At 71.2% G+C, this 57,671-nt stretch carries 43 protein-coding genes, 1 pseudogene and 1 riboswitch (1 of these 45 running past the window's edge); of the genes and pseudogenes, 15 read left to right on the plus strand and 29 right to left on the minus strand.

From position 1 onward, the window contains the following. From AOK08_RS24405 to AOK08_RS24420, 4 genes are all read left to right on the plus strand, one after another. On the plus strand, nucleotides 1-2,831 hold a 2,831-nt coding region (locus AOK08_RS24405; protein WP_055529825.1), incomplete at its 5' end, for a non-ribosomal peptide synthetase. A gap of 171 nt (nucleotides 2,832-3,002) precedes the next feature. Continuing rightward, nucleotides 3,003-5,927 carry a helix-turn-helix transcriptional regulator gene (locus AOK08_RS24410; protein WP_241827075.1) on the plus strand — a complete coding sequence of 975 codons (2,925 nt, stop codon included), beginning with the start codon at nucleotides 3,003-3,005 and terminating at the stop codon, nucleotides 5,925-5,927. Continuing rightward, a complete protein-coding gene (locus AOK08_RS24415; protein ID WP_055529829.1) occupies nucleotides 5,927-8,419 on the plus strand; it encodes an AAA family ATPase in 2,493 nt (830 codons plus the stop codon). The genes AOK08_RS24410 and AOK08_RS24415 overlap by 1 nt, the downstream gene beginning before the upstream one ends. Nucleotides 8,420-8,516: 97 nt before the next feature. Continuing rightward, entirely contained in the window at nucleotides 8,517-11,348 is a 2,832-nt protein-coding gene (locus tag AOK08_RS24420) for an ATP-binding protein (RefSeq protein WP_055529831.1), read from the plus strand. A gap of 53 nt (nucleotides 11,349-11,401) precedes the next feature. Here the strand turns inward: AOK08_RS24420 and AOK08_RS24425 are convergent, their stop codons facing one another. Continuing rightward, on the minus strand, nucleotides 11,402-12,196 hold the full coding sequence (locus AOK08_RS24425) for an alpha/beta fold hydrolase (RefSeq protein ID WP_055529833.1): 795 nt from the start codon (nucleotides 12,194-12,196) through the stop codon (nucleotides 11,402-11,404). Between the two features lie 155 nt (nucleotides 12,197-12,351). Between AOK08_RS24425 and AOK08_RS24430 the strand changes: the two genes are divergently transcribed. Next, nucleotides 12,352-13,134 (plus strand): alpha/beta fold hydrolase, encoded by a 783-nt coding sequence (locus tag AOK08_RS24430; protein ID WP_055529902.1) that lies wholly within the window; start codon nucleotides 12,352-12,354, stop codon nucleotides 13,132-13,134. 591 nt (nucleotides 13,135-13,725) lie between these two features. On the opposite strand, the gene AOK08_RS24435 is transcribed toward AOK08_RS24430, so the two are convergent. Together AOK08_RS24435 and AOK08_RS24440 are read right to left on the minus strand one after the other, a co-directional pair. Further along, nucleotides 13,726-14,739, minus strand: coding sequence for a Gfo/Idh/MocA family protein (locus AOK08_RS24435; RefSeq protein WP_055529835.1), 1,014 nt, complete (start codon nucleotides 14,737-14,739; stop codon nucleotides 13,726-13,728). 61 nt (nucleotides 14,740-14,800) lie between these two features. Next, nucleotides 14,801-16,243: an NDP-hexose 2,3-dehydratase family protein gene (locus AOK08_RS24440; RefSeq protein ID WP_055529837.1), complete on the minus strand. Its 1,443-nt coding sequence runs from the start codon at nucleotides 16,241-16,243 to the stop codon at nucleotides 14,801-14,803. Between the two features lie 196 nt (nucleotides 16,244-16,439). Here AOK08_RS24440 and AOK08_RS24445 point away from each other — a divergent pair, with 196 nt between their 5' ends. From AOK08_RS24445 to rfbA, 3 genes are all read left to right on the plus strand, one after another. Next, nucleotides 16,440-17,207 carry an NAD-dependent epimerase/dehydratase family protein gene (locus tag AOK08_RS24445; RefSeq protein WP_055529839.1) on the plus strand — a complete coding sequence of 256 codons (768 nt, stop codon included), beginning with the start codon at nucleotides 16,440-16,442 and terminating at the stop codon, nucleotides 17,205-17,207. Between the two features lie 147 nt (nucleotides 17,208-17,354). Next, entirely contained in the window at nucleotides 17,355-19,553 is a 2,199-nt protein-coding gene (locus tag AOK08_RS24450) for an AfsR/SARP family transcriptional regulator (protein WP_198539367.1), read from the plus strand. 42 nt (nucleotides 19,554-19,595) lie between these two features. Continuing rightward, a complete protein-coding gene (gene rfbA / locus AOK08_RS24455) occupies nucleotides 19,596-20,483 on the plus strand; it encodes a glucose-1-phosphate thymidylyltransferase RfbA (protein WP_055529843.1) in 888 nt (295 codons plus the stop codon). Between the two features lie 18 nt (nucleotides 20,484-20,501). Here rfbA and AOK08_RS42340 read toward each other — a convergent pair whose 3' ends face one another. After that, nucleotides 20,502-21,836 (minus strand): cytochrome P450 family protein, encoded by a 1,335-nt coding sequence (locus AOK08_RS42340; RefSeq protein ID WP_063794121.1) that lies wholly within the window; start codon nucleotides 21,834-21,836, stop codon nucleotides 20,502-20,504. Nucleotides 21,837-22,078: 242 nt separating this feature from the next. On the opposite strand from AOK08_RS42340, the gene rfbB reads away from it, so the two are divergent. Beyond that, nucleotides 22,079-23,056 carry a dTDP-glucose 4,6-dehydratase gene (gene rfbB, locus AOK08_RS24465; RefSeq protein WP_055529845.1) on the plus strand — a complete coding sequence of 326 codons (978 nt, stop codon included), beginning with the start codon at nucleotides 22,079-22,081 and terminating at the stop codon, nucleotides 23,054-23,056. A 41-nt stretch (nucleotides 23,057-23,097) separates the two neighbouring features. Here the strand turns inward: rfbB and AOK08_RS24470 are convergent, their stop codons facing one another. Beyond that, on the minus strand, nucleotides 23,098-24,393 hold the full coding sequence (locus AOK08_RS24470; RefSeq protein WP_055529847.1) for an activator-dependent family glycosyltransferase: 1,296 nt from the start codon (nucleotides 24,391-24,393) through the stop codon (nucleotides 23,098-23,100). A gap of 272 nt (nucleotides 24,394-24,665) precedes the next feature. Here AOK08_RS24470 and AOK08_RS24475 point away from each other — a divergent pair, with 272 nt between their 5' ends. Both AOK08_RS24475 and AOK08_RS24480 read left to right on the plus strand, forming a co-directional pair. Continuing rightward, a complete protein-coding gene (locus AOK08_RS24475; protein WP_055529849.1) occupies nucleotides 24,666-25,838 on the plus strand; it encodes a nucleotide disphospho-sugar-binding domain-containing protein in 1,173 nt (390 codons plus the stop codon). 377 nt (nucleotides 25,839-26,215) lie between these two features. Continuing rightward, nucleotides 26,216-26,611 (plus strand): annotated as a pseudogene (locus AOK08_RS24480) (DegT/DnrJ/EryC1/StrS family aminotransferase); the annotation flags it as partial. A gap of 183 nt (nucleotides 26,612-26,794) precedes the next feature. Here the strand turns inward: AOK08_RS24480 and AOK08_RS24485 are convergent. Beyond that, complete coding sequence (locus AOK08_RS24485) at nucleotides 26,795-27,973, minus strand: MBL fold metallo-hydrolase (RefSeq protein ID WP_055529853.1); 1,179 nt, start codon at nucleotides 27,971-27,973, stop codon at nucleotides 26,795-26,797. A 161-nt stretch (nucleotides 27,974-28,134) separates the two neighbouring features. Between AOK08_RS24485 and AOK08_RS24490 the strand changes: the two genes are divergently transcribed. Further along, nucleotides 28,135-28,749 (plus strand): TetR/AcrR family transcriptional regulator, encoded by a 615-nt coding sequence (locus AOK08_RS24490; protein WP_055529855.1) that lies wholly within the window; start codon nucleotides 28,135-28,137, stop codon nucleotides 28,747-28,749. Nucleotides 28,750-28,868: 119 nt separating this feature from the next. Here AOK08_RS24490 and AOK08_RS24495 read toward each other — a convergent pair whose 3' ends face one another. From AOK08_RS24495 to AOK08_RS24505, 3 genes are all read right to left on the minus strand, one after another. Then, nucleotides 28,869-29,654, minus strand: a complete 786-nt coding sequence (locus AOK08_RS24495; protein WP_055529857.1) for an SGNH/GDSL hydrolase family protein — start codon at nucleotides 29,652-29,654, stop codon at nucleotides 28,869-28,871. A 222-nt stretch (nucleotides 29,655-29,876) separates the two neighbouring features. After that, on the minus strand, nucleotides 29,877-30,881 hold the full coding sequence (locus AOK08_RS24500; protein WP_055529859.1) for a M23 family metallopeptidase: 1,005 nt from the start codon (nucleotides 30,879-30,881) through the stop codon (nucleotides 29,877-29,879). Between the two features lie 4 nt (nucleotides 30,882-30,885). Further along, nucleotides 30,886-31,054, minus strand: a riboswitch (cyclic di-AMP (ydaO/yuaA leader). Between the two features lie 290 nt (nucleotides 31,055-31,344). Continuing rightward, nucleotides 31,345-33,450: an alpha-galactosidase gene (locus AOK08_RS24505; protein WP_055529904.1), complete on the minus strand. Its 2,106-nt coding sequence runs from the start codon at nucleotides 33,448-33,450 to the stop codon at nucleotides 31,345-31,347. Nucleotides 33,451-33,620: 170 nt separating this feature from the next. Here AOK08_RS24505 and AOK08_RS24510 point away from each other — a divergent pair, with 170 nt between their 5' ends. Next, nucleotides 33,621-34,418, plus strand: coding sequence for a tyrosine-protein phosphatase (locus tag AOK08_RS24510; RefSeq protein ID WP_055529861.1), 798 nt, complete (start codon nucleotides 33,621-33,623; stop codon nucleotides 34,416-34,418). Between the two features lie 19 nt (nucleotides 34,419-34,437). Here the strand turns inward: AOK08_RS24510 and AOK08_RS24515 are convergent, their stop codons facing one another. From AOK08_RS24515 to AOK08_RS24605, 20 genes are all read right to left on the minus strand, one after another. After that, the gene (locus AOK08_RS24515) at nucleotides 34,438-34,560 is read right to left on the minus strand and encodes a DUF6126 family protein (protein ID WP_055529863.1); all 123 of its coding nucleotides are present in this window, start codon (nucleotides 34,558-34,560) and stop codon (nucleotides 34,438-34,440) included. Further along, entirely contained in the window at nucleotides 34,557-35,171 is a 615-nt protein-coding gene (locus tag AOK08_RS24520) for a helix-turn-helix domain-containing protein (protein WP_055529865.1), read from the minus strand. Before AOK08_RS24520 ends, AOK08_RS24515 begins: the two co-directional genes overlap by 4 nt. 96 nt (nucleotides 35,172-35,267) lie before the next feature. Beyond that, on the minus strand, nucleotides 35,268-36,677 hold the full coding sequence (locus tag AOK08_RS24525; RefSeq protein ID WP_055529867.1) for an aspartate aminotransferase family protein: 1,410 nt from the start codon (nucleotides 36,675-36,677) through the stop codon (nucleotides 35,268-35,270). After that, on the minus strand, nucleotides 36,674-38,596 hold the full coding sequence (gene dxs, locus AOK08_RS24530; RefSeq protein WP_055529869.1) for a 1-deoxy-D-xylulose-5-phosphate synthase: 1,923 nt from the start codon (nucleotides 38,594-38,596) through the stop codon (nucleotides 36,674-36,676). The genes AOK08_RS24525 and dxs overlap by 4 nt, the downstream gene beginning before the upstream one ends. 42 nt (nucleotides 38,597-38,638) lie before the next feature. Next, entirely contained in the window at nucleotides 38,639-39,796 is a 1,158-nt protein-coding gene (ispG, locus tag AOK08_RS24535) for a flavodoxin-dependent (E)-4-hydroxy-3-methylbut-2-enyl-diphosphate synthase (RefSeq protein WP_055529871.1), read from the minus strand. 4 nt (nucleotides 39,797-39,800) lie between these two features. Further along, nucleotides 39,801-40,823 carry an adenosyl-hopene transferase HpnH gene (gene hpnH, locus AOK08_RS24540; RefSeq protein WP_055529873.1) on the minus strand — a complete coding sequence of 341 codons (1,023 nt, stop codon included), beginning with the start codon at nucleotides 40,821-40,823 and terminating at the stop codon, nucleotides 39,801-39,803. Nucleotides 40,824-40,828: 5 nt separating this feature from the next. Beyond that, nucleotides 40,829-41,464, minus strand: coding sequence for a phosphorylase family protein (locus tag AOK08_RS24545; protein WP_055529875.1), 636 nt, complete (start codon nucleotides 41,462-41,464; stop codon nucleotides 40,829-40,831). Further along, on the minus strand, nucleotides 41,464-43,455 hold the full coding sequence (gene shc, locus AOK08_RS24550; RefSeq protein WP_055529877.1) for a squalene--hopene cyclase: 1,992 nt from the start codon (nucleotides 43,453-43,455) through the stop codon (nucleotides 41,464-41,466). Before shc ends, AOK08_RS24545 begins: the two co-directional genes overlap by 1 nt. Before the next feature lie 114 nt (nucleotides 43,456-43,569). Beyond that, on the minus strand, nucleotides 43,570-44,697 hold the full coding sequence (locus AOK08_RS24555) for a polyprenyl synthetase family protein (protein ID WP_107101031.1): 1,128 nt from the start codon (nucleotides 44,695-44,697) through the stop codon (nucleotides 43,570-43,572). After that, nucleotides 44,697-46,115 carry a hydroxysqualene dehydroxylase HpnE gene (hpnE, locus tag AOK08_RS24560; protein WP_055529881.1) on the minus strand — a complete coding sequence of 473 codons (1,419 nt, stop codon included), beginning with the start codon at nucleotides 46,113-46,115 and terminating at the stop codon, nucleotides 44,697-44,699. The genes AOK08_RS24555 and hpnE overlap by 1 nt, the downstream gene beginning before the upstream one ends. After that, nucleotides 46,112-46,252 (minus strand): DUF6380 family protein, encoded by a 141-nt coding sequence (locus tag AOK08_RS48920; RefSeq protein WP_422125770.1) that lies wholly within the window; start codon nucleotides 46,250-46,252, stop codon nucleotides 46,112-46,114. The genes hpnE and AOK08_RS48920 overlap by 4 nt, the downstream gene beginning before the upstream one ends. Further along, nucleotides 46,252-47,202 (minus strand): presqualene diphosphate synthase HpnD, encoded by a 951-nt coding sequence (gene hpnD, locus AOK08_RS24565; protein WP_055529883.1) that lies wholly within the window; start codon nucleotides 47,200-47,202, stop codon nucleotides 46,252-46,254. Before hpnD ends, AOK08_RS48920 begins: the two co-directional genes overlap by 1 nt. Next, nucleotides 47,199-48,101 carry a squalene synthase HpnC gene (gene hpnC, locus AOK08_RS24570; protein ID WP_055529885.1) on the minus strand — a complete coding sequence of 301 codons (903 nt, stop codon included), beginning with the start codon at nucleotides 48,099-48,101 and terminating at the stop codon, nucleotides 47,199-47,201. The genes hpnD and hpnC overlap by 4 nt, the downstream gene beginning before the upstream one ends. 381 nt (nucleotides 48,102-48,482) lie before the next feature. Continuing rightward, complete coding sequence (locus tag AOK08_RS24575) at nucleotides 48,483-49,262, minus strand: ABC transporter ATP-binding protein (protein WP_055529887.1); 780 nt, start codon at nucleotides 49,260-49,262, stop codon at nucleotides 48,483-48,485. Then, nucleotides 49,255-50,184 (minus strand): ABC transporter permease, encoded by a 930-nt coding sequence (locus AOK08_RS24580; RefSeq protein ID WP_055529889.1) that lies wholly within the window; start codon nucleotides 50,182-50,184, stop codon nucleotides 49,255-49,257. Before AOK08_RS24580 ends, AOK08_RS24575 begins: the two co-directional genes overlap by 8 nt. Before the next feature lie 100 nt (nucleotides 50,185-50,284). Continuing rightward, nucleotides 50,285-51,157 (minus strand): glycosyltransferase family 2 protein, encoded by an 873-nt coding sequence (locus AOK08_RS24585; RefSeq protein WP_055529906.1) that lies wholly within the window; start codon nucleotides 51,155-51,157, stop codon nucleotides 50,285-50,287. 8 nt (nucleotides 51,158-51,165) lie between these two features. Further along, nucleotides 51,166-51,948 (minus strand): CDP-alcohol phosphatidyltransferase family protein, encoded by a 783-nt coding sequence (locus AOK08_RS24590; RefSeq protein ID WP_079054244.1) that lies wholly within the window; start codon nucleotides 51,946-51,948, stop codon nucleotides 51,166-51,168. Continuing rightward, nucleotides 51,926-52,987: an iron-containing alcohol dehydrogenase family protein gene (locus tag AOK08_RS24595; protein WP_055529891.1), complete on the minus strand. Its 1,062-nt coding sequence runs from the start codon at nucleotides 52,985-52,987 to the stop codon at nucleotides 51,926-51,928. Before AOK08_RS24595 ends, AOK08_RS24590 begins: the two co-directional genes overlap by 23 nt. Further along, nucleotides 52,975-53,727 (minus strand): phosphocholine cytidylyltransferase family protein, encoded by a 753-nt coding sequence (locus AOK08_RS24600; protein ID WP_055529893.1) that lies wholly within the window; start codon nucleotides 53,725-53,727, stop codon nucleotides 52,975-52,977. Before AOK08_RS24600 ends, AOK08_RS24595 begins: the two co-directional genes overlap by 13 nt. Next, nucleotides 53,724-55,562 carry a DUF5941 domain-containing protein gene (locus tag AOK08_RS24605; RefSeq protein ID WP_055529895.1) on the minus strand — a complete coding sequence of 613 codons (1,839 nt, stop codon included), beginning with the start codon at nucleotides 55,560-55,562 and terminating at the stop codon, nucleotides 53,724-53,726. The genes AOK08_RS24600 and AOK08_RS24605 overlap by 4 nt, the downstream gene beginning before the upstream one ends. 430 nt (nucleotides 55,563-55,992) lie before the next feature. On the opposite strand from AOK08_RS24605, the gene AOK08_RS24610 reads away from it, so the two are divergent. Then, nucleotides 55,993-56,931 carry a cation diffusion facilitator family transporter gene (locus AOK08_RS24610; RefSeq protein WP_055529896.1) on the plus strand — a complete coding sequence of 313 codons (939 nt, stop codon included), beginning with the start codon at nucleotides 55,993-55,995 and terminating at the stop codon, nucleotides 56,929-56,931. Nucleotides 56,932-57,161: 230 nt separating this feature from the next. After that, a protein-coding gene (gene idi, locus AOK08_RS24615) for an isopentenyl-diphosphate Delta-isomerase (RefSeq protein ID WP_055529898.1) crosses the window boundary here: on the plus strand, nucleotides 57,162-57,671 show its 5' portion. The gene runs 87 nt beyond the window's last position; 510 of the gene's 597 nt are visible here — the first part of the coding sequence; its start codon is at nucleotides 57,162-57,164; its stop codon lies beyond the right edge, outside the window.

Raw genomic sequence — 57,671 nt, forward strand, 5'->3', positions numbered from 1 at the left:
CGGAGGGGCCGGAGGAGTCGGAGGGGCCGGAGGGGCCGGAGGAGTCGGAGGCCGGCGAAGGCACCGCGACCGAGGCCGACACTTCCGCAACCGGAACCGGCGCCCCGGCGGAGGACCAACCCCCGCTCACGGATGTCGAGTTGTTCTTCCAGCTCCTCGCGAGCTCCTCCGGCGACGAGCCGGGGGTCGCCCCCGCCACCTGGTCGCCTGTGCTCGCCCATCCACAAGAGCGAGGCAGCCGAAGGCTGTTCTGGCGGCGGCGTACGGTCGACGGCAACCATCTCGGGCTGGTGGCGAAGCTCGCCACCGCGATCACCAGGGCCAGCGGGCTGGAGCGGGCGCGCTTCGGTGTCCCCGTCGATCTGCGCCGCCATGACCCCGAGCTGCGCACCACCGGCAATCTGACCATGGGCATATCCGTCGACGTCCAGGCGGGCGACGACTGGCGGACGGCCCACCAGAGCCTGCTGTCCGCACTGGCCGACCGGCGGGAACTGCCGCCGGGGCCGGTTCCCACGCAGGTCGTGCCGGTGCCGCTGGAGGACATCCGGCAGGGCGGCGCCGCCATGGACGCCCAAGTCACGGCCACGGGCGAGTACTTCGGCTCCGCAGTCCTGTCCAGCCTGGGCCGGGTCGCGCTCGCCGAGGTCAGCACGGACGCCTTCGAGGCGGCCTCGGTCTACTCGCTCCCGATGCTTCTGGCCATGAGCCCACCGATGTTCACCATCATGGAGTGCGACGGCCGGGCCGAGATCGTCCTCGGCTGGCACGACGGGCCGGGCGCCATCGCCCGGGGCGAACAGCTCCTGGACGACGTCGTCGAGGAGTTGGTGCCCCTCGCGCACCGCGGCCCCCATGCGCGCGGCTTCGGCCGGGTGCAGGCGGACGCGGCCACCCCCGTCCCAGCCCCGGCAACATCCACCACACCCACCACACCCACCACCCTTACCGCGCTCTTTCGCGAGCAGGTGAGCGGGACCCCGGACGCCATCGCGCTGTGCGGCCCGGAGGGGCCGGTCACGTACGGCGACCTGGGCCGCCGGGCGGACGCGGTCGCCCGGGCGCTGCGCGAGCGCGGCATCGGCAAGGGGGACGTGATCGGTCTGCTCGCGGACCGCGGTGTCGCCCTGCTCGCCGGGATGTGGGGGGTGCTGCGGGCGGGCGCCGCGTTCCTGCCGCTGGAGCCGGGGCACCCGGACAGCCGCATCCTCGGCCTAATGGCGGACGCGGGTTCCCCGCTCTGCCTGGTCCAGGACAGCCACCGTACGCGGCTCGGCGACTGGCCCTCCTTCGACGTGCTCGTACTGGAGCGGGTCGGCGCCGCGGAAGCCGGTCCGGGTTCCGAAACGGCCTCCGAACCGGGTTCCGGGCCGGCTGCCGATCCCGTGCCGGACCTGGTCGAGGCCGAGGATCTGGCATACGTCATCTACACATCCGGTTCCACGGGCCGTCCCAAGGGTGTCGAGGTCACTCACCGGAGTGTGGTCAACTACGTCCGCTGGGCGGTCCGGCTCTACGGGATGGACGCCGCCACCCGCATCCCGCTGTTCGCCTCGGTGGCGTTCGACTGGACGTACAACTCGGTGTTCCCGCCGCTGCTCTCGGGCGGAACGGTGCTGCTGGTGCCCGAGGAGCCCAACCATCTGGTGCTGCGGGAACTGCTCGAGGAGTCGGGGGCCAACACCCTTTCCCTCACCCCGACCCATCTCGATCTGATCGGCCGGCTCGGGCTCTCGCCGAGCGGGTTCAAGGTGGTCGCGGCCGCGGGGGAGCCGCTCACCGGGCTGCTCGCCGAGCGCACTCAGCGGATCTTCGGCCCGGACTGCCGGATCGTCAACGCGTACGGCCCCACCGAGGCGACCATCGCGTGCACGGCCGGTGTGTTCGACGCCGAGCGGCATTCCGGGTCCCCCACCGTACCGATCGGGCTGCCCGCGGACCGCTCCGCGGTCTATCTGATCGCCGCCGACCGGCAGTTCACCGAGCCGGGACAGATCGGCGAGATCTGTGTCTCGGGCGCGGCTCTCGCGCGCGGTTACCGGCAGCGGCCCGATCTGACCCGGGACCGGTTCGTCCGCCTCGGCGACGGCACCCGGGTGTACCGGACCGGTGACCTGGGGCGGCTGCTGCCCGACGGCTCCCTGGAATGCCTCGGCCGGATCGACCATCAGGTCAAGGTGAACGGGGTGCGGGTGGAGCCCGCCGAGATCGCCCGCTGTCTGGAGGAACACCCTGCGGTCGAACGGGCGGTCGTGACAGCACGGGTCCGGCCCAGTGACGGCCGGAAAGTACTGTGCGCCCATGTGGTCCTCAACACCCCGGTGGAGACCGACCTGTTGGCCGTTCACGCGGCGGCACGGCTTCCCCGTGCCATGGTGCCGACGGTGCTGCTGCCGGTGGCGGAACTGCCCCGCACCAGCAGTGACAAGATCGACGTCCAGTCGCTCCCCGACCCGTTCGCCCAGGAGCCCGGCGCCCCTGCCCCCGTCGTGCGGACCGTCGTACGCGACGAGGTCGAGGAAGCCGTCGCCCAGGTCTGGGGGCGGGTCCTGGCCGTCGAACCCGAGCGGCTCGGCGCCGACGCCGACTTCCATCTGCTGGGCGGGGATTCGGTTTCGATGATCGCCATGCTCGGCGGTGTGTCCACGGAGGTGGTGGGGGCTGACCTGGAGGAACGGTTCCTGGACCACCTCCTTCCGCGGATCCTCGCCGAGCCCACCCTGGAGCAGGTCTGTTCCGCGGTCCGGGAAGTCAGGGCGGCGGACACGGTCGCCTCGGGCCAGGCGGGCGAACCGGCGCAGGCCGGCTCCCTCGGGTCGAGTGCGTCTTGATCATGGATCCGCCAGGACTTGACCTGCGTGAACCGTTTCATTGAAACTTGCAATGTTTGACTGCGCGTGCACCAATCCGGCACCTGGATCTCATGGCCCTCACACCCCAGAGGTACGCCTGAACGACCAGGTTTCGGACGAACTGATGTCATGGAGGAAAGCCCGTTGACGGTGGTCGTTCCTCAAGCCTGTCCCCGATCGCCGGACGGTTCTCCGACCGGCCGTACGACCGAGTCGGCCCGCCTCGCCCAGGAGGCCGGCCTGGCCCGGGCGGGCCGGGCCAGGCTCGTCATCGTGCGCGGGCCGTCCGGTGTGGGCAAGAGCGCCCTGCTGGCCGGGGTACCGGCTGACGGCTTCACCGTCCTGCGCGTCACCTGCCGGGAGGCGGACTCCGCCACTGCGTACGCGGCGGCCTCGGAACTCCTGCGGACACCCGCGGATCTCCCGCCCGGGGCCCGGGAGGAGTTGGCGGCGGCCCTGTCCGCCGTCACACCCCTGACCGGCACGTACCCGACGCTGCGGCGGCTGGAGCGGTGCGTGGCCCTGCTCACGGCACACCGACCACTGGCCCTCGTACTCGACGACGTCCACTGGTGCGACGTGTCCTCGCTGCGCTGGCTGCGTTTCCTGCTGACCAGGTCACGCCACCGCCCGCTGCTGGTGCTGACGGCGTCGAGGGACGAGGCGGAGCCCCCGGGCGACGGCGAACTGGCGCAGCTCACGGCCTGGCACGCGTCGGCCGTGCTCAGGCTCGGTCCACTGGACCCGGCGGCCGTCGCCGATGTCGTACGGCGGCGGCTCGGCGCCCCGGAACCGCACTTCGCACAGGAGTGCGCCAGGGCGTCGGGCGGCAATCCGCGGCTGCTGCACCAGTTGCTCGACGCCCTGTCGGACGCGGGCGTACAGCCTCTGGCCAGTGAGACAGAGCGGGTCATGGAGTTCGGCCAGGCCGCGGTACGGGCTTCGCTGCGGACGCGGTTGGCCGTGCTGCCCGAGCCGGTGCGGAACGTCTCGGTGGCCCTGGCCACGGTGGGTGACATCAACCCGGCGCTGGTCGGCGCGGTGGCCCGGGTGTCCGCCAAACGGGCCCGGACGGCGCTGGCCGTACTGCGCGAGGAAGGCATCGTCGCGCCGGACGGTTTCGGTTTCGTCCACGAGACGTACCGGCGGACGGTGACCGACACGCTCCTGCCGCGAGAGCGGACGCGGTTGCGCGAGCGTGCCGCCACGCTGCTGAACGACACCGCCCAGCCGGTCCGGCGGTCGGCGGACCTGTTGCTGCGGCTGCCCCGTCTCGAGGGCGCCTGGATGTCCGACGCGCTGTGCGCCGCCGCGGACGAGGCGATGCACCAGGGCGAGCCGCTGGACGGTGTGCGGTACCTGCGACGGCTGCTGGCCGACCAGTACGACCCCGCGCAGCGGGAGCGGACCCGGATCCGGCTGGCGGAGGCCGTGCTGCGGCTGGAACCGGCGGCCTCGCTCCCCGAACTGCTCGCAGCCGTACGCCGGGCGGCCACCCCGGTCGAAGCCGCCCGCCTCGCCGTACGGTACGGCGACGCGGCGATCGCCGCGCAGAACGTGCTCGCGGCCGAGCCCGTACTCGTCGAGGCCCTGGACACGTTGCGCAGGGCGACGGGCGGGCGGCCCGGCACGGAAGAAGCGGACCTGGAGTGCCAGCTGCGCTCCGCTCTGGTGGTCATGGGCCTCAGCCAGACACCGGACTCCCCCAACGGCCGGGCCCGGGTACGGGAGTCGGCGACCGCGCTGCGGGCAGCGAGGCAGCCCGCGGGCGACACTCCCGGGGAGCGGCGGACGCTCGCCGCGCAGGCACTGCTCGCGGCCGTGGAGGGCCGGTCGGCGCCCGCCGCCGTGACGCTCGCGCGGCGGGCGCTCAACAGCGGAGCGTGGGACGAACGGATATCGCACCAGAGCGGCTGGGCCCTGGTCCTGGCCGACGAGGTCGAGCTGTCGTCCCGGGTCTTCGAGCAGGCGCTGGACGTGTCGCGCGCCCAGGGCAACGACTGGGCCCATCATCTGCACCTGGCCCAGCGGGGGCTGACCCTGTATCTCCGAGGGGCCGTCCGCGAAGGCCTGGCAGCGGCGCGGCGCGCCATGGACATCGACGAGCGGGCACCCTGGCGGCGGTCCTCGGCGCTGCCGCCGTCGGTCATGGCGGTCCTGCTGACCGCAGCGGGCCGTCCGGAGGCAGCCGACGAGCTGCTGACACGGCGGGGCATCGTCGAGCGGACGGACGCACCGGCCGCCGGTGAACTCGGCTGGCTCCGGCATCTGCTGACGCTGTACTGGGGCGCGTCGCGGTGGCGGCGGGGCGACCGGGCCGGCGCGCTGCGCAGATTCCTGCGCACAGGAGAGGAGTTGAGGGCGTACGGAGTCGTCAACCCGGTGGTCTCGCCGTGGTGGGTGTACGCCGTGAAGCTCCTCGTCAAGGACGGACGGGTGTCCGAGGCACGTGAGTTGATCGAGCAGGTCGACGCTCCGGCAGCCGACTGGGGCACCCCCCGTGCCCTCGGGCAGGTGCTGCTGGCCCGGGCCTCGGTGGCTGCGGACCAGCGGACGTCGATCGACCTCTGCCTGGAGGCGGCCGACGTGCTCGCCGGGTCACCCGATCTGTCCTCGCGTATCCGGGCCGACCACCAACTGGGGCGCGCGCTGCTGCGGGCCGGTGACCAGGCCGCGGCCCGCAAGCATCTGCGGCAGGCCGTCGACCTCGCCACCCGGACCGGCGACCACGGCACGGCGGGCGCCGCGGCCGACCTCCTGGTCACGGCGGGCGGCCGGCTGCGGAAGGCGACCGACGGCCCGGCGGGCCTTCTGCTGACGAAGTCCGAACTCCAGATCGCGGAGCTGGCCATGCGGGGCGTGAGCAACCAGCGGATCGCCGACGAGCTGTACATCACCCTGCGCACGGTCGAGACCCATCTGACGGCCACCTACCGCAAACTCGGTGTCAGCAACCGACGGGAGCTGTCGCAGACCCTGCCGCGCTGGCGGCACGGTCAGGACGCGCCGCGGGCCGAGGCCGGAGCCGGCGGACCGGCCGTTCCCGTGGCGCGCGGTTCGGCGGGGAGCCTGTGATGGCCGCGGGCCCCGCTTCACCGGCCGACCGGTCGCGGCCGGAGGAACCGTGGCCGCAGCAGCGGCACAACGGGCTTCTGGTGGACCGTGAGGAGGCGTGCGAACGGCTGCGGGCGGCACTGGGCGGGCTGGCCGAGGGCCGGTCGGCGGCCGTCAGGGTGCTCGGGGTGCCGGGCTCGGGCCGCAGCGCGCTGCTGCGGTGGACCGCGGACCTCGCCGAGCGTTCGGGCGTACAGGTGATGTACGGGCGTGGCTCGGCCCAGGAGTCCGGGCTGAGGTACGGCGTCGTCCAGCAGCTGCTCGGCTCCGCGTACCGCCGCGGCCGTTCCACCTCCGACGAGCGGGCCGCACGGCAGGCGCTGAACGCCGACCTGTGCCGGACCTTTCTGCGGGCCGCCCGGGGGCGCCCCCTGCTCGTCGTGGTCGACGGCCTGGAGTGGGCGGATCCCTGGTCCCGGAGCCTGCTCGACGCGCTGTCCCGGCGGCTGCGGCAGGCTCCGGTGCTCCTGGTCACGGCGGCCGGACCCGGCTCGCCCCAACAGGCGGCGTCCGGTCTCACGGAGGTCGGCGGGGAGATCGTCGAGCTGCGGCCGCTGAGCGTGTCCGGCATCCGTACGGTACTGGAGCGGGCGCACGGCGGCCCGGTCGACGACGCGTTCGTCGAGGCCGCGGCCCGCGCGACCCGGGGCAACCCCAAAGTGCTGTGCGCCGCGGTCGTACCACTCGTCCGGGGCCCCCTGACCATGTCGCCCGGCACGCTGGCGGAGCTGACCTCGCGGGCCGGGGACGCCGCCGACAAGCAGGTGTCCGAACTGCTGGACACCCTGCCGTGGGACCTGGTGCTGCTGCTGCGCGCGATCGTGGTGTGCGGCCGGGAGCTGCCCCCCGCGCTGGTGTGCGGGCTGGCCGGGCTGCGCACCCTGTCGGCGCCGCGGGCGATCGCGCTGCTGCGGGCGGCCGGACTGCTCGCACCGGGCGAGCCACTGACGGCGTCCGACGAGGAGACGGCCTCGATCGTGCTGGCGGGCATGGCGTCCGGTGCGCGCGAGGAGCTGTACGCCGCCGCGGCCCGGCTCGGCCAGCGGGCGGCGATCGATGACGAGAAGCTGGCCCGGCTGCTGCTGAGCACCCGCCGGACGGGCCGCCCCTGGGCGGTACAGGCCCTGCGCGGGGCAGCCGCGGCGGGCCGGAACCGGGGCGACAACGCGGCGTCGGCGCGTTACCTGCAACGGGCGCTGAAAGAGGACATGGACAAGGGGGAGCAGGCCCAACTGCTCCTGGAACTCGGTGCCGCCGAGATGGCGCAGTCCCCGCACGCGGGCGACGCGCCCCTCGTGCGGGTCTTCATGGACACCACCAACGGGGTGATCGCGCCGCTGCGGCTCGGGGCCATCGACCTGCTGTACGCCAAGGGGGTCGAGTCGGTCGCGACCCGGCTCGCGGACCAGGACGCCTCGGCCGGTGAGCCGCTGTCGCCCGCGGCCTCGTGGCCCTTGGAGCTGACGGCCGCCCAGGACCAGTCCCACGACCAGTTGCTGGAACGTCTGCTGGACTCGTCGCCGGCCGCGGCCCTCGCGGGCCATCCGGTGCGTGCGGCCCTCACATCCTGGCGGCTGATGCTGCGGGGCCGGTCCGCCGACCGCAGTCAGGAGCTGGCCCGCCTCGCGCTGCGTCAGTCGCAGGGCGACAGCTCCCTGTTCGCGACCCGGATCATGGCCAGCCGGGTGCTGGTGGTGCACGGCCGGTACGACGAGGCACTGGCCGGTCTGGAGGCCGTACTGGCGGAGACCTCACAGCCGTACATGGAGGCCGTGAACGCCCGGGCGCTGGAGGCCCGTGCCTGGACCCTGTTGCGCTGCGCCCGACTGAAGGAGGCGGAGCTCGACCTGAACTGGGTGCGGGAGCGGCTGCCCGCGCACCGCTGGCACACCTCGGTCTCGCTGCGGTTCACCACACTGGAGATGGTGCTGCACGTGTACAGGTCGCAGTTCGGCGCGGCCCTGCGGCTGGCCGAGGAGGCCGGTCCGGGGGCCGAGTGGGACGCCACGGGGTGGCCCGGACTGCTGTGGGCCCGCGGTTGTGCGCGGCTGGGCGACGGTGACGCCGTCGGCGCCGCCACCGATCTGGAGGAGTGCGGGCGGCGTCTGCTGCACAAGCAGATCACGCATCCGAACTTCATCTCGTGGCGCTACTTCGCGGCGATCGCCCGGCATGTGTGCGGCGACACGGAGGCGGCGACCCGCCTGGCCGAGGAGCACCAGCGGCTGTCCACGGCGTGGCGCAAGCCCAGCGCCGTGGGGACGATCGCGGTGGGGATCGCCCTGGCCTCCGACCGGGAGCTGGGCGAGGAGGCGCTTGTCCGGGCCGCCCGGGCGGTGAGCGGCTCGGACCGGTTACCCAGCGCGCCGGAACTGGCCCAGTGGACCGCGGCGATGCTGTCGGCGGGGACCCCTGCCGTCTCGGTACGGGGTGAGGGCCCGTTCAGTGTCTAATGCGGTCAGTCGCCCGTTCTGGCCGAGAAGTGTTGTTTCTTGACGGAACCCAAGCGGCAGATGGTGTCGCAAGCAAAAGTGACAAGGGGTCTGTTACGTGCTGGAAGACCGTACGTTCGAGCTGCGGACCCTGGACGACGTGCTCGGTGCCGCGAGCACCGGTTCCGGGACCTCGGCGGTCGTCTCCGGGCCCATCGGGACAGGCAGGTCCGGGCTCCTGGACGCGCTGGCGGAGGGCGAGTCCGCGGACGTGTTCCGGGTGCTGCGCGCGGTCGGCTCCCCCGTGGAGGAGGACCACGCGTTCGGTGTCGTACGGCAGTTGTTCGATCTCGTCCTGGACGAGGCCTCTCCCGCCACGCTGGGCAGATGGTGGGCGGGGACAAGGGCCGACGTCGAGCCGCTGTTCGCCGACGGGGCGGCCCTGCCCGATCTGTCCTCGTTGCCGCCGGACCGCTTGGAGGCCGTCCTGCACGGTCTGACCACGATGACCGGCCGGATGGGCGCCGACCGGCCGACGCTGCTGCTCGTGGACGATCTGCACTGGGCCGACGAGGCCTCGCTGACCTGGCTGAACTACCTGGCCAAGCGGGTGTCCGACACCCGGGTGGCGATCGTGGGGGCCGTACAGGAGGGCAGCGCCGCGGCCGAGCGGCAGCCGGTGCGGGAGTTCGTCGGCAGCGCGGACCACACCCTGCGGCCGGGCGCCCTGACGGCGGCCGGGGTCGGCGCTCTGGTCGCCAGACGGTTCGGGGAGCCCGGGGACGACGCCTTCGTCCTGGCCTGCCACGAGGTGACCGGGGGCAATCCGCTGTTCGTCACCGAGGTGCTGGCCGAGCTGGCGGCACTCGGGCACCGGCCGACGGCCGAGCAGGCACCGGCCGCCCGGAGTTCACTTCCGGTGGCGCTGCGGGAACGGCTGCCGCGCTATCTGGCCTGCCTGGGGCCGGAACAACTGCGGCTCGTCAGAGCCGCCGCGCTCCTGCACGACACGGTGACCCCCGGGCCTGCCCGGTCCGTCGCCGGGCTGGACACCCAGGCGTACGAGGAGGCGGCACGAGGGCTGCGGCGGATGGGGCTGCTCACCTACGACCCGTCGTACCGCTTCACCCACCCTTCGGTGCGGGAGGCGGTCGCCGATTCCATGACCGCCACGGAGGAGGACGAACTGCGGCTGCGGGCCGCCCGGTTGTTCGCGGACAGCCAGCAGGTGGAGCCGGCCGCCGAGCAGCTGACGCTGGTCGCCGCACCGCAGGGCCGCTGGGGCGTCGGCGTGCTGCGGCAGGCCGCGCGGACCGCCTTCGCGGCGGGCCGGCCCGAGGCGGCTGTCGTGTATCTGCGCCGGGCGCTGCTCGACACCCCCGCGGACGGCGGGGACCGGGGGGCGTTGCTCGCCGCTCTCGGTATCGCCGAGCGGGAGTTCGACCTGTCGGCGTCCGTCCGGCATCTCGTCCAGGCCGTACCGCTGCAGTCGTCCCCGGGTGAGCGGGCGGCCGTCGCCGCCCGGCTCTCCCCCCTGGTCATCGCCCACAGTCTCCCGCACGTGCGCGACCGTGTCCGTCTGGCGGCGACGGATCTGGGTCCCCCCGAGCGGCTGACCGGGCCACTGCGGGAGGTGGCGCTCAGTCTGGAGGCTCGCTGCCTCTATCTGGACCTGACGGAGCGTCCGCTGCTGGAGGCGGGCGCCGAGCGGCTTCGGGCGCTGGGCCCGGACGTACCGCTGGACACCGTGGCCGAGCGCGAGCTGGCCGCCGTACTGCTGTACGCGGCCGTGCTGACGGGCCGGACGACCGCGCGGGAGGCGGCGCGGCTGAGCGAGCGCGTCCTGGAGCGCGAGCCGGCCACGCCGGACCATGTGCACTCCCCCCTTCCCCTCGTGGTGTTCACGCTGGCCGCGGCGGACGCGCCGGACCGGGTGGCGCCGTGGCTGGAGCGGGCCGGTGGGAGCGGCCGCGGCCCGGCCGGGGCGTCGGCCCATCCGTTGGGGCTCGTCGAGCAGGCGTGGCTGCTGAAGGCGTCCGGAAAGCCGGCGCCGGCGCTGGCCCGTGCCCTGGAGGCGGTCGAAGCGGGCGTCGGCCTGGAGCACTGCGGTCCCGTCGCGCTGATCGCGATGGGCGATCTGGCGCTGGAGACCGACGACGCCGGGCTCGCCACGCGGCTGCGCCAGGGCCTCTCCCTGCCCGGCCGCCAGTTGTCCGTCACCACACCCGTCGAGCGGTTCCTGTCCGGTGTGGAGGCGGCCGTCGGTGGTGACCCGGGCGACGGCGTCCAGCAGATCGTGAGCTTCGGCCGGCTGCTGGAGCGGCTGGGGTGGAACAACCCCGCGCTGATCCCCTGGCGCGCCGTCGCGGCCGAGCTGCTCTGGCGGTCGGGGGACCAGGAGCAGGCCCTGCCGCTGCTCGATGAGGTGTACGGTTCCGCGCTGGCCTGGGGGGCGCCGGCCACCCTCGGCCGGGTGCTGCGGATCCGCGGCGAGGTACACGGGGGCGAGGAGGGCCTGGCGCTCCTGCACGAGTCGGCACGGGTGCTGGAGGACTCCGCGGACCGGTGGGAACTCTCCAAGGCGCACCATGTGCTGGGCAGGCAACTGCAGGCCCTCTCCGACCCGAAGGCGGAGGAGCATGTGCGGTACGCGCGCGAACTCGCCGACGAGTGCGGCGTCAGCCGGCCCGCCCGGCGCGTGCGGACCCCGGCCGGCCCCGAGTCGCAGACGCTCGTACCCGCGACGGGGACGGCCGTGCTGACCGCCACCGAACTCCGGGTCGCGCGGCTGGCGGCACGGGGCCGGACCAACCAGGAGATCGCCCGGGACGCCGGAGTGACGTCACGGGCGGTGGAGAAGGCGCTGACGAAGGTGTACCGCAAGCTGGGTATCCAGGGCAGGGCCGGGCTGGCCGAGGCGTTGCGGCCACCGGCGGACAGCCGTGGCTGAGTCACGCCCCGGACCGGGCCGGCCGGCCCCTCTCCCGTTTCTGACCCGTTCCGTCAGATGCTGTGCTCCGCGAAGAACTTGGCTATCAGTTCGTTCCAGGGTTCTGTGTGCACGATGTTGATGAGGTGTCCGGCCGGGACCTCCGTGTACTCCGCCCCCGGAATACTGTCGGCGAGGAAGCGCGAGTTGGCCGGGGAGACGAAGGTGTCCTCCGTCGTCGCGATGACCAGCGTGGGTACGTCGATCCGGGCCAGGTCCTCCGTGACGTCCACGGTGCGCAGCAGGGTGTAGTACTCCTCGGCACCGGGCCAGGCCAGCTCCGCCAGCTCACCGAGGGCGCGGTACACCTCACCGGGCGGCAGCATGTTGACGAGGCTCGCGCCGACGCAGCTCAGGACCATCAGGCGGGCGTAACCGCGGAAGTCGCGGCGGGCGAGGCAGTCGAAGGCCAGCGAGATGACGATCTTCATTCGCTGGTCGGGAACGGCGAAGCCCGACGTCAGGACCAGACCCTTGACCCGCTCGGGGTGCCGGACCGCGGCGCGGATGGCCACCGCGGCACCGAGGGAGTGGCCGACGACTGTGAAGGACTCCTGACCGGCGGCGACGGCAGCCGCCACATACGCGTCCGCGAGGTTGTCGAGGGTCAGCGCACGGCCGTCGATCGGCTCGCCGGCCGAACCCGGGTACTCCGGTGCGACGACCGTACGGGTCTCGGCCAGCAGCGTGGGCAGCGGATCGAAACTGTCCTCGATGGTGCCGGCGGCTGCGGGCACGAGCAGGACGGCCGGACCACTGCCGGAGACCGCCGTGGTCAGGGGATAGGGCGCAAGCGATTCATCTGACATGCCGACGACTCTAGGGACTGAGATCGAGAAGAAATTCTAGTGAGCTCAAGGGAGTTGGGGCCGTGCCGTGCTCCGTCACGCGCGCGGCCGAGCCGCGTTCCGGCACACCGAACGTCTGGGATTTTGTACAGAGGACGATCAATACAGTGACCGCCATGACGTCTCTTTCACCTGTTCTCTCCACCGCCGTCACGGGTTCCGGTCCCGCTCTGCTGCTCGCGCACGACGTGGGCACGCAAGCGGAGAACGACTTCGGCACGATCATCCCCGCGCTGTCCGCCGGGCACACTGTCGTCGCGCCGGACTACCCCGGTTCCGCCGGCACCCCGCGCGCCGAAGGGCCGCTCACGCTCGACGGGCTGGCCGACGCGATAGTGGCGGCGGCCGACACGGCCGGCCAGGACACCTTCACGGTGCTCGGCCACTCGCTCGGTGCCGCGGTGGCGGTACGGGCCGCGGTCCGGCACCCCGAGCGGGTCAAGGGACTGGTCCTGACGGCGGGCTTCGCCGCTCCCGACCAGCGCATGAAGATCACCGCCGCCATGTTCCTGGACTTCCTGGCCCGACAGGACTTCACGGGATACGCACAGCTCGCCGTCCTGACGGCGTTCGGCGACACCATGCTGTCGGCGTTCGCACCGGAGCAGATCGAGTACGCGCTGCAGAAGATCGCGGGATCCGTCGAGGCGGGTGCCGAGGAGCAGTTCACGCTGGCCCGGACGGTGGACGTGAGCGCCGACCTCGAACGGATCACCGTCCCGACGCTGGTCGTCGCGCCCGTGGAGGACGGCTTCGTCTCGCCGGCCGCCTCGCACGCACTCGCCGCCGGCATCGCGGGCGCCGAGTACGCGGAGATCCAGTCGGGCCATCTGGTCGCCGAGGCCGGGCCCGCGTGGCTGGAGCACGTGGACAAGTTCCTGGCCGCCCACGGCCTCTGACCGGTCCGCGTCCGGCAGCCACATCACTACCGGCGATGGACAGGGGTAGCTCAATTGTGGTGGTCATGGTGGGTCATTCACCGGAGCGGTCCGTCCGCGCATCGTGGCGGCCGGCCGCCGACCGGCGGAGGAACAGGCCGTCTGCGCGCGGCTCTTCGTAGGTCCCGGGGGCGTACGAAGAGCCGCGCGGGCAACCTGGACGGAAAGCGAACCGACCAGGGCCCGAGGTAGGCGTCGGCCGATCTCTTCGGAGAACGGCCGACACACGGCAGGACCGCCGGCGCCCTGTCGCTGACGATGGGCTCCTTCCGCCCGGAGCGGTTCCGGGCGGAAGGAGCCCATCGCGGTACACGCCCCCTTCGCCGGGCGCGGGCCCGCGTCAGGACCGCGGGTCGGACGACCGGAGTTCGAGGACCGCACGGCGGGAACAGTCACGACGAGGACCGGCCTGGCGTGAACAGCGGCCGACGTGGCTGTGCACACGTGTGAGTTCGCTGTGTGCACGTGTGAGTTCCTGGCAGCGGCGGCCGGTGAGGCTCCCTCCGGGAGTGCTGTCGCCACCCCCGCGCTTCCCCGCGCGGCCTCCCGGCATCAGCGCCGTGCGTGCGCCCCTCGCGTGCGCACGGTCACCGTTGTCGCCCGCGTGGTGATCGCGTCGACCAGCGCGGCCTGCTGGAGCGAGAGGTCGGCGTAGGTGTCGCGCCCCGTTCCGTACCGCACGGCGGTGGCGAACGCCCGTACCGCGTTGGCGAACTGGTGGTCCGGTTCGAGGTGGAGCTCCCGGCTTCCGTCCTTCCGTTCGATCCGCACCACGGGACGGTGGTCGGCGGGTGGGGTGAAGGCCCGGTCCAGGGTCAGCCGTCCTTTGGCGCCGTGCAGCTCGTACGCGCAGGCGTAGGCGTGTTCCATGCCGAAGGCGATCCTGGCCGCCACCCCCTCGGAGGTGTGCAGCAGTGCGTGGCCGGACAGCACGGCACCAGTGCGGGCGTCCCGGCGCAGTACTGCGCCCGCCACCTCCAGATCGGGGCCCAGGAAGGAGAGGGCCGCGCGCACGGGGTGGACTCCGACGTCCAGGAGCGCGCCGCCGCCGGTCGCCGGGTCGTAGCGGATGTCGTCGGCGGGCCGCGGCGGGATGGTGAACGTGGCGGAGAAGGCGCGGAGTTCACCGATCTCATCGCTCTCCAGCAAAGCCCTGACCCGCGCGTGCTGGGAGTGGTGCGTGAACATGAAGTTCTCGAAGAGCACCAGCTTCTGGGCGCGGGCCCACGCGACGAGCGCGGCCGTCTGCGCGTGGCTCGCGGTCAGCGGCTTCTCCACCAGCACATGGCGCCCCGACGCGAGCGCCCGGTCCACCCACTCGGCGTGCAGCATCGCGGGCAGCGGGATGTACACGGCGTCGATGTCGGTCCGGGCGAGGAGTCGTTCGTAGCCGTGGACGGGTGCGCAGCCGAAACTCTCGGCGAAGCTCGCCGCCTTGGCGGCGGTTCTGCTCGCCACGGCCACCACCGTGATGTCCTCGTCGGCCACGAGAGCCGGCACCATGTGCCGCCGGGCGATGTCGGCACAGCCCAGTACACCGAGGCGCAGGGGGCCCGGATTCCTCATTGTCGTCACTCCGGAAGTCGCTGCGTGCGGGAAGGCGTGGACGGGCCCGGCGGATCACCGGTCACAGGGTGTGCAGACAGGCTATGAGGCTGCGCAGCTCCACGTTGAGGTAGTTGCTGTGCCGCAGCAGTTCGGCGAGCTGTGCCAGCGTCACCCACATGAAGTCCGCGGGTGGGTCGAGCAGTTCACCGTCGATCGCCTCGACGACGCGGTAGCGGTTGACGGCGTGGTGGAACCGGCCGCCCTCCTCCGAGTGCACGGCGTCGAAACGGGTCAGCACCTTACCGGGAACGAGTTGCTCCAGCTCGGGCGGACGGCCAGCCTCGGGCAGGTCGGCGTAGTTGGCCGCGAGGTGCTGCACGGTCGGGCCGAGTTCGGCCACATTGAGCGTGCCCGCCTCCGCCCGGCAGCGCACCAGGGCGTGCAGTACGTCACCGAGGCGCCGTACCACGAGGGTGACCGTGCCCTGTCCGGTCGGAGCGAGCAAGGGCTGTGCCCAGCTCGCGACTTCGCGCCGGCCGGCCCGCACCTCGACCCCGATGATCCTGAAGAACTTGCCGTCCGGGCGGGCGATCTCGTCCTCGGACACCTGCCAGCCGTCGTCACGGACCCGGTCGAGCGGCACCCGCCGCGTTACGAGCCGTTGGCGCATACGCACGTCGGTGAGCCGGCTGAGCACCTCGTCCGACGTGACCACCGGCCGCCCCACGCCGGCGAACGACGCGCGCACCGCCGCGCCGAAGTCGTCGTCCGGAGACTGCGTGCCCTCGCGTGCGCGGGCGACGAGGGCGGGCGGCAGACAGGACAGGACCGTCCGTGAGTCCATGTTGACGAGGTTGTCCCAGCGCAGCAGCTCGCCGATCTCGTCCAGGGTGAGCCAGCGGAAGTCGTCCTCCACCGGGATCTCGTCGAAGACCTGGACGATGATGTTGCGGTTCCGCTTGCCCAGGAACCAACTCCCCTGTTCCGACTGCAGGGAGTCCGCCACGACCCGCCCGTGCCCCGCGCCCGCGTCCGTGAAGTACTCGACGTATTTCACCGCCCGGCCGCCGTGCACACCGGTGAGGTTGCTCCTGGTGGCCTGGACCGTCGGCGACAGTTGCAGGCCACCCATGTTGCCGGGCTCGACCTTCGCCTGCATCAGGCAGTGCAGGGTGCCGCCCTCCTCCTTCACCAGCATGCCGAGCACACCCGTCTCGGGCTGCACGATGACGGGCTGGGTCCACTGCGGGTGCCACTCCCGGTCGGTCTGCACCTGCAGGCCCTCGATGGAGTAGAACCGGCCGCTGCGATGGCAGAGGTTGCCGGTGCCGGGTTCACCCAGCCACCCGGTCATCCCGTGCAGCGGGACGCGGTCGACGTCCATGTGGTTGACAAGGGCACGTTCGCCGAACCACCGCTGGAATCCGGCGAGTCGGTCCTCCACGGCGGGCAGGGTCGTACTGGGCCGCGCCGTCGCATCGGGCCGTTCCCGGACGAGCGGGGGCCATTCGCTTCTGGGCATAGGGCGTCTCCCCGGATCTGGTCGGTTCGGTGGCGAACGTAACCGGTCTCCGGGGCCCGTGACGGCCGGGCCGCCCGGTCTTAGATCTTCTTCTAACAGCGGCGTCCACAGGCGTCCGTCTATGGCGTGTGCCCAGGTACGAGCTGTTCACTCGGCACCATCACAAATGCCGTCGTGTTCCCGGGAAGGAGGGCTGATGGACATCATCGGACGGGGTTTCCTGGCCGGGTCCCTCACACCGCTGGCAGGTTCGTACCCCCAGGTCACCGTGCTGGCCGCTGGGGTGTCGAGCACCCCCGTGGACACCGCGGCGGAGTTCCGGAACGAGCGGGATCTGGTCATGGCCACCGCCGAGTCGTGCCGCCGCTCGGGACGCCTGCTCGTCTTCCTGTCCACCGCGTCGCACGCGCTGTACGGCGCGACGACGGCACCGGCGGACGAGTCCGTCGCGCTTGCCCCGGCCACCGCGTACGGCCAACACAAGCTGTCGCTGGAGGAGTCGGTACGGGCGTCCGGCGCCCCCTGGCTGATCCTCCGGCTGAGTCACGTGGTCGGCCGGGGCCAGCGTCCGCACCAACTGCTGCCCACGCTGGTCCGGCAGGTCGCCGCCGGCACGGTGACCGTGTACCGGGGCGCACACCGCGACCTGGTGGACGTCCGTGACGTGGTCAGGGCGTTGGACGGGCTGCTCGCGCGGGGTGTGCGGGACGACACGGTGAACATCGCGTCGGGCACGCCGTACGCGATCGAGGACATCGTCGCCGGCGTGGAGCGAAGGCTGGGGACGCGAGCCGTGCGGCTGGTGGTCGACGGCTACGCCGTGCGGACGCAGGTGTCCGTCGAGCGCCTGCGGCTGCTGGTCCCGGACGCGTGCCCACCGGGCGGCCGGTCCTATCTCGAGGGGCTCCTCGACCGCTATGTCCACGCCGAGGCCGCCGAGGACACCGTCCTTCTTCGGGAATGAATTCCCCGCCCCGCCCTTTCACCGATTCATGTGATTCAACCGATCCGTCCGATTCACCTTCCACGAATACGCGCGACGCGACAGGAGGCATGCGTGGAATGCCGAATGCTGGGCCCTGTGCAGTTTCTCTCGCAAGGGCGCGATGTCATGCCGACGGCACCCAAGGCACGACAGGTCGTCGCACTTCTCATGCTGCGGCACTCCACCGTCGTACAGGCATCAGAGCTGATCGACGAACTGTGGCAGGAAACGCCACCGCCGAGCGCCGTCACCACCGTGCAGACATATATCTACAAGCTCCGGAGAATCCTCGCGGAGCAGGGCGAGGACGCGCTGGTGCGCACTCTGCCGGGCGGCTACAGCCTGCTCGTACCGCCGGACGACGTCGACGTGCACCGCTTCGAACGGGAGGCCGCCGACGGCCAGGAACTTCTCCGCCGGGGCGACACGACGGCAGCCGCCCGGACGCTGGGCCTCGCCCTCGCCCTGTGGCGGGGCCCGGCACTCGGGGGCGTGACGGTCGGCGGACGTCTGCAGTCGTACGTCACCCGGCTCGAAGAGCTGCGCTTCCGCATCCTGGAACTGCGGATCGAGGCGGATCTGGAGCTGGGCCGGCACCGGGAACTCGTCAGCGAACTCAAGTCCCTCGTCCTGGCCCACCCTCACCATGAACATCTGCACGCCCTGCTGATGCTCGCCCTGCACCGCTCGGGCAGACGTCACGAGGCACTTGAGCTGTACCGGAGCCTTCGGCGCACCATGCTCGACGACCTCGGCCTCGAACCGGGCCGGGACCTCGCACTCCTGCACCAGACCCTGCTGACCGACCCCGACCAGGGCCCGCCCGGTCCCACCCGGACCCCGGGCCGTGTGATCGTCTCGTCCGGCACGACAACAGAGGACGCCCCTCAAACCTTCGCCGTACCGACACCAGTACCCGCGGCTCCGGCTCCGGGCACACTGTCCGTACCCGCACCGGCGAGGGTGCCCGCCGGCGCGGCCGTTCTCACGCTCGCCGCCCCACCGGGGCCGTCGGCCCTCTCCTCGTACGCGGCCGGAGACACGGACGGAGCCCTCGCGATGTCGATGCGCGTGCCGGTTCCGGCACGGCTGCCGGCTCCGTCGCCGACGGCACTGGCCTCGCCCGCGAACGCGACCGTCCTCGCACACGCCACCCCCTCGGCGCCCACCCTCAGGTCCGCGCCACCGCTCAGGTCCGCGGACGCGGAGGGCCCGAGCCCGGCACCGGCCGACACCCCGGCCAACCCGTTCGCCGCCCCGGCCCAACTGCCGCACGACCTCGTGGACTTCGTCGGACGCGAGGCCGCGCTCGACGAGTTGACGGGCGCGTTGTCGGGAGTCTCCCCGGGCCGGGCGAGCACGGAGCCCGCGGTCGGCGTGGTGACGGGGCCGCCCGGCATCGGCAAGAGCGTCCTGGCCGTCCACGCGGCGCACCTGCTGCGCACCCGCTTTCCTGACCGGCAGCTCTACGCGGACCTGCGCGGCTCCTCGGGCCACCCCCGCGCCCCGTTCGGGGTGCTGGACGAATTCCTGCGCGCTCTGGGAGTACCGGCCGCCCGAATACCGCCGGGCGCCGCGGCACGGCAGGCCCTGTTCCGCGACGTCACCGCCGGGCGCGGCGTACTGGTCGTACTCGACGACGCCGCCTCGGCGGAGCAGGTACACCCCCTGCTGCCCGGCGGTCCGCGCTGCGCCGCGCTGGTCACCGGCCGGCGCCGGATGCCCCGGCCGACGGCGACCTCGTACGTCGTCGAGCTCGGCCCGCCCGGCCGGGCCGAGGCCGGGCGGCTGCTGGCCGGCGCGGTGGGCGGGCGGCGCACGGCCGGGGAACCCGAGGCCGCGGACACGATCGTGACGCTGCTGGGGCGGCATCCGCTGGCCCTGCGCGGTGTCGGTGGCCGCCTCGCGGCCCTGCCCGGCTCCACTCTGCGCGACATGGCCGAACTGCTCGACACCACCCCGCGCATCCTGGACGAGGTCCGTTGCGGGGACCTCGACGTACGGTCCCGCTTCGACGTGAGTTACCGGAACCTGAGCCGCACCGAGCAGGCCGTGTTCCGGCTGCTCGGCATGCGCGGGAACCTCCCGTTCACCGCCGCGCAGGCGGCCGGGGTGCTGGGCTGGCGGGTCCCCGACATGGAACGCGTCCTGGAGGCCCTGGCCGGCCACCACTTGCTGAATTCGGACCGCGCGCCGGACGGGACAGCCCGTTACGGCTACGCCCCGCTCGTCCTCGCCTACGCGGCGGAACTCCTGGAATCGACCCTCGCCGATGCGCAAGGGAATCTCGACGACACCTCAACGCCGTCTCAATTTAGTAATTGAAATCTTGTGACGCACGCATTCCTGTGAATAGCATTTCGCAACATGAAGGGAATAATCCTTGCCGGTGGCACCGGCAGCAGACTGCAACCGATAACGCTCGCCGTTTCCAAGCAGTTGCTCCCCGTGGGTGACAAACCCATGATCTACTATCCGCTTTCGGTCCTCATGCTGGCCGACATCAGAGATATCCTGATCATCACTACGCCGCCCGATCTTCCGTTGTTCCACCGCCTTCTCGGTGACGGAAGCCAGCTCGGCCTCCGTATCGAATACGCGGCACAGGCCGAGCCCCGCGGTATCGCGGAGGCCTTCGTCATCGGCGCGGACCACATCGGGGACGACTCGGTGGCGCTGGTGCTCGGCGACAACATCTTCCACGGCAACTCCTTCTCCACCCTGCTCCTGCGGGAGCGGGAGAACGTGTCGGGATGCGTGCTGTTCGGCTACACCGTCCACGATGCCGAGCGCTACGGCGTCGCCGAGACGGACGCCACCGGGCGGATCGTCTCCCTTGAGGAGAAGCCCGTGAAGCCGCGGTCCAACCGAGCGGTCACCGGCCTGTACTTCTACGACAGCGACGTCGTGGAACTCGCCTCCGGACTGCGGCCCTCGCCCCGTGGCGAGCTGGAGATCACCGACCTGAACCTCGCCTACATGGAGCGCGGACGAGCACGACTCGTGGATCTCGGGCGCGGCTTCGCCTGGCTGGACACGGGGACGCCCGAATCACTCCTCCAAGCGGCGCTGTACGTGCGGACGCTGGAGGAACGGCAGGGGGTGCGGATCGCCTGCCTGGAGGAGATCGCGCTGCGCAGGGGCTTCATCAGCGCCGAGGAGTGCCACCGGCTGGGAGCACGGCTGGGCAATTCCGACTACGGCCGCTACGTGATGGCCATCGCGGGGGAAGTGGCCGCCCCGGTCCACCTGTGACCCCGGGGCGGCCCACGATCACGAGGCGCCGCCGGCCGCGGGGAAGCGCAGCACACCACGGGTGAGGGGCGACCTGAGACGGCGCGGTACCTCGCCCGTACGGCTGATCAGCGGGACTGCGGTCACGATGGCCCGCAGTCCCGCCTCCGCCTGCAGCCGGACCAGCGGACCGACGAGGCCGCTCCAGACGCCCTCGGCGTGCACGAAGTGGCGGGCGCGGGTCGCCCTTCGGAGGTCGAAGCGGTCGGGAGCCTCGTGAACCGAGGGGTCATGCTGGGCCGCCTCGATCAGTACCACCACTTCCTCACCCACGGCGATCGTGTTGCCGGCCAGCTCGAACTCCTCACGCGCGTACAGCCGGTGGAGCCGGACCGGCGGCGCGTATCGAAGGGTCTCGTCGATCGCCGCGGGAACGAGGCCCGGATCCGCGCGGAGCAGTTCCCACTGGTCGGGGTGGTCCAGCAGCGCGTCCACCGCGTTGCAGAGCAGATCCGCGGCCAGCTCGGCGCCGCCCGTCGCGAGCAGCGCGCTCACCGTGTGGACGTCCACGTCGAGGGGTGCCCCGTGCGCTGTCGCGGTGCCCAGCAGCCGGGCGACGACACTGTCGTCCTCCGTTGCCGCGCCGCCGTCGTAGTCGCCGTCGCCGGTCGCACCGATCACCTCGGTGAGCAGCCCGGCCAGCTCGGGCAGCGTGGTCGCCAGCCGTCGGGCCGTGGCCGGACCGGGCGGGCACAGTGTCGCGTCCAGCGCGCCCACGGCCTGTTCACCGAGGAGCGCGAACCGGGCACCGTGCCGGGACTGCGGCTCCATGCCGAGCAGCAGCCCGGTGAACGCCACCACGGCGGGCCGGACGAGATCGGCCATCAGGTCGAACCGCTCCCCCAGGCCCGCGATACGGTCGAGGAAGATCCGGTCGCCGGCCGCCTGCCACCGCTCGGAAGCCGCGGTGTCCGCGATCGCCGATGCCGCCCAGCCCCGCAGCCGCTCGTACTCGTGCCTCTCCAGTTCGGTCGCCAGCCCGGCGAGCGGCAGCACGTTCCGCAGCCCGGGCACCACCCAGGGGGCGGGCTGCCCCACGTCGAGCGGCACCCAGCCCGCACTGGGGCTCGGGGTCAGCCGGGGATCGTCCAGTACCGCCGAGACCAGCTCGTGATCGGCCGTCACCCAGGCCTGGGCACTGCTCCAGAAGAGGGCACCGCGCTCGCGGGCCGCGCGCCCGACGTCGTGCGGGTCGTCGTCGGACGCCCGCAGCACGAGGGCGTACGGATCGCCCTTGGTTCCCATGATCCATTGGACACCCCGCAGAGTCAGCAGGACGTGCCCCAGTTCATTCTCGCTCAGAGTCGCCACCATGCCCCGGACGCTAGGCGAGGCCGATCTCGGACTCCTCGACACCAGCTGTACGGCGCCCGGCACAGCACCCGGTGCCGTTGAGCGGGCCGCGAGTGATCCGCGAGCCGTCCACCAGGAATCCACCAGGAATCCTCCGGCGGCATTCCAGGGACATTCCAGACGGGCGCGGGGATCCGTCGGGCCGTACGGGAGTTCAGAGGGCCTCGGCCGGTCCTCGAAGTCCGCCTGCCACGCTCGCACACATGAATATCTTGGTCACCGGCGCAGCCGGGTTCATCGGTTCGGCGTACGTCAGGATGCTGCTCGACGCCCCCTCCCCGCCGCACGTCACCGTGCTGGACAAGCTCACGTACGCGGGCTCGCTCGCCAACCTCGACCTGGGCCGTCCCGGCCTGAGGTTCGTCCAGGGCGACATCTGCGACACCGCCCTGGTGGACCGGCTGGTGGCCGAGGCCGACCAGGTGGTGCACTTCGCCGCCGAGTCGCACGTGGACCGGTCGATCACGGGCTCGGAGGATTTCGTACGGACCAACGTGCTGGGGACGCACGTACTCCTGGAGGCCGCGCTGCGGCACGGCGTCGGACCGTTCGTGCACGTGTCGACGGACGAGGTGTACGGCTCCATAGCCTCGGGCTCGTGGACCGAGGACCACCCGCTCGCCCCCAACTCCCCCTACTCCGCCGCCAAGGCCTCCTCCGACCTGCTCGCCCTGGCCTGTCACCGCACCCACGGCCTGGACGTACGCGTCACCCGGTGTTCGAACAACTACGGGCCGCGCCAGTTCCCGGAGAAGGTCATCCCGCTGTTCGTCACCAACCTCCTGGACGGCGAGCCGGTCCCGCTGTACGGCGAGGGCACGAACGTACGGGAATGGGTCCATGTCGAGGACCACTGCCGGGGAGTGGAGGCGGTACGCGCCCACGGCCGCGCCGGCGAGATCTACCACCTGGGGGGCGGCACCGAACTGACCAACCGCGAGCTGACCGAGCTGCTCCTGGAGGCCTGCGGGGCCGACTGGAGCAGTGTGCGCCGGGTTGCCGACCGCAAGGGTCACGACCTGCGCTACTCACTCGACGACGGCAAGGCCCGCCGGGAGCTCGGCTACCTTCCCCGGCACGACTTCGCCGCGGGTCTGGCGGCCACGGTCGCCTGGTACCGCGACAACCGAGCCTGGTGGGAACCCCTCAAAAGCGGAACGCGCCCGCTGTCGACCGGCTGACAGCGAGCGCGTCCCGTGTTCCGGGCCCCGGCGTTCTGCGGCTACGCCGGACGCCGGTGCTCGGCGGTCAGTCGCTCGAGTTCCGGGATGAGGTCGGTCGGCGCGGGCGTGGCACGGATCTCCGCGCTCAGCGCCGCCGCCTTCTCGGCGTACGCCGAATCCTCCAGCACCCGTGCGACGGCGTCCCGGATGTCCTCGGGAGCCGCGCCCGCCGGCAGGGACACGCCGGCGCCGGCCGCGTCGATCAGCTCCGCCCGGGGAACGCCGTCCCACACGTCGCTGGCCACGATTACCTGCGGTACGCCGTGCACCAGGGCGTTCTGCCAGGTGCCGTAGCCGCTGTGGTGAACGATGGCCGAGCAGGTCGGCAGCAGCTCGTTCAGCGGCACGAAGTCGACGGCCCGCACGTTGTCGGGCAGGGTGCCGGCGGCGGCCAGCTGCTCGGGCGACAGCGTCGCCACGACTTCGGCGTCCAGTTCCGCGAGCGCTTCGAGCAGGGTCGAGGCCGAGGCCTGGCCTCCCCCCTGCACATCGCGGAAGGAGAGCCCCAGGGTCAGGCAGACCCGCCGCCGCTTGGGCGGTTCGCGCAGCCAGTCGGGCACGACGGACGGTCCGTTGTGGGGGATGTGCCGGACCGGGACGTACGGGTGGTCCACCGCCAGGCGCATCGAGGAGGGTGTGGGGTCGATGGTCCACTGCCCGACCACCAGTTCCTCGGAGAACCCGCCCCCGTAGCGGGCGCTCGCCCGGGTGAGCCACTCCTCGAGCGGGTCCTCCCGCAGCCCGGGGTCGCGGCGGTCGACCTCGGCCAGATAGGTCTCCCGCATCCGGCCCACGAGGTCCAGGCCGTACAGCAGCCGGGCGTGTGCCGCGCCGCAGGCCTGGGCCGCCACAGCGGCGCCCATCATGGTCGTGTCCCAGATGACCAGGTCGGGCTGCCAGCGCCGACCCAGGTCCACCAGGTCGTCGATCGTCCGCTCGGCGGAGAAGTTCTGGAACACCGTCGAGGTCATCACCGTGAACACGCCGTGGGTGAAGTCGTAGGTGAGTTTCTCGGGGCGCAGTTCCTGGAACCGCATCAGGTCCTGCGGGTTGGGCGGGTCGGCGAGCCGCACGGCGGCTGCCTCGTACTGCTGGCGGGCGACCTCCATCCCCGCCTCCGCCGCCAGCGGCGGCCCCACCGGCACCGCGGTGAGGCCGGTCGCGGTGATGTCGTCCATGAGATCCGGTTGGCTGGCGACGTAGACCTCGTGCCCAGCGGCACGCAGGGCCCACGCCAACGGGGCCTGAACGAAGAAGTGTGTCTTGACTGCCAGTGTCACGAAGAGTACGCGCATGGCCCAAACGCTAGAGGCGCGACCTCAATGCCTTCTCGACGATCGTTGGTCGGCTCCGGCACGGGTGTCGAGGGGCCCACGACGCCTCCCTCCGATGCTTCTGGTCGATCGACCAGAGTTGCCCGGCCTTCCTGGTCAGCGGCCGGGCACACGTGCTGGTCTGGTTCCCCCGATCGATCGATACGGGCGTGGGGACCCGCTTCGACTGCGAGCCGGCCGTCCGTCCTGTCCCCACCGGCACACAATCTCGGCAGGACCGACAGGAGACGACAATGCGCGTCCTTATGATCAGCACCCCCGTTCCGACCCATTTCACCCCGTTGGTCCCGCTCGCATGGGGGCTGCGCGCAGCAGGGCACGAGGTGCTGGTCGTCGGCCGCGAGGAGGTGGTCGGCGCGGCCGCGTCAGCGGGCCTGAACGCCGTGGGCATCGGCGACCGGCTCGGACTGGACGACATGATCGTCCAGTACCTCGGCGACAAGCGGCCTCTGCAGGCCCTGGGCAGGCCGACCATGGAGCAGCTCTCCATGGTCGGCGCCCCGTGGATACCCCAGACGCTGGAGGTGCTGCCCGCGTACCTGGACCTGGCCCGCGACTTCGGCCCCGACCTGGTCGTCGCCGACCCGATCGAGTTCATCTCGCTGTTCGTGGGGGACGAGCTCGGCGTTCCCGTGGTGCACCAGCGCTGGGGCGTCGACCCCGTCTCGGACCAGGTCCGCGGCGCGGGCGAGACCTGGTTCAAGGACATCCTCGCGGAGCGGGGCCTGACCGGCCTCCCGCGCCCGGCCGTGGTGCTCGACCCCTGCCCGCCCAGCCTCCAGCTGGCCGGCACGACTCCCGGCACCCCCATGCGCTTCGTGCCCTTCAACGGCAACGGCCGGCTGCCCGAGTGGCTCCGGCGCGACGCTCGGGAGCGAGGAACGGCCAAGCGTGTCGCCGTCTCTCTGGGCAGACACACCCTCGCGTACAACGGCGTCCCCCTCATGCGAAACGTCCTGGACGCGCTTGGAGGGCTGTCGGACACCGAGGTGCTCGCCACCGTGGACGAGGAGTACCGCGAGGCGCTCGGCGAGGTCCCCGGCAACGTACGCGTCATTGACCCCGTCCCGCTGCACCTGCTGCTCGGCTCCTGCCGTGCCGTCGTCCACCACGGCGGCTCGGGCACCGCGATGACCGCGAGCGCCTTCGGTCTGCCGCAGCTCGTCCTGCCCCAGTTGGCGGACCAGTTCTGGCACGGCGACGCGCTGGCCCGGGTGGGCGCGGGCATCACCATCGAGGACGTCGCGCGGCAGGACGAGCCGGAGCCGGTACGCGAGGCCGTGGCCGCTCTGCTCGGCGAGTCGTCCTATGAGAAGGCGGCGGCGGAGCTGCGCGAGGAGATCGCCCGGATGCCCGCGCCGTCCCAGGTCGTCGCCGACCTGGAGGAGCTGGTCGCAGCCGGCTGAGAACGTGGTGACCGACAGCGGGTGATCTCCCCGAGCCGGCACCCGGCTCATGGCGCGGAGTCACCGCCTCGGACGGGTCTCGGGGCGCCGAGTCCGGCCCCGGACCCGGCTCGGCGCGGGTAGCCAGAGCCTCGGCCGGGGACGGACCGCGGTCCCGGTGCCGAGACGCCGGCCCTGGGCTCACGGGTCTTCCGCGGCCGACGAGTCCAGGGTTTCCAGGGCGGATTCGAGCAGATCCTTCCGCTTCTTCTCCGGGTCGCCCTCGATCGCCGGCAGGAGGAGGCGCCGAAGTGCAGCATCGCGAGGACTCCATGATCATGTGGGCCGGTGCCCGTTCTGCCATCTCCCCACGCCTTCGGCGCCTGTCGCCGGTCGGTCTGAGCCGCGTCGACGGGTTCGGCACGGCTCGCCGGCACAACTGGGCCCGGCTGCGGGAGGGCCTGGACGGATTGCCGCACCTGCTGCTCCCGGAGGCGACACCGGGCAGCGACCCGAGCCGGTTCGGCTTCGCCATCACGGTCGCGCCGAACGCGCCGTTCGCGCTCATCGACCACCTGGAGACCAGCAAGGTCGCCACCCGGCGCTTCTTCGCCGGCAACCTCACCCGCCACCCCGCCTACGAGGGACGCGAGTTCCGAGTCAGCGGCCCCCTCACCAACAGCGACATCACGACCGAGCGGACGTTCTGGATCGGGGTGTACCCGGGGCTCACCGACGAGATGATCGACCACAGCATCGACACGCTGATCGAGTATGTGACGCTGTCCCACTGAGCGGCCGGGCGCCGACCGGGCCCAGGGCCGTACGGGACGCACCAAACAGCGTCCCGTACGGCCCTGGGCCACGGCCCGGGCCTCGAGCCCACCGTCGCCCGATCGATCAGCCGCAGCGGTTGCCGCCGCTCGACCTCCGGCACAGCCACAGGACCTCCGTCCCGCCCCTGAGCTCATCCACGCTCAGGCCTCGCTCACAAGATCGAGGTCCGCATGACCCGCCTTCGCAGGAACCTCCGGAACAGGCCACCTGCGGTCGGGCACGTACCCCACACCCCGCCACCACGCCTCGACAGGCAGCACCCCGGCCGGCTCGAACGGCTGCCCAGGAACAGGAAGAGCAACCGCCTGCCCCACCCCATCGGCAGCAGCCTTCGTCCACTCACCGGGCTCCGTCCACGGATGGCCCGCCAGATTGAAGGTCCCCCAGTGGATCGGCAGCATCAGACCGCCGGCCACCCCGCCCTGGAGGTCGAGATGGGCACGCATGCCCTCCTCGGGGGTCATGTGGATGTCGGGCCAGAACTCGCTGTAGGCCCCGATCTGGATCATCGTCGCGTCGAACGGGCCGTGTTCGGCGCCGATGTCCCGGAAGCCCTCGAAGTACCCCGTGTCACCGCTGTGGTACACCCGGTGCTCCTCACCGGCGACGACCCAGGAGGCCCACAGGGTGTGCTGGGTGTTGCGCAGACCGCGACCGCAGAAGTGCCGGGCCGGGGTGGCGGTCAGGGTCAGGCCGCCCACCTTCGTCGCCTCGTGCCAGTCCAGCTCGCGCAGCCGGTCCGCCGAGACGCCCCAGTGCTCCAGGTGGGCGCCGACCCCGAGCGGCAGCGCGAACAGGGTGTCCGTGCCGGCCAGCGCCTTGATCGTGGGCATGTCCAGGTGGTCGTAGTGGTCGTGCGAGATGACGACGACGTCGACCGGCCCGAGCGCGGCCAGCGGCAGGGGCACCGGATGCAGCCGCTTGGGCCCGGCGAAGGCGAACGGCGAGCAGCGCTCACCCCAGACGGGGTCGAAGAGCACGCGCTGTCCGTCGATCTCGGTGAGCACGCTGGAGTGGCCCATCCAGGTCAGCCGGAGACCGCTGACCGGGGGTTTGGCGAGGTCGGCGACCGTCGTGGCGTGCACCGGCACGGTTCCCGCGGGGGCGCGGCGGACCCGGTCCTCCTTGCGCAGGGAGGACTTGGCGAATTCGAGCATCGCGCCGTCCGGCCGTGGCGTACCCGGCGGATTCTGGAAGACACCGTTCGCGAAGTGCGGCGATCTGTGGATCCGCGCCAGGCGCTCCCCCCTCGGGTCCGCACCGAAGGCGGCGGGCCGCAGCGCGCGCAGCCCCGGGCTCGGAGAGGGGAATCCGGTCACGGTACCTCCAGGTGGAGTCGGTCAGGCATTCCATTATCGTCGCCCCCTCCGACAGTCCGGCTTCACGCGCGTGCCGGGCGGGACTTTCCAAGGAAAGACCAATGTTCCGGACGGTACGCGGAGCGGTTCGGGCGGTGCCGGTGACCGATTAGTGTGACCGCGTGGCAAGGGTGCGGTTGGGCGTGGCGGAGCGGCGCGAGGAGTTGCTGCGGGCCGCCATCGAGCAGATCGGGATACGGGGTGTGGCGGCGGTCAGGATCGCCGACGTGGCCGCCGTCCTCGGGGTGAGCAACGCGCTGGTGCTGTACCACTTCTCGTCCAAGGAGAAGCTGGTCGCCGCCGCGTTCCGGTACGCCGCCGAGGCGGACCTCACCCACCTGGGCAAGCTCCTCGGGCGCCGTTCCCCGGCGCTGCGCCGACTGCGGTCCGCCGTGCGCTGGTACGCGCCGACCGGTCAGGCCAAGGGCTGGCGGCTGTGGATCGAGGGCTGGGCGGTGTCGCTGCGCGATCCGGTGCTGCGGGAGGTCGCCGGTGATCTGGACCGGCGCTGGAAGGCCGCGATCACCGAGGTCGTCGCGGAAGGGGTCGCCGCGGGTGAGTTCGAGTGCCCCGACCCGGCGGGCACAGCCCTGCGGCTCACCGCGCTGCTGGACGGGCTGGCCGTTCAGATGACGGCGTACGAGGGGGTGTCACGGGCGCGGGCCGAGCAGTGGGTGGACGCCGCGCTGGCTGGGGAACTGGGGTTGGCGCGGGGCGCGTTGACGTCCGGCGGGTGAAATGGTGTGGGCGTCTCTGGGGCTGCCGCCCCCAGCCCCCCGCTATCGGCCTGAACGGCCTCGTCCGCAAACGCCGGACGGGCTGAATACGCCCGCCCGGCGTCGGAGAGCAGAGGTATTCACGCCACCCGGTCGATGCGGCTCTTGATGTCGTCCGGCGACAGCTGGCCCTTCGCCGTCACGTCGTCGCCCGACGACTCTCCCCGCAGGCGGCGCCCGATCCACGGGACGAGGTAGTCGCGTGCCCAGTGGACGTCGTCGCGGCGGATCTCCAGCGTGCCTCGGGGAGGCAGGGCCGGCCAGGGCTGGTCCGGGTCGGCCGGGATGTCCAGGCCGAGGACCTGGCCCGCGCGCAGCGCCACGCGCGTGTGGCCCTCCGCCGAGAGGTGCAGCCGGTCACCGTCCCAGGCCCTGCGGTCCTGGATGGTCTTCAGGGACCACAGGTCGAGCACGGGGCAGCCGTACCGGTCCGCGATGGCCCGCAGGTGCCCGTTGTACGTGGCGATCTTGCCGCGCATGTGCTTCAGCACCGGCACGTTGCGGGTGTCGAAGCCGGTCGTCACCATGACCGTGCCGACCACCGAGGTCAGACCGATCACCGCCCGCTCGAAGCGTTCGGCGACCTCGTCCGGGTCGCTGCCGGGCCGGATGATGTCATTGCCGCCCGCACAGAAGGAGACCAGGTCGGGCGCCAGTTCCCGGGCGACGGGAAGCTGCTCGGCCACGATCTGGTCGAGGAGCCTGCCGCGTACCGCGAGGTTCGTGTAGTCGAAGTCGCCCTCGGGGCGCCGGTCCGCGAGGAGTACCGCGAACCGGTCGGCCCAGCCGACGAACGACCCGTCGGGGCCGGGGTCGCCGACGCCTTCGGTGAAGCTGTCCCCCACCGCCACGTACGACCCGATCACTCTGCTGTCATTCTTCGAATCGTCTGCCACATCGGCCCATGATTCACCTTCCGATGTGAGCTACGCGACCGTAGGAAGGGGTTGACGGCCGGTGAGATAGGCCACTCGTCAAGTGTTGGCCAATCCGGAATAACGGGCCGCCCCGAGCCGGGACGGGCCGAAGGCCGGTCCCCTGGAGCGGGGACCGGCCTTCGGCCCGTGGTCTCGCGGAACGTACGCGCGTCAGCCGACGGCGACGCCCTTCGAGCGGAGGTACGCGATCGGGTCGACGTCCGAGCCGTAGTCCGGGGTGGTGCGGATCTCGAAGTGCAGGTGCGGTCCGGTCACGTTGCCGGTGGCACCGGAGAGGCCTATCTGCTGACCCGCCGTCACCGTCTGCCCGGCCGAGACGGAGAGCTGGGAGAGGTGCGCGTACTGGGCGTAGTAGCCGTCGGCGAGCTGGATGACGACCTGGTTGCCGTACGCACCGCCCCAGCCGGCGGTGACGACGGTACCGGCGGCGATGGCCTTGAGGGGCGTACCGGTCGGGACGACGAAGTCGACGCCCGTGTGGTAGCCGCTGGCCCACATGCTGCCCGCCACGTGGTAGCCGGTGCCTATGACGGCGCCTTCCACGGGGAGGTTGTAGCCGCTGGAGGTGCCGGTGTCGGCGGCCTTGGCCGTCGCGGAGGTCCCGGCCGTCGCGCTTCCGTCGGCAGCCGCGGAATCCGAGGAAGAGGCGCTCGAAGAGGAAGAGGAGGAAGAAGAAGAGGAGGAGGAAGATGAGGAGGATGACGAGGACGGTGAAGAGGCCGACTCGGCCCTCTTGCCGATCGTCAGCTTGAGGCCGGGGTGGATCAGGCTCGGATCGGTACCCACAGCGGTGCGGTTGTCCTCGTAGAGCTTCTGCCAGCCACCGCTGACCCTCTGCTCCTGGGCGATCTTCGAGAGGCAGTCGCCGGACCGGACCGAGTAGGTCCTGACGCCCGCCTTCCTGGCGGCCCAGTGCGCGGACGCGGAGGCCTTTTCGGACTTTGCCGTCTTCGCGTACACCGAATCGACCGCTGCGGTCCCGGCCGTTTCCGAAGGCGACGACACGGAACGGGCCGCGGAGTCCGGCGTGGTCGCGTGGGCGCCGGTGGCTCCCAGCAACGGCAGGGCGAGAGCCGCTCCGCCGGTTCCGGCGACGGCTATCGAACGGGTGAATCGCGGAGGCTTGGGACGGCGGTGCTTACCCTTCGCGGGCATGGCGAATTCCTTCTCCGGGCGCCTGCGAGGTGAGCTGTCGGGTGCGGACTGGAGATGTCCGGCCACGCCTGAACGTGACTTGACCCCAAGCCTGTTCCGGAGACCGGAACAGGCGTACTGCCTGTGGGTCCCCCGCTCCTGCCGTTGTCGGGTGTTCGAGGCGGGTTCCGGGCGGCGGCAGGATTGGGCGTCCGTCCGGATGGGTGGCGAACGTAAGCGACCAGGACGCACGGAAACAAGCCTCCGGTTCCCGGTGTACGGATTTCCTGTGATCCTCTCCGAAATTCCCGGTCACTGTCCGTGAATTCGGATCTTTGAACCCCGGAAACTCCCTTAAAACACACTGGAATTACGTGAACATGACGGCGACTCAGGGTCACGAATATGACGCTGCTCACGCACCCGATTCACAGCAACCCCTATTTCCCAGCGAGTTGGAACGAAGGGCCCATAACGGACAGAATTACCGGACGCGACGGAGACGGAAGACCGCCGCGTCGAGATCACCCTTCAGGCCGGTCCGCAGGCCGCGGTGCAGGAGCACGGCACCTCGATAGATTTCGCCCGTTTCGGGGCATTCATACGTCGCCGACGGGTCAAGTCCGCGCAACCGCAACGCGGGTACGGGCTCGCCGTAGTGCTGCGCCTGGAGCCAGGCGAGGACGACGGTCTCGTCCCCGAGCACGTACTGCACCGCGCTCAGTCCACCGGCCGGGCGCCGCAGCCGGTAGAGGTCGCCGCGCTGCACGACGGGGCGGATCTCCTTGTAGAGAGCCACCCATTCCCCGGCCTCGGCCAGCTCCTCCTCCGTCCACTTCGTGAGGTCGCCGCCGACGCCGAGCACCCCGGCCATCGAACTCACGAACCGGAACCGCAGCGAGCTGACCCGGCCGTTGAGCTGGGTGTTCGGGCTGTCGGTGACCCAGGCTGCCATGACCCGCGCCGGATGGATCTGGCTGAAGCCCTCCTGGATGGCGAGACGGTCCAGCGGGTCGGTGTTGTCGGAGGTCCACACCTGGTCCGTACGGGCGAGGACCCCGAGGTCGATCCGGCCACCGCCGCCCGAGCACGACTCGAAGGCGACTCCGGGGTGGGCCGCCCGCAGCCGGTCCAGCAGGTCGTACAGCCCGTGCACATGGTCGACCCACAGGCGCTGCGGGTAGTCCTCGCCGGGCCAGCCGGCGTCGGTGAAGCAGCGGTTGAAGTCCCACTTCACATAGTCGACCGGAGTGCTGGAGAGCAGCCCGTCGAGCTGCTCCCAGAGGTACTCGCGCACGTCCTCGCGCGCGAGGTTCAGCACGAGCTGGTTGCGGAGCTCGGTCCGCCTGCGTCCCGGCTGGAACTGCACCCAGTCGGGGTGCGCGCGGTACAGATCGCTGTCCGGGTTGACCATCTCCGGCTCGACCCAGATCCCGAACTGCATCCCCAGAGCGTGCACGTACTCGGCGAGCGGCTTCAGGCCCGCCGGGAACCGGTCCGGGTTGGGCGTCCAGTCGCCGAGACCGGCCCGGTCGCTGGTCCGGGCCCCGAACCAGCCGTCGTCCACGACGAACAGCTCGACGCCGATCGCGGCGGCCCGCCGGGCCAGCGTCCCCTGCTGTTCCTCGGAGATGTCGAACTCCGTGGCCTCCCAGGAGTTGTAGAGCACGGGCCGGTCCCGGTCCGCGTCCGGGACCACGAACGCGCGCTGGTACGCGTGCCACGCCCGGCTCGCCCCGCCGTGCCCCGAGTCGGTCCACAGCCCCGCGAAGACGGGCGTGGTGAAGGACTCGCCCGCCGCCAGGCGCAGCAGGCCCGAGTCGTCGTATCCGGCGCCCCCGGTGATCTGCACGCGCGCGTCGGGCAACTGGGCGACGGCGATCCGCCACGACCCGGACCAGCCGAGCGCGCACGCGTACACCTCACCGCGTTCCTCGGTCGCGTCGGTGTCGAGCGCCACCCAGGGCAGGTGCTGGTGCCCGGTGTGTCCGCGCCTGCTGCCGATGACCTTCTCACCGTAGGTGAGGTCCGTCCGCACGAGCCGGGACTCGGCGGCCCAGCGGCCGTGGAGCTGGGAGAGCCGCCAGTCGTCGCGCTCGGGGAGTGTCCAGGTGGCGGAGTCCGCGCGGAGCAGCTCCAGCGGGCCGGTGCCTTCTCCCCCGTCATGGGTGAGGGTCACCCAGCGCTCCACCACGTCGTGGCGCATCCGGTAGTGGAGCGTGATCACCAGCTCCGAGTCCCGGAACCGCAGCCGCAGTTCGTCACCCTCGCCGCCTTCGCCGCCGTCCTCGGTCTCGTACGCCTCGAAGCGCCACTCGGTGCCGCGGCGCTCGTCGGTCCGCACGGACAGCGCGGGCCGGACGAAACGTGGGCCGCCCTCGACCGGGTACTCCTCACGGCCGTCGAGCGGGGCCTCGAAGGGCCAGTAGCCCGGCAGCGGACGAACCGCGAGCGACTCGGCGTCGGCGAGGGCGATCCGCGGACCCCAGTGCAGGTGCAGCAGTTCGTCGTCCTCGGTGAGATGGACGGCGTAACTGCTGGTGGGCCCCGAGAGAAGCCAGGTACGACCGGTTCCGGCGATTTCCAGCATCATGCCCCCCACAGATCCGAACAGGTGCGCTCAAGCGTCAACATCATGGGTGCCAGGGCCCCGGACGGCAACGCCTGTGCAAAACTCATTGGCCTGCTCACCCATGTCGTATCGTCGAAGCGCGCCCGTCGACGAGCAGCGTCCACGGGGCGGTGTGGGAGGGAGCTCTCGTGACCCAGCAGGTCCCGTCGACCGAGCCCGAACTGGGCGGCGTACGAAACTTCCGTGACGTGGGCGGCCTCCCGACGGTGGACGGACGGCGGGTGGCGCACGGACGGCTGTTCCGAAGCGGTCATCTCGCGCACGCGACCGACGAGGACGCGGCGTTCCTCAACTCCCTCGGGCTGCACACGATCTTCGACTTCCGCAACGCGGCGGACATCCGCCTGGAGGGGCCGGACGTCGAACTGCCCGGCGTGCGCAACGTGAACATCCCGCTGTCCGACCCGGCGCACGGCGCGGAGTTCTGGAAGATGGTCCGGGACGGCGATCTCGACGAGCTGCGCGGTGTGCTGGGCGACGGGAAGGGCGAGCAGCGGATGATCGACTCCTACCGGGAGATCGTCAGGGACCGCACGGCCGAGCACTCCCGGATGCTGCACGCGCTGGCCGAGGACAGTGTCCCGGCCCTGATGCACTGTGCGGCCGGCAAGGACCGCGCGGGCCTGTCCATCGCGGTGACGCTGCTCGCCGTCGGGGTGGAGCGCGGGGCCATCGTGGCCGACTACATGGAGTCGAACGCGCGGCACCGCCGCTACAAGGTGCACCGCAACGGCTCCGGGGCCGAGGTCTACAGCCCCGAGGTCCTGGAGCTGCTCAACCCGCTCTTCGGCACCCGGCCCGAGTATCTGACGGCGGCGATCGAGACGGTCGAGGAGACCTGGGGCAGCGTCGACGGCTATCTGGAGCGGGGCCTGGGCATCACGCCGGAGGTGCGGGAGCGGTTGCGCGAGCGGTTCCTCGACTGACCTGGGCCGCCTGCGTCGGCTACCGCTTCGCGCCCACCTCGAACAGCAGATAGATGAAGCCGGCGAAGAGGTGTCCGACCGCGATGTAGATGATCAGCCGGACCCACAGGGCCCGGGGGAACTTCTCCTCCATGTCGGTCATGGCGTCACTCCAGGGGTCGGGCCGATGCAGAGGCCGGCGGTGGGGCTCTGCAGCAGGGTGTGGACGAAGAGCAGGTCGGTGCCGTCGCGGCCGTCGGCGGCGAGGCGGTGCGGGGTCAGCGAGTCGAAGTGCGCGCTGTCGCCGGGTGCGAGGAGGTGTGCGGTGTCCCCGAGGCGCAGTCGCAGCCGCCCCTTGAGGACGTACAGCCACTCCTCGCCGGGGTGCACGCGCACGATGTCGCCCTGCGCGCCGTGCGGCACATGGACGCGCAGGGCCTGCATTCCGCGTCCGGACGCACCGGCCTGCCAGTAGGACCAGCCGCCCGCGGCCGTCGGTTCCATGTCGGCGGCGCGTACGATGGCGTCCCGGTCGGCGACGGTCTCACCGAGCAGTTCGGAGACCGTCGTACCGTAGATACGGGCCAGCCCGAGCAGCATCGGCAGCGAAGGCTGGCGCTGCCCGGTCTCCAGGCGGGAGAGATGGGCGGCCGACAGTCCGGCGGACCGCGCCGCCGCCTCCAGGGTGAGGGAGGCCCGGCGGCGCAGCGCCCGGAGCTGCGGTGCGACGACGGGCAGGTCCTCGACCGGCCCGGACTCTTCGGGAAGGCTCATGTCTCCATTCAGCCGCAGCCTTGCCTCCAAGGCAAATAACTTGCCTCAGAGGCAAAACCCGGGATGTCGGCCCACTTCGTTTCGGCCGCCGCCCTCCTACCTGTTGGCCACCGCCTGCTTGACCAGCGTCTTCCCGAAGTCCCACATCAGCCCGCTGCCGCTGTGCGCGTCGTCCATCACGGCGGTGAAGGCGTCCACGAAGCGGTCCACCTCCCGTTCGCCGACGATCAGTGGCGGAATCAGCTTGATCACCTCCAGGTGATCGCCGGAGACCTGGGTCAGGATCCGGTGCCGCTGAAGCAGCGGTACGACGACCATCTGGGCGAACAATCCCTTGCGGGCGGCCTGAAGCATCGTCCAACGGCCACGCAGCGTAAGCGACTTGGGCTTGCCGAACTCGATGCCGATCATCAGGCCCCGGCCGCGCACGTCGGCCAGCAGCTCGTACTTGTCGACCAGCGCCGCCAGCCGGGACCTCAACGACTCCCCCGTCACCCGGGCATTGGCGACGATCTGCTCGTTCTCCATGACCGACAGCGCTGCGAGGCCCGCCGCCATGGCCTGGGCGTTGCCCCCGAAGCTCGCCGAGTGCACGAGGACGCGGTCGATCGACGAGTAGACCTTCTTGAAGATCCACTCCTTGCCGATCGTGGCGCCGACGGGCACATAGCCGCCGGACAGTGCCTTCGCCACGCACACCAGGTCGGGCTCGACCCCTTCCTCGTGCTGGTAGGCGTAGAAGTCGCCGGTCCGCCCGAGGCCGGTCTGCACCTCGTCCGCGATGAGGAGCGCCTTGTGCCGGTGCAGCAACTCCTGGGCGGCGCGCAGATATCCGGGGGGCGCCTCGTGCACGCCCTTGCCCTGGATCGGCTCGACGATCAGGGCGGCCACGTCTCCCTTCTTCAACTCCCGTGCCAGGGCGTCGAGATCGCCGAGGGGGACGGCGGTGTCGGGCAGCAGGGGCGCGAAGCCGTCCCGGAAGCCGTCCTCGCCGTTGACGGAGAGGGAGCCGGTGGTCAGGCCGTGGAAGGCGTGCGAGCAGTACAGGACGCGGGGTTTCCCGGTGGCGTACCGGGCGAACTTGAGCGCGGTCTCCACCGCCTCCGTACCGCTGTTGCCGAAGAACACCCGGTCCAGGTGCGGGCTGTGGGTGAGGAGCCGCTCCGCGAGCAGTCCGGGCAGCGGCTGGCAGTCGAAGCGGGTGAGGTCGGCGAGCTGGGCGTCGAGGACGTCGTGCAGCGCCTTGCGGACCACGGGGTGATGGCGGCCGAGGCCCATCACCCCGAACCCGGCCAGCATGTCGAGGTAGTCGTCGCCGTCGGCGTCCCAGAAGTAGGCGCCCTCGGCCCGCTCGTAGACCTTGTCGAAGCCGATGGTGTGCAGCATGCGCGGGAGCTGGTGGTTGAGGTGTCTGGCGTGCAGCTCGTAGCGTTCGGCGCCGCGCTCGGCCAGCAGCGCGGCGAGGTCGAACTCCCCGGACGGGTAACCGGGTTCAGCGGTCGTCATTCCTGTTTCTCCTTGGACTTCCCCATGGACATCCCCCGGGACGGCTCTTCCCTGGTGGCCAGTCCGGCGCTGATCCGTCCGGCGATCTCGACGGGGGTCAGGCCGATGTCGGCGAGCACCTCGCCGCGCTTGGCGTGCGCGAGGAACTGCTCCGGGATGCCGAACCGCCGTACGGGTACGTCGACTTCGGCGTCGCCGAGTGCCAGCGCCACCGCCGCGCCGACCCCGGAGGCCCGGCTGTTGTCCTCGACGACGGCCACCATGCGGTGCCCGGCGGCCAGGCCCGGCAGTGCGGGGTCGACGGGTTTGACCCAACGCGGGTCCACGACCGTGCAGTTGATGCCGCGTGCCGCCAACAGCTCGACTGTCTGGAGGCACACCGGAGCCATCACGCCGACGGCCACCAGCAGGACGTCGGCGGCCTCCTCCGACCGGTGCAGCACATGCATGCCGCCGATATGGCCGACGGCCTCGATCGCCGGTCCCACCGACTCCTTGGGGAAGCGGATCAGCGTGGGCGCGTCGTCGACGGCCACCGCCTCCCGTAGCTGGGCGCGGAGTTGGTCGGCGTCGCGTGGTGCGGCGATCCGCAGGCCGGGGACGACCTGGAGGATCGACAGGTCCCACATGCCGTTGTGCGAGGCGCCGTCGACTCCCGTGACACCGGCGCGGTCCAGCACGAACGTCACCCCGCACCGGTGCAGCGCCACGTCCATCAGCAGTTGGTCGAAGGCACGGTTGAGGAAGGTGGCGTACACGGCGACGACGGGATGCAGACCGCCCGTCGCCAGCCCCGCCGCCGAGACGGCCGCGTGCTGTTCGGCGATCCCGACGTCCCACACCCGGTCCGGGAACCGTTCGGCGAACCTGCCGAGGCCCACCGGGTGCAGCATGGCCGCCGTGATCGCGACGACGTCGTCCCGCTCCTCCCCGATCCTGACGATCTCGTCGCCGAACACCGACGTCCAGGAAGGCCCGTTGGAGGGCGCGAGCGGCTCGCAGGTGAGCGGGTCCATCACACCGACGGTGTGGAAGTGGTCCTCCTCGTGCGAGCGCGCGGGCTCGTATCCGCGCCCCTTCTCGGTCAGGCAGTGGACGAGCACGGGCCCGTGGAAGCGCTTCGCGCGCCGCAGCGCCGACTCCACGGCCCCGATGTCGTGCCCGTCGATCGGGCCGACGTACTTCAGCCCCAGGTCCTCGAACATGCCCTGCGGGGCGAACGCGTCCTTGAACCCCTTCTTCGCGCCGTGCAGCGACTCGTAGAGGGTGTTGCCGATGAGCGGGGTGCGCAGCAGTACGTCCTTGCCCCAGGCCAGCACCTGCTCGTAGCTGTCCGTCGTACGCAGGGTCGCCAGGTGGTTGGCGAGGCCCCCTATGGTGGGCGAGTAGGAGCGTTCGTTGTCGTTGACGACGATGATCAGCGGCCGGTCCTTGGCCGCCGCGATGTTGTTGAGCGCCTCCCAGGCCATCCCGCCGGTGAGCGCGCCGTCGCCGATGACCGCGACGACATGGCCCTTCTCACCCTGCACCTGGCGGGCCTTCGCGAGCCCGTCGGCCCAGCCGAGCGCGGTGGACGCGTGGCTGTTCTCGATGACGTCGTGCTCGGACTCCTCACGCGAGGGATAGCCGGAGAGGCCGCCCTTGCCGCGCAGCTTGGAGAAGTCCTGACGCCCTGTCAGGAGTTTGTGTACGTAGCTCTGATGGCCGGTGTCCCACAGGATGCGGTCGACCGGCGACTCGAAGACCCGGTGGAGTGCGATGGAGAGTTCCACCACCCCCAGATTGGGCCCGAGATGGCCGCCGGTCCTGGCGACCGCGTGCACCAGGAACTCCCGTATCTCGTCGGACAGTTCGCCGAGTTGCGCCTCGGACAGCGCCTTCAGGTCGCGTGGTCCCCGGATGTTCTCCAGAATCGTCACGCTCGGGCCCCCTCTTCTTCCGTACTCGTCTGCCCGTGCTGTTCAGCTCACGGTGACCGCCGGTTCCCCCGACGCGACGCCGTCCCGCTCCATCTGTTCGGCGATCTTCATCGCCTCCTCGATCAGGGTCTCCACGATCTTCGACTCGGGCACCGTCTTGATGACCTCGCCCTTGACGAAGATCTGCCCCTTGCCGTTGCCGGAGGCGACCCCGAGGTCCGCCTCCCGTGCCTCTCCGGGGCCGTTGACCACGCACCCCATGACCGCGACGCGCAACGGCACCTCCATGCCCTCAAGGCCGGCCGTGACCTGGTCGGCGAGCCGGTACACGTCGACCTGGGCACGCCCGCAGGACGGACAGGACACGATCTCCAGCCGCCGTTGGCGCAGGTTCAGCGACTCCAGGATCTGGATGCCGACCTTGACCTCCTCGACCGGCGGCGCGGACAGCGAGACCCGGATCGTGTCCCCGATGCCCTCGCCGAGCAACGCCCCGAAGGCCACAGCCGACTTGATGGTCCCCTGGAAGGCGGGACCGGCCTCGGTGACGCCCAGGTGCAGCGGGTAGTCGCAGCGTTCGGCGAGCAGCCGGTAGGCGTTGACCATGATGACCGGGTCGTTGTGCTTGACGGAGATCTTGATGTCCCGGAAGCCGTGCTCCTCGAAGAGGGACGCCTCCCACAGCGCCGACTCGACGAGCGCCTCGGGCGTCGCCCTGCCGTACTTCTGGAGCAGACGGCGGTCCAGGGAACCGGCGTTGACCCCGATCCGGATCGGCGTGCCGTGGTCGTTCGCGGCGCGCGCGATCTCCCGCACCTTGTCGTCGAACTGCTTGATGTTGCCGGGATTGACGCGGACGGCGGCGCAGCCGGCCTCGATCGCGGCGAACACGTACTTCGGCTGGAAGTGGATGTCCGCGATCACCGGGATCTGCGACTTGCGCGCGATGGTCGCCAACGCGTCCGCGTCGTCCTGCGTGGGGCAGGCGACGCGGACGATCTGGCAGCCGGACGCGGTGAGTTCGGCGATCTGCTGAAGCGTGGCGCCGATGTCCGACGTACGCGTCGTCGTCATCGACTGGACCGACACCGGGGCCCCGCCCCCGACCGCCACCGGCCCGACCTCGATGCGCCGGGAGACCCGGCGCTCGGCGATCGGACGGACCGGTACCTCGGGGACGCCCAAGGAGACGGCGGTCATGACCTCACTCCCTGTTTCCCGCGACGGTCTCACGCATGGCGCGCAGGGACTCCTTCAGGGAACCCATGGTGGCCATGACGGCCGTCGGCTCGTAGCCGCAGTGCGCCATGCAGTTGGCGCACCGGTCGTCCTTGCCCCGGCCGTACGAGTCCCAGTCGGTCTTCTCGATGAGGTCCTTGTACGTCGTCACGTACCCGTCGCTCATCAGGTAGCAGGGCTTCTGCCAGCCGAACAGCGAGTAGTTCGGGATCGCCCACGCCGTGCACGGGAAGTCGACCTTGCCCTCCAGGAAGTCCAGGAAGAGCGGGGAGTGGTTGAGCCGCCAGCGCCGCCGGTTGCCGCCGCCGAACGCCTTCCTGAACAGCTCGCGGGTCTGCTCGACGCCGAGGAAGTGCTCCTGGTCGGGAGCCTTCTCGTAGGCGTAGGCGGGCGAGATCATCATCTCGTCGACCTTGAGGTCGTCGTTGAGGAAGTTGAGCACCTCGATGATGGTCTGCGGGGTGTCGGTGTTGAAGAAGGTCGAGTTGGTGGTGACCCGGAAGCCGCGCTTCTTGGCCTCCTTGATGGCGGCGACCGCCTCGTCGAACACCCCTTCCTTCGCGACGGACTCGTCGTGCCGCTCGCGCAGGCCGTCGATGTGCACGGCGAACGCGAAGAACGGCGACGGCGTGAACTTGTCCATCTTCTTGCGCAGCAGCATCGCGTTGGTGCACAGGAAGACGTACTTCTTCCGCGCCACCAACTGCCGCACGATCTCGTCGATATGAGGGTGCATCAGGGGTTCACCGCCCGCGATGGACACCATGGGCGCCCCGGACTCCAGCACCGCTCCGACGGCCTGGGCGACCGGCATGCGCTGCTTGAGCACACCCGCCGGATGCTGGATCTTCCCGCAGCCCTCGCACTTGAGGTTGCAGGCGTAGAGCGGTTCGAGTTCGACGATCAGCGGGAACTTGTCCCGCCTGCGGATTTTCTGTTCGGCCAAATATGTAGCGACCTTGATGGTCTGGCGGAGCGGCATGGCCATCTGGCTCACCTCCTGGGGAGCAGCAAGGAACGGTGCCATTCGACAAAAGCGGGAAGGACCGAACGAAGAACGCGGAAGGCCGATATTCCACCGCGAAGTGTGCCGATCCGGACGAGTTCATGTTCTGGAGCGTCCACGACCACCCGTACGGCCGCAACCGGGCGCACGCCCGTGCGCACGGCGCAGTGGAGCGTGGCCGCCGACTCCATGTCGACCGCGATTGCGCCGGTCGCGAGCAGATCCGCCCGTTCGTGACCGCGTACGACGTGATCGGAGCCGATGAGAAGGCCGGTGTGGACGGTGTGCCCGGGCACGGCACGCACCAGTTCCTTGACGAGGAGCTCGGTGCCGTCGCAGCGGGTGGTGCCGCGCGGGTCCCGGGTCTCCTCGGCGACGACCAGGTCACCGGGGTGCATCCCGGGGGCCAGTCCCGCGCAGAAGCCGGTGGCCAGCACGACGGCGTCGCGCAGCGCCGGGTCGGCGAGGGCCCGGGTGACGGCCGTCTCGGCGGCCTCGGGCCCCATTCCCGTACGCAGCACGGTGACGGCCGTGTCGCCGAGTCCGCCCCGGCGCAGGGCGAGCCGTTCGATGCCGAGCGCGCAGGCGATCAGCAGCGGGGCCGGGGCGGGCCGCCCGTCCATCAGCCCCCCTTGGCGGCGGCGAAGGGCTCCCCGTGGACGTACCGGCCGAGCGCGGTGAGCGGGAAGACCTGGCGGTAGAGGTGGTAGTTGATCGAGAAGTCCCAGGGGAAGCCGGTGCCGGTGAAGTACGGCTCGTCCCAGGAGCCGTCCGGCAACTGCGTCGCGGCGAGCCACTCGACACCGCGTTCGACCGCCTTGGAGTCGTGCTCCCCGGCGGCGAGCAGGGCGAGCAGCGCCCAGGCCGTCTGGGAGGCGGTCGAGGGGCCCCGGCCGCTCCAGCCCGCGCTGTCGGCGTAGGAGCGCAGGTCCTCGCCCCAGCCGCCGTCGTCGTTCTGGACCTTCTCCAGCCAGCCCACCGCGCGCCGGATCGCCGGATGCGCGGCGGTCAGGCCGGCCGCCGTCAGCGCGGGCACCACCGAGCCGGTGCCGTAGACGTAGTTGACGCCCCAGCGGCCGAACCACGCGCCGCCGGGCTCCTGTTCGGCGAGCAGCCACTCGATGCCCCGCCGGGTGCGCGGATCGTGGGACATTCCCTCGACGGCGAGCATCTCCACGACATGCGCGGTGACATCGGCGGACGGCGGGTCGATGACCTCGCCGAAGTCACAGAACGGGAGTTTGTTGGGCAGCGGGCTGGTGTTGTCCACGTCGAAGGCGGCCCAGGCACCGTTCTTCGACTGCATCCCGAGGGTCCAGCGCACCCCGCGCCCGATCGCTCTCTCGACCCGGTCCGGGTCGTGATGCCGGACCCGGCGCAGCGCGAGGACGACCTCGGCGGTGTCGTCGATGTCGGGGTAGTTGTCGTTGTGGAACTCGAACGCCCAGCCGCCCGGCGGCAGTTCGGGCCGGCGTACGGACCAGTCGCCGGGCCGCACCACCTGCTCGCCCAGCATCCAGTCGGCGGCCTTGACCAGTTGGGGGTGGTCGGCGGGCAACCCCGCGTCGGCGAGGGCGATCACGGCGAGGCAGGTGTCCCACACCGGCGACTGGCAGGCCTCGATCATCCGGGCCCCGTCCCCGCGCCACACCGTGAAGCGGTCCAGGGACTCCAACCCGGCCCGCATGACGGGGTGTTCGAGGTCGTAGCCGAGCAGGTGCAGGGCGATCACCGAGTAGACGGCGGGCGGCTGGATGCCGCCCCAGCAGCCGTCGTTCTCCTGGCGCTCGATGATCCAGCGGGCCGCCGTGTTCATGGCCGCCTCGCGCAGCCGGCGCACCGCGACCTTGCGGTAGCCGTGCAGGATCCTGTCGAGACGCTGGAAGGCACCGTCCCAACTCGCCAGCGGGGCGAGGGACTTCGCCGGGTTCGGCAGGGCGGGGTCGATGTGCAGCTCGTCGAGCGCGAACGGCGCCGGGCGGACCGGGCGCTTGGCGCTGACGATGGTGAGCGGCACGATGGTCTGCCGGGCCCAGCAGCCGAAGTCGTAGATGTTCAGCGGCATCCACTTCGGGAAGTAGATCAGTTCCGGCGGGAGTTCGGGGAGGTCGTCCCACTTCCACCAGCCGAACAGGGCCAGCCAGATCCGGGTGAAGACCCGGGCGGCGGCGATGCCGCCCCGGTCCCGGATCCAGGCGGACGCCCTCGCCATGTGCGGCGCGTCGGGGGCGTCCCCGGCCAGCCGCAGGGCGACGTACGCCTCGACGGTGGCGGAGAGGTCGGCGGGTCCGCCGTGGAAGGTGGCCCAGGTGCCGTCGGCGCCCTGCTCGCCACGGATGAACAACGCGGCCGCCTGGGTGGTCTGTTCGTCGCGGATTCCCAGGAACTGACGGAGCAGCAGGTCCTCGGCGTCCATCGTGACGTTGGTCTCGAGATCGCCCTTCCACCAGCCCTGGGCGTCCTGTCGCGCCAGCAGATGATCGGTGGCACGCCTCATGGCATGCTCGGCGGCATCCTGAACCCCTGCCGCCACTGGGGTGTCGGTGTCGGTTTCGCTGGCCGAGGCAGCGCGAGGCGGCAGGGCCCCGGTGCTTCCGTCGGTCGTCGCTGTCATGGCTTCCCCTTCGTGCAGTGGCATGTCTCTGCTGACTGGGTCCGCCGTCGGCCGGTGCGCCGCTGTTCGCGACGCCGGCCGGCGACTACGCGAGGCTTATTCGGCCGATAGTGATCATCTCTTTCGTACGACGACGAAGTCGGCGAGCGCGGTGAACCGCGCGCGCACCCGGTCGGGCATGTCGATGGCGTTCAGTGCCTCGACGGCGATGGTGTGCTGCCGGCGCGCCTCCGCTGCGGTCCACTCCCGGCCGCCCGCCTGTTCGATCAGGGCGGCGCGGGCGGCGAACTCCGCCTCGGAGAAGTTCTCGAAGTCGCTGCTTCGCGCGTCGGCGGCGAGGAGTTCACCGAGCCGGTCGGCGGCCGGGCCGCTCGCCGCGAGGGCGGCGACGACGGGCAGGGACTTCTTGCGCTGGCGCAGGTCGCTCCAGGTCTGCTTGCCGGTGGACTCCGGGTCGCCCCAGATGCCGAGGAGGTCGTCGACCGCCTGGAAGGCCAGGCCGAGGTGGTAGCCGTACTTCTCCAGGATGTCGGCGGTGCGGTCGTCGGCGCCGCCGAGGACGGCACCGATGGAGCTGGCGCAGGCGAGCAGGGCGCCGGTCTTGTTGCCCTCCATCTCCAGGCACTCCTCGACGCTGACGCGGTCGCGGTGCTCGTAGGAGATGTCCTGGGCCTGGCCGTCGATGAGGGCCCGGGTCGCGGTGGTGAGACGGCGCGTGGCGCGGCCGGCCTCGGCGGTGCCGAGTTCCAGCAGGATCTCGTTGGCCAGCGCGAACAGGGCGTCACCGACCAGGATCGCCTGGGCGGGGCCGTGCACCTTCCACACGGTGTCGCGGTGGCGGCGCTGTTCGTCACCGTCCATCAGGTCGTCGTGCAGCAGCGAGAAGTTGTGCACCAGTTCGACGGCGACCGCGCCCGGGATGCCGACCTCGGGGGCGGCGCCGGTGACCTCGGCGGACAGCACGGCGAGCGCGGGACGTACGGCCTTGCCGCCGTCACCGGCGGCGGGCCTGCCCTGGGCGTCGATCCAGCCGAAGTGGTAGGCGGAGACGGTGTCCATGGGCGCCGCGAGACGGCCGATCGCCGCCCGCAGCACCGGGGTGGCCAGGGTCCGGCCGCGCTCCAGCAGCGCGGTCACGTCCACTACGTCGGCAGCCTTCTGGGCCGGGGGCACAGTGGGCACAGTCTCTCCTCTTGGTGCGGTGGGGGTGCGGAGGCCCGTCGAATGCTGATGATCGAGCATCAGGCCGCCTCCTCGACGTCGAAGAGGTGGTGGCGGGGCCGGCCCAGGGCGCCCAGCGCGGCTCCGGCCGCGCCGACTCCGCTGCGGACCGCACTCTCCATGGTCGCGGGCCACCCGGTGGCGGTCCACGAGCCGGCCAGGTACAGGCCGGGGATTCTGGTACGGGCGCCGGGCCGCAGCCGTCCGACGCCGGGGGTGGGGGCGAACGTCGCTGTCCGCTCCCGGGTGACGAAGAAGTCCCGTACGGCGGCGCCCCGCGCGCGGGGCAGCAGCCGCTCCAGCTCCGGCAGATACCGCGTGCGCAGCGCGGCCACGGGCGCGTCGATCTCGTCGTGCGCGGCCGACTGGGACAGCGCCAGGTACTGGCCGTCGCCGCCGAGCCCGGACGCCTCGGTCCGGTCGAAGACCCACTGCACCGGGCTGCCGAGGGCCGCCAGGAACGGCGTGTTCAGCACCTGCCGGTCGTACACCACATGCACGTTGAGGATCGGCGCGGTGCCGATCTCCAGCAGTCGTTCGGGGGCGTCCAGCGCGCCCGGCGGCAGCAGGTCGTGCGCCTCGCGCTGGGGTACGGCGAGCACGACGGTGTCCGCTTCGAGGGTCTCGCCGGGAACCTGGACGCTCCAGCGGCCGTTCTCGTGGTGTCGGAGGGAGTTGACGCGTGTACGGATTTCGGTGCGCACGCCCGCGGAGTCGAGCGCCTTGCGGGCCAGGGTGTCGTGCAGTTCGCCCAGCGGGACGCGCGCCCAGCCGATGTCGGCGGCGCCCGGGTCGGACAGCAGACCGGTCTTGAACACCATCGCGGCGAGCCCGAGGGAGGAGTCCCCGGCCACCGCGTTGAGGGTGGCGACCCCCACCAGGTCCCACAGTGCCTCGACGGCACGCCCGGACTGACCGTGCGCGGCCAGCCAGGTGCCGAAGTCCTGCTCGTCCAGTGCCGGGTCGGCGAGGTCGAGCGCCTTGAGCGCGAGCGCGGCACGGCCGACTTTCGCGCGCTCGGCGAGCGAGAGGTGCGGATAGGTGGCGAGGCTGCGCCCGAGATGCAGGGGTACGGGCAGCGCGTCGCGCCGGAGTCTGCCCAGGCGCCGCCCGGCCGGCTTCGCCACGTCGACGACGGGGACGTCGAGCCGGGGCTGCACGGGAGCGAGCGCGGCGCCGTCGATACGGTCGAGGAACCAGCGGTAGGCGGTGCAGCAACGCAGGTACACGTGCTGGCCGTTGTCGACGGTGAGTCCGTCGCGCCGGAAGGAGAAGGCGAGCCCGCCGAGGCGCGGCCGGCCTTCGAGCAGGGTGACGCGGACACCGGCGTCGGCGAGCGAGAGCGCCGCCGTGATGCCCGCCAGCCCGCCGCCGACCACCACGGCGCTCTTCTCGGCGCGGTGGACCGGGCGTTCCCCGGGCTGCGTGACCTCGCTCATCGCGCACTCCCCCCTGTGCGTGAGCCGCGCCGGACGAACGCCGCGCGGCAGGCCGTCGCAGTCAGGGACGCCGTCCCCGCCCGGAGGGTTGCGCGCCGCCGCGCCGCCATTCCGTCGCCTTGCACCGGATTGTCCATCAGGCACGCCTCCTGACGGTTCGCCGGGAGACGTGCCGGGCGTCCAGACCGGACAGGCCGCGCACCGCGACGTACGCCTTCTCCCGGCCGGGCAGCGAGACCCGGCCGCGCAGCACGGCCTCCGGCTCGCGCTCGATGCGGTCGAGGAGCCGCCGGTAGATGCCGGCCATGGCGGCGACGCAGGCGCCGCTGCGCCGGTCGAGCATGGGCAGCAGCCCGTAGCCCTCGGCGAACAGGGCGCGGGCGCGCCGCACTTCGAAGTGGACGAGGCCCGCGAAGTCGGAGCCCTCCGGCGGGGTGGGCCCGCTGAAACCGGCCGAGCAGCCGAACTTGGCGAGGTCGTCGGCGGGCAGATAGATCCGCCCGCTGTCGGCGTCCTCGCGGATGTCCCGCAGGATGTTGGTGAGCTGGAGTGCGAGCCCCAGCGTGTCGGCGTACTCGGCGGCGCGTTCCGAACCGCGCGCGCCCCGCTCCGTGCCGAACACGCCCAGGGAGAGCCGTCCGATGGCCCCGGCCACGCAGCGGCAGTAGACCTTCAGGTCGTCCCAGGTCTCGTACGTCTCGCCGCGTACGTCCATCACGACGCCGTCGATGAGTTCGTCGAGGCCGCCGAGGGGGATCGGGAAGTGGGTTGCGGCGTGGCTGAGGGCGACCGCGACCGGGTCGGTGTCGTCCTCGTCGACCGCGCCCTCGCGGACCCGGTCGAGCAGTGCCCTGGTGTCCTCCAGCCGCGCCGTCTTGACCTCGGGCGCGAGCGTGCCGTCACCGATGTCGTCGACGCGCCGCGAGAACGCGTACAGGGCGGACATGGCACGCCGCTTCGGCGTCGGCAGCAGTCTGATGCCGTACGCGAAGTTGCGGGCCTGCTGCCCGGTGATGGACTCGCAGTAGCTGTAGGCGGCGAGTACCGGTGCGGACACGTGTGGTTCCGACTCCACGCTCCGGATCACCCCTTTCCTCGCAGGGTTGTGCCCGCCTCGCGCAGCAACTGGATCCTGCCGGGCTTGGGCGGGCCGGGAAGTACGTCGTATTCGGCGGCGGCGATCGCCCGGACCGCCGCCTTTCCCCCGGCCACGAAACCCGCGAGCAGCAGCTTCAGCCTGCCGTGGACGCTACCCACGAGGGGGGTGCCTTCATTCAGCAGGCCCAGGGCGCGTTCCGCTTCGTACGCGACCAGCGCGCGCACCGACGCGCCCGCGCTGGGGGCGGCGAGATCCGCCTCCCGCACATGAAAGCGCTTCATGTCCTGGGCGGGCAGATAGATCCGGTCGCGGCCGAGGTCCTCGGCGACGTCCTGGAGGTGTTCGACGATCTGGAGGGCCGTGCACACGGCGTCGGAGCGGCGGATCCGCTCGGGCGTCGCGGTGCCGGTGACGGCGAGGACGAGACGGCCGACCGGGTTGGCGGACAGCTCGCAGTAGGCGAGGAGGTCGTCGTACGTCTCGTACCGTGTGACGAGCTGGTCCTGGCGGTTGGCGGCGATCAGGCCGAGGAAGGGCTCGGGGGTGAGCGCGCGGCGGCGGACGGTCGCCGCGAGCCGGCGCAGCAGGGGGTGGCGCGGGGTGCCGTCGAAGACCCGGCGCAGGTCGCCCTCGAAGGCGTCGAGGAGGACGAGCCGGTCGTCGGCGTCCTCGGGGGCGACGCCCAGCAGGCGGGCGTCGGCGCCGCCGGGGGCCAGGTCGCCGTCGCCGATGTCGTCGACGAGGCGGGCGAAGCCGTAGACGGCCATGAGGTCGGTGCGCCAGGCCCTGGGCAGGAAGAACGGCGCCACGGGGAAGTTCTCGTCCGCGGCCTTGTCGAGTGTGCCGCGCTCCGGGTCGGCGGTGCGCGCGGAGCCGGTAGCCGTCACCGGTCGCTGCCCGGGGCGGGGACGGCACGCACTGTGGGGAGCTGGGGAGTTTCCGTAGCCATCGCCGTCACATCTCCCGTTCTACACTGCGGACCCAATAGGCACTATTTCGGACACGCCGCCCAGCCGTCCACGCGGCGGTCCGATGCCGGGTGTCGCGTGTTATCGCCCCACTTGCCGCGATTCAGCACTGGTACAGCTTACGTTGTACAACGCGCCATGGTCCGTCGGGGTGTCCTGCGCATCACAAGAACGCACCGATTGGCCTCAAGATTCCTTCGGCTGGCCCGAGTTGACGTTTCCTTTGCAGACGCGGGGCCCCGCCGGAGAAGTTCCGGCGGGGCCCCGATTCGCCCGGCTGACCACCCATGAGATGCGCGGCTACTTGCCGGTGAACTTCTCGTACTCCTTGAGGACCTCTTCCGTCGGCCCGTCCATGCGCAGCTCGCCGCGTTCCAGCCACAGGACGCGGTCGCAGGTGTCGCGGATGGACTTGTTGTTGTGGCTGACCAGGAACACCGTGCCGGCGTGCTTGCGCAGCTCGCGGATGCGGTCCTCGGAGCGCTTCTGGAAGGACCGGTCGCCGGTCGCCAGCGCCTCGTCGATCATCAGGACGTCGTGGTCCTTGGCGGCGGCGATGGAGAACCGCAGCCGCGCCGCCATGCCGGAGGAGTAGGTGCGCATCGGCAGGGTGATGAAGTCGCCCTTCTCGTTGATGCCGGAGAAGTCGACGATCTGCTGGTAGCGCTCCTTGATCTCCTCGCGGGACATGCCCATCGCCAGACCGCCCAGGATGACGTTCCGTTCGCCCGTGAGGTCGTTCATCAGGGCGGCGTTGACACCGAGGAGGGAGGGCTGGCCGTCCGTGTACACGTGACCGCTCTCGGCCGGGAGCAGGCCGGCGATGGCGCGCAGCAGGGTCGACTTGCCGGAGCCGTTGGAGCCGATCAGGCCGACGGCCTCACCGCGGTAGGAGACGAAGGAGACGCCCCGTACGGCGTGCACCTTGCGCACGCCGGGTGACTCTCCGCGCCGGAGTATGCGGCTGAGGGCGGAGGTGGCGCTGCCCTTGCCGGTCTTGGCGCCGTTGACGCGGTAGACGATGTGCAGTTCGTCCGCGATGACGGTGGGGATCTTCGCCCCGGGGATCGGGTCAGCCACGGCCGTACCTCTCCTCCGACTGCCAGAAGTACACGAAGCCGCCGACGGCGAAGAGCGCGGCCCAGCCGCCCGCGACCGCCCAGACGTGCGGCGGCAGGTTCTCCGGGCCGTAGCCGTCGATGAGCGCGAAGCGCATCAGGTCCATGTAGATGGCCGCCGGGTTCCACTGGAGGACGTCGGCGACCCACACGGGCTTGTCGGCGAGCATGACCGGGATGGAGAACATCACGCCGGACGCGTACATCCACGTACGCATCACGAACGGCATCAACTGGGCGAGGTCCGGGGTCGCCGAGCCCCAGCGGGCCATGATCAGCGCGAGGCCGGTGTTGAAGAGGAACTGGAGGGCCAGCGCCGGGACGATCAGCAGCCAGGACGCCTTGGGGTAGCTGCCGAAGCCGATCGACACGATGAACAGCACGAGCATGGAGAACAGCAGTTGCTGGAGCTGCTGGAGCGCGAAGGACACCGGCAGGGCGGCGCGCGGGAAGTGCAGGGCGCGCACCAGGCCCAGGTTGCCGGAGATGGCGCGGACGCCCGCCATCACCGAGCTCTGCGTGAAGGTGAACACGAAGACGCCGGTGACGAGGAACGGGATGTACACCTCGCGGGGCATGCCGCGGTCGGCCTTGAGGATCACACCGAAGATGAAGAAGTACACGGCCGCGTTCAGCAGCGGTGTGGCCACCTGCCACAACTGGCCGAGTTTGGCCTGGCTGTACTGGGCGGTCAGCTTCGCCTGCGAGAAGGCGAGGATGAAGTGACGCCGTCCCCAGAGCTGGCGGACGTACTCGACGAGTCGGGGGCGGGCGCCGCTCACGGCGAGTCCGTACTTCGCGGCGAGTCCGGCCGCGGAGAGGCCGTCGTCGGGTGACGGTCGGTCGCTCACCGCGACACCGCCGTCATGCGTTTTCTCACTCACAAATGGAAACTTTCGTCTTCAATATGCGCAGCCGAACGGGGCAAGGGGTGGGCCGTGACCGGGAATTGGCCGGCCCGCGGGGGCTCTCAGGGAGAGCTTGTCAGATCACTGGGGGGCGGCCCAGCCGGGTCAGCCGCCACACCGTACGCCACCGGATGGGCCGACGAGGTCCGCACGGGGTGGTCAGCCCCTCCATGAACCCGCCCCACCAGGCCCTGAGCGCCGGGCGGGAGGGTCGGCGGAGGAGTGTGAGGAGCAACCAGTCTCCCAGGTACACGGGTACGAGGGGGGCGGGAAGGTTTCGGCGGGCCAGCCAGACGCGGTTGCGGGCGACCATGCGGTGGTAGACCGCGTGCCGCGAGGGCGCGGTGGCGGGGTGGTAGAGCAGCATGTCGGCCCGGTAGTCGATCATCCAGCCCGCGTCGAGGGCCCGCCAGGCGAGGTCGGTCTCCTCGTGGGCGTAGAAGAACTCCTCGGGGAGGATGCCCACTTGGGCGAAGACCTTGGTGCGTACGGCGTTGGCGCCGCCCAGGAAGCTGGTGACCCGGGAACTGCGCATCGGGTCGGTGGTGCCGGGGCGGGGCACGTGGCGGCGCTGGGTGCGGCCGGTGTCGGGGTCGGCGATGCGGAAGCTGATGATGCCGAGTTCAGGGTCGGCGGTGAAGGCCTTGCGGCACAGCTCGGCGGTGTCCTGGTGGCCGAGGAGTCCGTCGTCGTCGAGGAACATCAGGATGTCGACGTCGCCGCCGGCCTCGCCGAACGCCTCGATGCCGACGTTGCGTCCGCCGGGGATGCCGAGGTTCTCGGGCAGTTCGACGCTCCGTACACCCTCGGGCAGGTCCGGGACGGGCGAGCCGTTGCCGACGACGACGACCTCGACCGGTTCGCCCTCCTGTTTGGCGATCGAGTCGATGAGGGCGCGCAGTTCGTCGGGGCGGTTGCCCATGGTGATGATCACCGCGCCGACCCTCATGCCGCTGTTCACCGCAACCTGCTCGACGCGAGGATGGACACGAGGTGCAGCAGGGTCTGCAGGATCGCGATGCCGGCCAGGACCGCGATGCCCAGGCGGGTCCAGAACAGGTCGCCGCCGACGAGGTCGAGGACGGCCACGAGGAGGATGAAGAGGCTCGCCTCGATACCGCCGATCAGCCGGTGGAACTTCAGCGCGGCGGCCGCCTTGCGGGCCAGGGCGAGCCCCTCGGAGCGCGGCACCGCCAGTTCGTCCTTGGCGGCGGGCAGACCGCTGCGGGAGCGGGCCACGTCCACCAGGTCGGTCTCCGCCTTGATCAGGATCGCGCCGAGCGCGGCCAGCGTGCCGAGGAACGCCCACAGCCACTCAGGTGCCCCGGAGCCGTCCCACAGGTCGGCGCCGCGCAGCCCGAAGCCGATCAGCAGGGCCGCCTCGGACAGGTAGTGGCCGACGCGGTCGAGGTACACACCGGTGATCGAGGTCTGGTTCCGCCAGCGGGCGATCTCGCCGTCGACGCAGTCGAGGAGCAGGTAGAGCTGCATCAGTACGGCGGCCAGGACCGCCCCGGTGAGGCCCGGCACCAGGAGTGCCGCGCCCGCGAGGACGCCCGCGACGACCATCAGGTACGTGAGCTGGTTGGGCGTGATCCTGGTGTCCACCAGGTAGCGGTCGACCCGCAGGGACACCTCGCGCATGTAGAGGCGTCCCGCCCAGTGCTCGCCGCTGCGCCGGTCCTTCACCCCTTCGGGGTGGACGACAGGGCGTAGTTCAGCTACCGATGGCCTTGACATAGTCCGCGTACGTGTCCTTGATCTGGTCGTTCGTGAGGTCGAGGTGTTCCAGGATCGTGTAGCGGCCGGGCCGGGTCTGCGGGGCGTACCCGACGACCCGTACGAACTCGTCCGTGGTGAAGCCGATCTCCTCCGGGAGCACCGGCAGCCCGTGCCGGCGCAGCACCTCGGCCATGTACGCCGCTTCCTCCACCGCGCCCCGCAGGTACATGGCGAAGGCGGCGCCGAGGCCGCACTGTTCGCCGTGACTGGCGGCGCGCTTGGGGTACAGCAGGTCGAAGGCGTGGTTGATCTCGTGACAGGCGCCGGAGGACGGGCGGGAGTCGCCGGACACCGACATGGCGATACCGGTGAGGACCAGGGCCTCGGCCAGTACCTGGAGGAACGCGTTGTCGCCGACCCCGCCGGGGTGGCGCAGCACGGCCTCGCCGGCCTGGCGGGCCATGGCGGCGGCGAGACCGTCGATCTTCTCGCCGTTGACCGCGCCCGCCAGCTCCCAGTCGGCGACCGCGGAGATGTTCGACATGGCGTCGCCGATCCCGGAGCGCACGAACCGCACGGGTGCCTCGCGGATCACGTCCAGGTCGATGACGACGGCGATCGGGTTCGGCACGCCGTACGAGCCGCGGCCCGCGTCGTTGTCGAGGGTGGCGACCGGGGAGCACAGGCCGTCGTGCGCGAGGTTGGTGGCGACGGCGACCAGGGGGAGGCCGACGCGGGCGGCGGCGAACTTGGCGCAGTCGATGATCCGGCCGCCGCCGAGGCCGACCACGGCGTCGTAGTGGCCGGACTTGATGGCGTCGCCGAGCCTGACGGCGTCGTCGATGGTGCCGCCGGCGACCTCGTACCAGCTCGCGCCGGGCAGCGCCGGGGCGAGCCGCTCGCGCAGGCGGGCGCCGGAGCCGGCGCTGATCGCGACGGCGATCTTCCCGGAGTGCGAGATCCGCTGGTCGAAGAGCACGTCCGCCAGATGGTTCAGGGCCCCCCGGCGGATGTCCACGACGACCGGCGAGGGGATCAGCCTCGTCAGTACCGGCACGCGATCTCCCGTCCTCGGGCGAGATCCTCGTGGTTGTCTATCTCCACCCAGGGAACCTCGCCGATGGGCGCCACGTCGATGGTGAAACCGCGGTCGACCAGTTCCTGGTAGCCGTGCTCGTAGAACTGCTGGGGATCGGTCTCCCACACGGTCTTCAGGGCGTCGGCCAGGTCCGCGGCGGCCTTGCCCTCGATGAGGGTGACGCCGATGTACTCGCCGGTGGCCTCCGCCGGGTCCATCAGCTTGGTGATCCTCCGCACGCCCTTCTCCGGGTCCACGACCACCTTCATCTCCTCGTCGGCGAGTTCCTTCACCGTGTCGAGGGCCAGGATGATCCGCTTTCCGTCACCGCGCGCGGCGAGCAGGGTCCTCTCGACGGACACGGGGTGCACGGTGTCGCCGTTGGCGAGGATCACGCCGTCGGCGAGGGCGTCCCGCCCGCACCAGAGGGAGTAGGCGTTGTTCCACTCCTCGGCGCGGTCGTTGTCGATGAGGGTGAGCTTCAGCCCGTACTTCTCCTCCAGGGCCGCCTGCCGCTCGTAAACGGCTTCCTTGCGGTAGCCGACGATGACCGCGGCCTCGGTGAGGCCGATCTCGGCGAAGTTGGCGAGGGTGAGGTCGAGGACGGTGGGGCCGTCCTCGTCGCCCGCGGGGCCGACCGGCACGAGAGCCTTGGGGAGGCTGTCGGTGTAGGGGCGCAGACGCCGGCCGGCGCCGGCCGCCAGCACGAGGCCGATCATGCGGGTACTCCTTCGTCGTGTACGGCGGGCGCGCCGCCCTGGTGGGCGGTCACCCAGTAGCGGATGCTCTCGGTGAGCACCAGCAGGGCCACGACCACGGCGAGGACCGTGAGCGCGACCACGAACTGCGAGGCACTGAGCAGCGCGGCCAGTACGACGACCATCAGTGTCCGGCCCTCGTGCCCTCCGCTCGCCCGTACCAGCCAGCGCGGGGGCGCTCCGGCGTTGCCACGGATGCGGTACACCGTGTCGTAGTGATGGTAGGCGACGGCGGCCACGAGGCCGAAAGCTGCCGGAAGTGCTCCGTTTACCTCCGCTTTGCCCGCGAGGACGAGGACTGTGCAGTATTCGGCGGCCCGGAAGAGCGGGGGGACGAGCCAGTCGAGGCGGTTCTTGAGGGGGACCGTGAACGCGGCACGCGAGCCGAGCACGTAGATCGAGGCGAAGGCGACGGGCGCCCAACTGCCGTACGAACACAGCCACACCGCGACGAGCAGCGGCACGCTGATCTCCAGCGCCGGGACGAAGCGCGAGCGGCCCGGTGTACGTACCGGGACGCGCCCGATGAGCTCCGCGAGCGGCCCGCTGTCCGTGAGGTCCGCCAGGGCTCGCGTCGCCCGTTCCGTGGGCTGGGCCTTTCGGGTGAGTGAGCGCAGGACGCGGCCCGCCGTGGTGTACGTCGCCGCGAAGCCGGAGCCGATCAGCAGCACGGTGAAGGTGGTCCGGGGGGTGGTGAGCGCGGTGAGGACGGCGATCAGCGCCCAGCGCTCGCCGATCGGCAGGACGATCATCCGCCGTGCCCAGACCGTCCAGCCGACGCCGTCGAGGCGGTCGGAGAGGGCGGCCGTCGGGCTGGTGTTCGCCGTCGCGGCCGGGTCTCCCGCGGTGGCCTCGTTGAAGGAGAAGTCGACGACGTGGCGGCAGGTCTGGAGGATCATCGCGCCGAGGGCCAGCGCCCATACGTCGTCGCCGCCCCGCGCCGCGCCCAGGGCGAGGCCCGCGTAGTAGGCGTACTCCTTGACCCGGTCGAAGGTGGCGTCGAGCCAGGCGCCGAGCGTCGAGTACTGGAGGGAGTACCGGGCGAGCTGGCCGTCCGTGCAGTCCAGGACGAAGGAGACGAGCAGGAGCGCGCCCGCGACGGCGTATCCGGCGCGGGTGCCGGTGGCGGCGCAGCCGGCCGCGACGAGCGCGGTGAGCAGTGAGGCGGTGGTGACCTGGTTCGGGGTGAGGCCCCGGCGGGCGCACCAGCGGGCGAGGTAGCGGGAGTACGTGCTGACGAAGAAGGTGGTGAAGAAGCCGTCCCGGGACTTCACGGCCGACTTCAGGCGTACGGCCTCGTCGTCCACGGCGGCGACGGCCCGCAGCGCCTCGTCGCGGGCGCCGGGGTCGGCCGGGACGGTGGCGATCAGCGTGCCGAGCGCGGGACGGTGGACGTCGACGCCGTCCGCGTCCATGGCGAGGGCAATGCGGTCGGGGAGGCTGTCCACGGCTGCCGGGGCCGTGACGGGCCCCTTCGGGGTACCGCCGTTCGCGGAGATCTCCCGGGCCAGTACGCGGGTCAGGGCGGCTCGGCCGACGCCGCGCTTCGCCGTCACGGCGCCCGGTAGCGCGGAGGCCGCGAAACGGGGGTCGGTCAGACCGAGGCGCAGCGCGTGGAGGTGGCCGACGAAGCGGGCGTCGACGACGACGACCTGTTCGTCGCAGGACAGCTCGGCGATGAGGGTTTCGGTGTCGGCGACGCCTGTCGCCCTCCGCACGTCGAAACCGAGGGCTCGCAGGTCGCCCTCGATCGACGATCCGGGAACCGGCTGACCCGTGAGGATGGCGGTCGGCAACCGAACTCACTCCCTGGACACCGACGCGTGCGCGCCGGGCCTGTACATGGTGGCGGGGGACCCTGACCCACGGTGGCCGGGCAGCATCGGCAGAGGGTATCGGATGGGGGCCGCGCCCTGGCCCACCGGTTGCCGCAGGCCCGGTCCCGGCGGACCGGCGACCGCCCGGACCGCCTCATCATGAGCGACCCGGCACGCCGCGCACAAACCGTGACCCGCGTCAAGGACCGCCACGACCTCCTTCGCCGTCTGCCCGTCCGCCGGGCCGCGACGATCTCGGCACCCGCTGACCTGCGTTTCGTTTCCGCAGGTCAGGGCACATGACAACGGTGTTCAGTGCCGCGTTGCCACATACCCCCCACCCGTAGTTCACTGATCCCGGGACGGGCCCCTGGACGGGACCCGGGACGAACTTCAGGAGGCGGCTTCCATGGGGGCTGGGCACGATCACGGACACGCGCACGGCGCGCCGACCACGGGTACGGCGGCAGCGGCGTACGTCGGTCGGCTGCGTATCGCGCTGGCCATCACGCTCACCGTCATGGTCGTCGAGATCGTCGGCGGGATCGCCGCCGACTCGCTCGCGCTCATCGCGGACGCGGCACACATGGCGACGGACGGACTGGGCCTCGGCATGGCGCTGCTCGCGATCCACTTCGCGAACCTTCCACCCAGCGGCAACCGCACCTTCGGCTACGCCCGCGCCGAGATCCTCGCGGCGCTCGCCAACTGTCTGCTGCTGCTGGGCGTCGGTGGATACGTGGTGTACGAGGCGGTCCAGCGGCTCGTCACGCCCGCCGACACCGAGGGCGGGCTGACCGTCGTCTTCGGTCTGATCGGCCTGGTCGCCAACATGATCTCGCTGACGCTGCTGGTGCGCGGCCAGAAGGAGAGCCTGAACGTGCGCGGCGCCTTCCTGGAGGTGGCCGCGGACGCGCTGGGCTCGCTGGCCGTGCTGATCTCGGCGGTGATCATCATGACGACGGGCTGGCAGCGGGCCGACCCCATCGCCTCGCTCGTCATCGGCCTGATGATCGTCCCGCGCACCTGGAAGCTGCTGCGCGAGACACTGGACGTGCTGCTGGAGGCGGCTCCCCGGGACGTCGACATGGCGGAGGTGCGGGCCCACATAGTGGCGCTGCCCGGCGTGGAGGACGTACACGATCTGCACGCCTGGACGATCACCTCCGGGATGCCGGTGCTGTCGGCACATGTGGTCGTCAGTTCGGACGTGCTGAGCGGGATCGGGCACGAGAAGATGCTGCACGAGCTCCAGGGCTGCCTCGGCGACCACTTCGACGTGGAGCACTGCACCTTCCAGCTGGAGCCGAGCGGACACGCGGAACACGAGTCGAAGCTGTGCCACTGAGCGTGTGCGGCGTGCTTGGCGCACGGAACGCGACCGTCGGGCGCGCGCCCCCCTCTCCATCCTCAAGCCCCCCTCGACGACGGTTCCCGGCCGGGAAACAGGGCACGATTGACTTTCCGGTCACCCTCGGGCCGCTTTCGAGCCGGACATGCGGGGGACGCCGCGAAGTGCCGGGAGTGCCGGATTCGTACGGCAGACTTGGGACTCGAAGACCGAGGCGAAGGATGGGTATGCCGATCACACCAGCCACCGCGACGCACAAGAGTTCGTCGAACGGCACCGCAGAAGCGATCTTGCTTGAGCTGGTCGACGAGAACGGCACGACGATCGGCACCGCCGAGAAGCTCTCCGCCCACCAGCCACCGGGTCTGCTGCACCGGGCGTTCTCCGTGTTCCTCTTCGACGAGCAGGGGCGGCTGCTCCTCCAGCAGCGCGCGCTGGGCAAGTACCACTCCCCCGGTGTCTGGTCCAACACCTGCTGCGGCCACCCCTACCCCGGTGAGGCGCCCTTCGCGGCGGCGGCCCGGCGGACGTACGAGGAGCTGGGGGTATCCCCGTCGCTGCTCGCCGAGGCGGGCACCGTCCGCTACAACCACCCCGACCCGGAGTCGGGCCTGGTGGAGCAGGAGTACAACCACCTGTTCGTCGGAATGGCACAGTCGTCGCTGGCGCCGGACCCGGAGGAGGTCGGCGACACGGCCTTCGTCACCCCGGCCGAACTGGCGGAGCGGCATGCGAAG

Source organism: Streptomyces graminilatus (assembly GCF_001418565.1).
Lineage (GTDB): Bacteria > Actinomycetota > Actinomycetes > Streptomycetales > Streptomycetaceae > Streptomyces > Streptomyces graminilatus.

Bases quoted from the DNA above. Each gene is read 5' to 3' on its own strand.
- AOK08_RS42340 (WP_063794121.1), bottom strand. From the start codon at position 21,836: ATGGTGGCGACTCTGAGCGAGAATGAACTGGGGCACGTCCTGCTGACT.
- AOK08_RS24440 (WP_055529837.1), bottom strand. From the start codon at position 16,243: ATGCCCAGAAGCGAATGGCCCCCGCTCGTCCGGGAACGGCCCGATGCG.
- AOK08_RS24515 (WP_055529863.1), bottom strand. From the start codon at position 34,560: ATGACCGACATGGAGGAGAAGTTCCCCCGGGCCCTGTGGGTCCGGCTG.
- AOK08_RS24545 (WP_055529875.1), bottom strand. From the start codon at position 41,464: ATGGACGGGCGGCCCGCCCCGGCCCCGCTGCTGATCGCCTGCGCGCTC.
- ispG (WP_055529871.1), bottom strand. From the start codon at position 39,796: ATGACCGCCGTCTCCTTGGGCGTCCCCGAGGTACCGGTCCGTCCGATC.
- AOK08_RS24425 (WP_055529833.1), bottom strand. From the start codon at position 12,196: ATGTCAGATGAATCGCTTGCGCCCTATCCCCTGACCACGGCGGTCTCC.
- AOK08_RS24585 (WP_055529906.1), bottom strand. From the start codon at position 51,157: ATGAGGGTCGGCGCGGTGATCATCACCATGGGCAACCGCCCCGACGAA.
- AOK08_RS24610 (WP_055529896.1), top strand. From the start codon at position 55,993: ATGGGGGCTGGGCACGATCACGGACACGCGCACGGCGCGCCGACCACG.
- AOK08_RS24505 (WP_055529904.1), bottom strand. From the start codon at position 33,450: ATGCTGGAAATCGCCGGAACCGGTCGTACCTGGCTTCTCTCGGGGCCC.
- AOK08_RS24445 (WP_055529839.1), top strand. From the start codon at position 16,440: ATGGACATCATCGGACGGGGTTTCCTGGCCGGGTCCCTCACACCGCTG.
- AOK08_RS24450 (WP_198539367.1), top strand. From the start codon at position 17,355: ATGCCGACGGCACCCAAGGCACGACAGGTCGTCGCACTTCTCATGCTG.
- AOK08_RS24500 (WP_055529859.1), bottom strand. From the start codon at position 30,881: ATGCCCGCGAAGGGTAAGCACCGCCGTCCCAAGCCTCCGCGATTCACC.
- AOK08_RS24415 (WP_055529829.1), top strand. From the start codon at position 5,927: ATGGCCGCGGGCCCCGCTTCACCGGCCGACCGGTCGCGGCCGGAGGAA.
- AOK08_RS24475 (WP_055529849.1), top strand. From the start codon at position 24,666: ATGCGCGTCCTTATGATCAGCACCCCCGTTCCGACCCATTTCACCCCG.
- AOK08_RS24520 (WP_055529865.1), bottom strand. From the start codon at position 35,171: ATGAGCCTTCCCGAAGAGTCCGGGCCGGTCGAGGACCTGCCCGTCGTC.
- AOK08_RS24430 (WP_055529902.1), top strand. From the start codon at position 12,352: ATGACGTCTCTTTCACCTGTTCTCTCCACCGCCGTCACGGGTTCCGGT.
- AOK08_RS24590 (WP_079054244.1), bottom strand. From the start codon at position 51,948: ATGTCAAGGCCATCGGTAGCTGAACTACGCCCTGTCGTCCACCCCGAA.
- hpnE (WP_055529881.1), bottom strand. From the start codon at position 46,115: ATGAGCGAGGTCACGCAGCCCGGGGAACGCCCGGTCCACCGCGCCGAG.
- AOK08_RS24525 (WP_055529867.1), bottom strand. From the start codon at position 36,677: ATGACGACCGCTGAACCCGGTTACCCGTCCGGGGAGTTCGACCTCGCC.
- AOK08_RS24600 (WP_055529893.1), bottom strand. From the start codon at position 53,727: ATGATCGGCCTCGTGCTGGCGGCCGGCGCCGGCCGGCGTCTGCGCCCC.
- rfbB (WP_055529845.1), top strand. From the start codon at position 22,079: ATGAATATCTTGGTCACCGGCGCAGCCGGGTTCATCGGTTCGGCGTAC.
- AOK08_RS24435 (WP_055529835.1), bottom strand. From the start codon at position 14,739: ATGAGGAATCCGGGCCCCCTGCGCCTCGGTGTACTGGGCTGTGCCGAC.
- AOK08_RS24555 (WP_107101031.1), bottom strand. From the start codon at position 44,697: ATGCTCGATCATCAGCATTCGACGGGCCTCCGCACCCCCACCGCACCA.
- AOK08_RS48920 (WP_422125770.1), bottom strand. From the start codon at position 46,252: ATGGACAATCCGGTGCAAGGCGACGGAATGGCGGCGCGGCGGCGCGCA.
- hpnH (WP_055529873.1), bottom strand. From the start codon at position 40,823: ATGGCCATGCCGCTCCGCCAGACCATCAAGGTCGCTACATATTTGGCC.
- shc (WP_055529877.1), bottom strand. From the start codon at position 43,455: ATGACAGCGACGACCGACGGAAGCACCGGGGCCCTGCCGCCTCGCGCT.
- rfbA (WP_055529843.1), top strand. From the start codon at position 19,596: ATGAAGGGAATAATCCTTGCCGGTGGCACCGGCAGCAGACTGCAACCG.
- AOK08_RS24470 (WP_055529847.1), bottom strand. From the start codon at position 24,393: ATGCGCGTACTCTTCGTGACACTGGCAGTCAAGACACACTTCTTCGTT.